Raw genomic sequence first — 57,671 nt, forward strand, 5'->3', positions numbered from 1 at the left:
TTGCTTGGTTCCTGGAGTAAAAGGAATGAGTGAAAATATTGAGGTAATTAGTATCATTGATAAATTTTTAGAACATACCAGACTCTACGTCTTTTGTAACAATAACGATACGAAAGTTTATATTTCATCAGCAGATTGGATGACACGTAATATTGAAAACAGAGTCGAAGTGAGTTGTCCGATATATCAAGACGATATCAAGCAAGATTTACTAGATATTTTCGATATTTGCTGGAGCGATAATGTTAAGGCAAGGATTATAGATGCCACTCAAAGCAATGATTATCGAAAAAATAATAACCCTAAAGTTAGAGCACAATTTGAGCTTTACGATTATTTCAAAGAAAAATTGAATTCTTAGTATGCTAACCATAAAAAAATACGCAGCGATAGATATTGGATCCAATGCTGTTAGACTCTTAATCGCAAGTATTATTGAACAAAAGGGGCAACCTGTTAAGTTTAAAAAGACCTCTTTGGTTCGTGTGCCTATTCGTCTGGGAGCCGATGTATTTATTAAAGGTGAGATTTCTGAAGAGAATAAACTACGCATGTTAGATACGATGACGGCTTTTAAATTGTTGATGAAGTCTCACAAAGTGGTTACTTATAAAGCCTGTGCTACTTCTGCGATGCGTGAAGCTGAGAATGGTGAAGCCGTTTCAAAACTTATTTATAAAAAGGCCGATATCGCTATTGATATTATTGATGGTGAAGAAGAAGCTGCTATTATTGCTGCAACAGATTTACATTCGTATATCAAAGAAGATAAAACCTATTTATACGTTGATGTTGGTGGTGGAAGTACAGAGTTTTCTGTTATTCACCTCGGAAAAACAGTAGCTTCTAAATCGTTTAAAATCGGGACTGTTCGTTTGCTTAACGATATTGTAAAAAAAGAAACCTGGCTTGAACTGGAAGATTGGATCAAAACCCAAACCAAAGATTACGATGTGATTGATTTGATTGGTTCTGGTGGAAACATCAATAAGATTTTCAAAATTTCAGGGAAATCTATGGGCAAACCATTAACTTACTTTTACTTAACATCCTATTACAATAAGTTGCAAACCTATTCTTATGAGGAACGTATTACAGAACTCGAATTAAATCAAGATAGAGCAGATGTAATCATTCCTGCAACCCGAATATATCTTTCTGCAATGAAATGGAGTGGCTCAAAGGATATTTATGTGCCTAAAATCGGACTCTCAGATGGAATCATAAAAAGCGTCTATTACAACACAGTGTCAAGCGTAAATCTCTAAAAATAAGTTGGTTTTGCCGTGTTTTTGCACATCATGACCAATATTTATTTTGTATTTTTAAATTTCATCATATATTAGCTGTCTCAAATCTTTGCTAGTTATTAGCTTAATTTTGATGACTATTTATTACAAACTAGAAAACCCTAATTAAAAATATTTGTACCAATGAAATCATTACTACTTACTTTATTATTTGTGGCTGTTACAACATTTTCCTACTCTCAAGAAGTGAGTTATGGTGTACGAGCAGGAGTTAATATCTCTAATCTGGATTTTGATCCAGACCCAACTTTTACGAACCAACATAGAAACGGATTTGCTTTTGGCGGATTTGTAGATTATGGAATTACTGAAAATTTTTCAGCACAAGTTGAGATTCAATATTCTGCTGAAGGTGCAAAAGCTGATGAAATCAGAGCTGATTATATTCAGATGCCAATTATGGCACGTTTTACCTTAGGTGATAAATTTGCTTTAGGCGTTGGCCCAATGGTAAGTTTAAAAACATGGAAAAATCAAGATGCTTTTTCAACATTTACTTTTTCTGGAATTGGAGGTATAGAGTATATGATTAATGACGAATTATTTATTGATGCTAGAGTACACTACGGATTAAGCAATATTTTAAATGAAGATGTTGTTGGAAATCAAGAGGCTCAAAACACAACCTTTCAATTTGGTTTCGGAATTAGAATCTAGTACGAACCGATTATAAAACATAAATGCTTCAGTTAATTGCTGAAGCATTTTTTTTATGTATTCTACCCAAGTTATATGTTGCATTGGATGAATTAAAATAGCATAAACTAACCATGAATGGTCTCGCTCTTGCTCAGGTTTTTCATGATGTCTGCCTCGTAATCAAGCAATTGTTGCCATTTCTCATCGACCTCTTTACGATCGCCATATTGTCTTGCAAATCCTAAAAACATCGTGTAGTGATTTGCTTCGCTTACCATTAATTTTCTGTAAAACTCTGCGAGTTCTTTATCTTGCAATGCTTCGGAAAGCAGTCTGAAACGCTCACAACTTCTAGCTTCAATCAAAGCAGCATACAATAAACGATGTACGAGTTGCGTCGTTCTGCTACCACCTTTTGGGAAGAATTTGAGCAATTGGATCACATAGTCGTCTTTTCTGTCGCGACCTAAAACCCAGCCATTTTCAAGAATTTTATCATGTACCATCTTAAAATGACTGATTTCCTCTTTAACCAAGGCAATCATTTCCTGAACTAAATCGGTGTATTCGGGAAAGCTTACAATTAATGAAATTGCCGTACTGGCTGCTTTTTGCTCACAATAAGCATGGTCTGTGAGAATATCTTCAATGTTTTTTTCTACTATATTAACCCAACGCGGATCGGTTGGTAGTTTTAATCCTAACATCATTAGCTATGGTCTTCAATTAATGTGATATATTCTTTTCCGTTGGTATCAATCTGCATTTCATATAATTTATAAGCATTGCTTTTGGGGTTTATAAAAGAAATGCCAAGCGCTAAAGTTTTAGTATCACACTGATCTTGGTTGACCCAAACGTGTTCAAGCGTAGCATATTGCCAAAATGTAGACGCTGAAACATCTTCAAAATCAGCCGTAGAAATATGCTTATTAAAAATGATTTTATCTGAAACAGCAACCGTCACATCAGAAGCAAAAACACGATGGTATTCAGATGTTTTTTGAATACCCTTAATCGATTCTTTCACTAAAATATCAGTATCCATAAGTGTATAGTTTTTTATGTTTACTGTAAATGTATTGGCAACAATGGAGTCTGTTTTTGTTTCTGTGTAATATTCAGGATAATAAGTGTTTATGTCTATTGTTTTAAGGTTTTTGTTGAACTCAATAACAGCTTGTTCTAAATGCTCTTTTTTACTGGTTCTTCGATCACAAGACATAAAAATGATAAGAATAATAAATGGAATTACGGCTAATAACTTTTTCATAAAAAACAGTTTAAATATCGAGACCGAATGTCTTTTTTAGAAGTTCAATATTCGGATTTTTTTCTTTTAATTTTTGATACTTTTCAGGAGCAGTAAAGGCATACTTTTTTGAAATTTCTTCATTGACACTAATCTCTAATTTTAGGTCGAAATTTTGAAGTTTTTTACGAACAAATTCCATTAGCGGATATTGTGCACGTTCTAATTCAAGTTTTAAAGTTTCATTTGGAAATTCTAATTGAATTGCTGTTTCGTCTAATTTTGGCTTGCCCATTTCTAAAATTGAAGCCATGATTTTTTCTCCTTTTTTATGCAACAATGCAATATAAGCATTCCAAGTTTCATGAAATTCATCTTCGGTAAAGGCTTCAGTTGGTAAATCATCGACATCAATAACAACTTCCATCTGTTTGATTTGATGTTCTTTTTTGGCGCGAATACTTTTTAGAGAAAGTCCTGAGGTACGCTGATCTTTTTTTAAGTCAATCACTGGCCGCTTTACTTCAGCAGTAATAGGATGGTCTTTAGTGGCTGCAACCGCTTCAGTAGTTGATTCGGTCTTTATGTTTTCAGTAGATACTTGTGTTTCCTGAGTTTTCTTCGGAATAGCAACTGGAATAGGCGTAATTCCTTTCGCTTTAAAATAGGATGGGGGAATTATGTAGTTTTTACTATTTTTTTTTTCTCCATCAAAAGTGATAGAGGCAAGCTGCATAAGGCAAAGTTCAACCAGTAAGCGTTGATTTTTGCTACTTTTGTACTTTAAATCGGTTTCGTTGGCAAGTTCAATACCTTTAATTAAAAAGTCGTGAGGTGATTTTTTTGCTTGCGCTAAGTATTTGGCTTTCGTGTCTTCACCAACTTCCAGAAGCTCAATGGTTTTTTCGTTTTTACAGACTAATAAATCTCTAAAGTGTGATGCCAAACCAGCAATAAAGTGATGACCATCAAAGCCTTTGGAAAGTGTCGTATTAAACTGAAGTAATAATTCGGGTATTTTATTTTCAAGAATTAAATCCGTACTCGTGAAATACGTTTCATAATCCAGAACATTTAGGTTTTCGGTAACTGCTTGTCTGGTTAATTCTTTACCAGAGAAACTTACCACACGATCAAAAATAGATAAGGCGTCACGCATGGCACCATCTGCTTTTTGGGCGATAATGTGTAAGGCATCGTCTTCAGCATTGATACCTTGTTCTTCAGCAATATATTTAAGATAGTCTTTAGCGTCTGAAACAGTGATGCGTTTAAAATCAAAAATCTGACAACGAGATAATATGGTCGGAATAATTTTATGTTTTTCGGTAGTCGCTAAAATAAATATACAGTGTTTAGGCGGCTCTTCTAAGGTTTTTAAAAAGGCATTAAAAGCAGCTGCCGATAACATATGTACCTCATCAATAATATAAACTTTGTATTTACCAACTTGCGGAGGAATACGCACCTGATCAGTTAAATTTCTAATGTCATCAACCGAATTGTTAGAAGCTGCATCCAATTCAAAAATATTAAAGGCAAAATCTTCGTCTTCTGTTTCGGTACCATCACTATTTATCATTTTAGCTAGAATACGTGCACAAGTTGTTTTTCCAACACCACGAGGTCCTGTAAACAAAAGGGCTTGCGCTAAATGATTATTTTCAATAGCATTGAGTAACGTATTCGTAATCGCCTGTTGGCCAACAACGTCTTTAAACGTTTGTGGCCTGTATTTACGAGCTGATACGACGAAATGTTCCATTGATAAAACTTAGGATAACAAAGTTAAAAATTCATTATAAAAATAGGAATTATGCGTCTCTAAATTAAAAGGAGTTATTAACAATTAATCGTACTTTTGCAGTGAGTAAATCACCTTATCGCTGTTTCGATGTATCGAGATGGAGGAAAGTCCGAACACCATAGTGCAATCATAGTGGTTAACAGCCATCCGCCGAGAGGTGAGGAAAAGTGCAACAGAAAGAATGTACAGGTCATGCTGTAGTGAAATCAGGTAAACTCTATGTGGTGCAATGTCATGTATACTAGTGTTTGAGCGTGCACGCGCGATGCTAGAGGGTAGACAGCTAAAGTTTACTGGTAACAGTAAACGCAGATAAATGATAAGGATACTTGCGAGATTTATCTTGTTGGTTTACAGAATTCGGCTTATCGATTTACTTATTCATAAAAAACCCTTTACAATTTGTAAAGGGTTTTGTTTTAGTTTTACAAGTTTTACTGCTTAGGAGGTGTTATTGTATAGCCTTGACTTTCTATGATGTTAAGTAAGTCATAGAAAAAGCGTATAAATACAATTTTGCCACCTTCAACCATAGAAACGGTATGATAGGGTACTACTATAGATTTCCCCGTCTTTTTATCAGTAATAGTATTGGTGCCCCAGGATAATAGCCATTCGCCTTCATTCCAATTGTTTTCAACTTTTACAGGTAAGTATAAATCCTGACTTATAGAATGTTTGAACTGATTTGTACTATTTGTAAAATAGACGTTGTGTTGCTCAACGTTTAATGAATCTAAACCTCCGCCTAAACCATAAATCATGGCGCTTTCATGGAGCTGGGCATTCATTTTAGCGACATCTCCTTTTTGTAATGCTTGGGTGTAATTTCGAACAAGTTGGTTGGCCGTTTCCGAATTTTTAAACTCTAAGGTGACTTTGGGTTGGTCTTTTTGTGCATTAACATGCATTGGTAGAAATAGCAACAATGTAAATGCTGCTAACATCGTTTTTTTTAATACTTTCATAATAATTGATTTAAGTTAATATGTTGATTGCTTAATAGCCATAATTAACCATATCAAAATGAAGGGTGTAAATTGGAGGACAATTTATAGGTGCAAAATGAGTGCGTACTCAGAGTTGAAGACCTACAAGATAGTTAAAAAACACGAATAGGATTTATACTACAAATATACAATGGGATGGTTGAGTCTTTTAGAGCGGTTTATACTCATTATAAAAACAGGTAGATTTACTTGAAAAAACTGAACATATTCCCACCATAACTTTTAGAATGCGAATAGTGGTCTAAATGCGATAAATCGGTGTGCTTTGAATGTTCTACAATAAGTAAACCATCAGCTTCTAATAATTCATTTTGAAATACTAATTGCGGAATTTTAGCAAATTCCTCAATCGGGAAATCGTAAGGTGGATCGGCAAAAATGAGAGTATGTTGCTGAGTGGTTTTTTCCAAGAATTTAAAAACATCACTTTTAATGGTTGTAATGTTCATTTCGAAACTTTCGGCAGTGTCATTAATAAATTTAATGCAACCGTAATTTTCGTCAACAGCAGTAATTTGCTCTGTTCCGCGTGAGGCAAATTCGTAGCTTATATTCCCTGTTCCGGCAAATAAATCCAATACCGAAATTTCATCAAAATAATACTGATTATTAAGAATATTGAATAAAGACTCTTTGGCCATATCTGTGGTTGGTCTCACCGGAAGTTTTTTGGGAGCTGTGATACGACGACCTTTATATTCTCCTGAAATGATACGCATTAATTAAAGCTGTTTAAAATGATAAAATCCTTGTATGTGGTATGGGTATTAATAGTAAGATCAAACTTAAAATAGCTGTTTGCGTCTTCAATGTCTACAAATCTAATATAGGTATAGAGTATTTTGTATAAGTCGTCGTCCTTTTCGATCTGTCCTGTAAGTATGGTTTTAATAGTTTCAGGATTGAGTTTAAGCTGTTCTACTGTGAATAGAATATAGTAGATAAAATCTTCTTTTGTCGCGTATTCAAAGGTGTTATAGAATAGTAACTCAGAATTGTTAATGCAAATAATTTCAAAGGTTGAACGATTCACATTAATATACATGGTCTTTGCTGTCTCTTTTGAAGATTTTTGAGAGAAGGTATCAATCAAAATGGTAGACGAATGTTTGTAGTCAAAAGTACCAAAAGTATCAAATACATAATTGTTGATGTTAACCAATGGGACATAGACATTCATGCAATCTATTGAGGCTAACGTATCGTAATTAATAAAATCAGATTTTAAAATTTTTGCATTAAATTTTAGATAATCGGCAAGTGAGTTTTCATCAAATACAGCTTTAGGTACCAAGCACGATAATTCATTTTGATAAATGCACAACACAGAATCAAACGACTGTTCAAAGGCTGCATTTGCCTCAATCGCTTTTTTTAATTCGTTGAGCAGTTCAAAAGGAGTTGCTTTTTTATCAAGTTCGATAGTATCCAGTAACTCGATAGTGTTAGTCGAACGATTTAAAATGCAAAAAGAAAGTCCACTCAAACGAATTTGAATGGACAGTGCTTTTATACTATTATGTTTCAATTTAGTCTCTACTTAAGTTGCCTGGCCAGTTACCACCTGTTTCAGCTTCTTCCATAGAACCAACTTTTAATTTTGATCCTCTCACACCATCTACAGACATAACTTCTTTTTCTTTATTAACCAGGTTTTTGTCTTGATCGTGTAAAATAACGTCTTTATCGACCCATGCCTCAAAAACAGCAATACCACTTTCATCTAGTTTTCCTGCTTTAAGTTGAAATTTAGCGCCGGCAGGTCCAATACCTTGAGGAAGGTTCATCATCGTTTTGTAGCGCGTATCTGCTCCAAAAAGCGAATCTCTAACAGGAACAGTTCCAATGGTATCGATGATAACAATATCTTTAGTAGTTTCTACACCACCAAATCGACGTGTTAATTCTTCATCAATAATTGTAGAATCTCTTCGTTGTGTAATGGTAAATTGCGCAGTATCGATAAACTTAATTAAATCATCAAAGTTTCCAGAAAAGGATTTTTTAACAGTTCTGTGCGCTAATTGTGCATCTCTAATATCTTTTAATTTATCAATCACTTTCACATAACGCTCATCTTTAAGTTTATTGAATTTAATTTCACCATAAACAGACATAAACGTCAAATAACCTAAGAAGAAAATCAATGCCCATAGCACTAAATTTAGGATAGGTTTTAGCTTTTTAGGCACAAATTTATCGATCAACCAAACGATACCAATTGTAAGTAAAATAAGGCCTACAACAACAAGAATTACTTTTAACATAGTTAGTTTTTTTATATTGTTTTTAAGGAGTTACGCAAATCTACAATTTTTTTTTGTTCGTTAAAACAATGTAGACAAAAATCAATAACAGGGGAAAGATATAAAATTACTTTGAAATTCTATAACAAATTTTGTCTTCTAAAGCCATAAAAACATTAATGTATTAAATCTTATATTGCGTTTTTAATCACATTTCACAATAAATAAATGACGTCATCAGACTTTTATAAATTGCTAATCAAGAAGTTTCCTTTTGCTCCCACCACGAAGCAACTTGTTGCCATTGAGCAATTAGCAAAATTTGTTTTTGATGATTCGCCTAATACCTTGTACGTTTTAAAAGGATTTGCAGGAACAGGTAAAACGAGTATTATAGGGACGCTTGTTTCTAATTTATGGGAAACAAAAAAAAGTGCTGTTTTAATGGCGCCAACCGGAAGAGCGGCTAAAGTGATTTCAAATTATTCAAAAAAAGAAGCCTTTACCATTCATAAGAAAATTTATTTTCCGAAGAAAGATAGAGGAGGAGGCGTTAAATTTGTAATGCAACCCAATAAACATCGCAACACCATATTTATTGTTGATGAAGCTTCAATGATTCCAGATGTTCCGGCGGATTCTAAAAATTTCGAAAGCACCTCTTTATTAGACGATTTAATGACCTATGTCTATGCTGGTCATAAGTGTAAATTACTTTTAATTGGGGACAAAGCGCAATTACCTCCTGTAAAATCTGATGTTTCGCCAGCACTCAATTCAGAGCAACTGGGTTTAAATTATAATAAAGCTGTTACTTCAATTGAATTAGATGAAGTGGTGCGTCAAAATCAAGACTCCGGAATACTAAGCAATGCAACGCGAATGCGAGAAGTGATTGAAAATGAATTCTTTGATTCTTTTCAGTTTAATCTCAACGGCTTTACTGATATCATACGATTAATTGATGGTTACGAAATTATGGATGCTATTAATGATGCTTACAGTGATTTAGGTCATGAAGAAACGGCTATCATTGTTAGAAGCAATAAACGCGCAAATCTTTATAATCAACAGATTAGAAACCGGATTTTATTCAATGAAAATGAATTGACAGTCGGTGATTTTTTGATGGTTGTTAAAAATAATTACTTCTGGATTAAACCTACAACCGAAGCTGGATTTATTGCCAATGGTGATATTATTCAGGTTTTAGAAATTTTTTCTATGACAACGCTCTACGGATTTCGTTTTGCTGAAGTCAAAGTGCAAATGGTCGATTATCCGCGGATGCGCCCTTTTGAAACGGTTTTGCTATTAGATACTATTGAAGCTGAAACGCCTTCCTTAACCTATGAAGATAGTAACCGTTTATACCAAGAGGTTCAAAAAGATTATGAAGATGAAACATCTAACTACAAGAAATTTCTGAAAATAAAAGGCAATAAACATTTTAACGCATTACAGGTCAAGTTTTCCTATGCAATCACCTGTCATAAATCTCAAGGTGGACAATGGCATACTATTTTTGTAGAACAGCCTTATTTACCAAATGGAATCGATAAAGATTATATGCGTTGGTTGTATACAGCCGCAACCAGAGCGAAAGAAAAATTGTATCTTATTGGGTTTAAAGATACGTTTTTTGAAGATGAATAAAACAAGCTATTGGATATGACGATGGAAACCATTATTAGTATTTTTTTAGGTATCGGACTTTCAGCATCTGTGGGATTTCGGGTATTTGTTCCACTTTTTGCGTTGAGTCTAGCAGCCTATTTTAACCTTTGGGAGCTTAATGAATCCTGGCAATGGATAGGTAGTTTAACTGCAGTAATTACACTGGGAGTCGCTACGCTCGTTGAAGTTTTTGGCTATTATATTCCATATGTTGATAACCTTTTAGATACTATTGCTATTCCGTTGGCGACGATTGCTGGCACAGCAGTTATGGTATCAACCGTTGCCGATCTTAGTCCGGCAATCACCTGGGCTTTGGCAATCATAGCAGGAGGCGGAACCGCTGCAGCAGTGGCTGGTGGTTCTGGAGCCACACGATTGGCATCTACTGCAAGTACTGGCGGTATCGCCAATCCGGTCGTTTCAACAGTAGAAACGGGAACCTCTGTGCTGATGTCTGTGGTTTCATTATTTATTCCTGTTTTAGCCTTTATTCTTGTGCTTATTATATTGTATCTCATTTTTAGAGTTTATAAAAAGATTCGTGGGAAACGGACATAATTTCTATTAAAAGTTTTATTTTTGATACTCTATCAATTTTCAACTAATGAAGATCATATCAATGATTCCTGCACGTTACAGTGCGTCCCGTTTCCCAGGAAAACTTATGCAAAACCTCGCAGGGAAATCGGTCATTTTAAGAACTTACGAAGCGACTGTCGCTACAAACTTGTTTGACGACGTTTATGTTGTCACCGATAGTGATATTATTTTTGATGAAATAACTTCTCATGGTGGAAAAGCCATTATGAGTATTAAGACACATGAGTCTGGTAGCGATCGTATTGCTGAAGCTGTAGCACAACTTGATGTCGATATCGTTGTTAATGTTCAAGGTGACGAACCGTTTACCGAACGCGAAAGCTTAGAAAAAGTTTTAAATGTGTTTAAAGATGATCACGATAAAACCATAGACTTAGCTTCATTAATGGTTGAGATTCATGATTGGGATGAGATTAGTAATCCTAATACTGTTAAGGTTATTGTCGATCAAAACAACTTCGCTTTGTATTTTTCTAGAAGTCCGATTCCATTTCCAAGAGATAAATCAGTAGGCGCACGTTATTTTAAGCATAAAGGCATCTATGCTTTTAGAAAAGAAGCCTTATTAGATTTTTATAAACTACCTATGCAATTTATTGAAGCGAGTGAAAAAATTGAATGCATTAGATATTTAGAATACGGCAAACGTATTAAAATGGTGGAAACAACTGTAGAAGGTGTCGAAATTGATACACCTGAAGATTTAGAACGCGCCAAAAAGCTCTGGAAATAAATTGAATACCAACTACCAACATATAAAAGTCATCGGTTTTGATGCAGATGATACGCTTTGGGTTAATGAAACCTATTTTCGTGATGCCGAATTAGAATTTGCCAAATTACTGGCACCATACGAAACTGCCAATAAGATTGACCAAGAACTTTTTAAAAAGGAAATAGAGAACCTTAGTTTATATGGCTATGGTGTTAAAGGATTTGTGTTGTCTATGGTTGAAACCGCACTTGAGCTCTCTAATAATTCTCTGTCTAACGAAGCTATTACTAAGATTTTAAACATTGGGAAAACCATGCTAAATCAGCCTGTAGAATTGTTGGAAGGTGTCGAAGCTACATTAAAACACTTGTCAAAAACTCATAGATTAATTCTGGTTACCAAAGGCGATTTATTAGATCAAGAACGAAAATTAGAAAAATCCAATCTAACGTCTTATTTTCATCATATAGAAGTGCTTAGTGATAAAAAAGAAGCCAACTACACTAAGCTATTAAATCATTTAGATATTAATCCTTCAGAGTTTTTAATGGTTGGAAATTCATTAAAATCTGATATTTTACCATTAGTATCCATTGGAGCAGAAGCCATACATATTCCATTTCATACAACGTGGCTGCATGAACAAGTAAGCCGAAAAGAAGCTAACGAAAAAGATTATAAAACATTACAAAGTTTGACCGAACTAAAAAGCATATTTAATTAGTGGAACTACTCGATATAAATACTTGGAAGCGAAAGCAGCATTATGAGCATTTTAGAGCCCTAAAAGATCCTTATTTTGGTGTTACCATTCCTTTTGATTTGACTAAAGCGTACCAATTTGCCAAAGCTCATGGTGTCTCTTTTTTTGGAAAGTATTTACATGATTGTATGAAAGCTATGAATACTGTTGATGAATTAAAACTCCGAATTGTAAATGATGATGTGGTTGCCTACGATGTTATCAATGCTTCAGCTACCTTAATGCGATCTGATCTTACCTTTGGGTTTTCTTATATTGAATTTGATGAGGATTTGCATCAGTTTTTGGCGAACATAGAAGCCGAAAAAAGTAGAATTGAATCGACTGGTGCTTTGTATCCAGATAGGAATGATTTGCAGTGCATTCATTGCTCGGCATTACCTTGGTTAAATTTCTCAGGACATAAAGAGCCAGTTTCTGGTCATTTGGAGTCGGTTCCTAAATTAGCCTTTAGTAAAATCGATAAAAAAGAAAACAACAGCATGGTTATGAATGTTGCTATAAATGTCAATCATGCCTTGGTTGATGGGTATCACGTTGGATTATTTTCCGAAAAATTCCAACATTATTTAAATAAGTAAAGATAAATCCAACTATGTTTTTATTTTTGTTACACGAAGACGAATAAATGAGTTATAAAAATTATCCAATGGTGTCCAGAGTTGTATTTGGACGAGGCAGTTTTAATCAGTTAGGTGATATCATAGCACCTAAACGATTGAATACAAAAGCACCATTTATATTTTTGGTCGATGATGTCTTTAAAGGAAATTCGGAAATCACCTCGAGAATTCCTTTAGCATATGACGATCAACTTCTATATATTTCTGCAGAAAATGAACCAAAAACGTCTCAGGTAGATGAGTTGGTTGAGCAAATTATATTAAATCATAAAGACAGACCTTCCGGAATTATAGGTATTGGAGGCGGAACCATTCTGGATCTTGCTAAAGCCGTTGCCATCATGTTAACGAACGAAGGCGAAGCTAAAAACTATCAAGGTTGGGATTTGGTAAAAACACCAGCCATCTATCATGTTGGTGTTCCAACAATCTCAGGAACAGGTTCTGAAGTCTCTCGAACTACAGTGTTAACTGGACCAGAAAAAAAATTGGGAATCAATTCAGATTACACACCTTTTGACCAGGTGATTTTAGATCCCGAGTTGACCAATGGTGTTCCTAAAGATCAATGGTTTTACACAGGTATGGATTGTTTTATTCATTGTATTGAATCCCTTAACGGAACCTATCTTAATGCGTTTAGTCAGAGTTATGGCGAAAAAGCTTACGAACTGTGCAAAGAAATTTTCATGGATGCTTCGCTTACACAAGCTGAAGCTCAGGATAAATTAATGATGGCTTCTTGGCATGGTGGTATGAGTATTGCCTATTCTCAAGTTGGTGTTGCTCATGCTATGAGTTACGGTTTATCTTACCTTCTCGGTACCAAACACGGTATTGGTAACTGTATTGTTTTTGACCATCTCGAGGAGTTTTATCCCGAAGGCGTAAGCATGTTTAAGGCTATGAAAAAGAAACATAATATTCAATTACCTCAAGGGTTGTGTGCAGGATTGCATGACGATGAGTTTGATATTATGATTAATGTTGCCTTAAGTTTAGAGCCTTTATGGGAAAACGCTATTGGTAAAACCTGGAAACAAGTCATCACAAGAAGCAAGCTCAAATCACTTTATCAAAAGATGTAATATGCGATGGCTAGCTCGATTTATCTACTTTAAGATTTTAGGATGGAAAGTCACTGGAAACACTAATTTTTCTCAAGACACCATTAAAAAGTGTGTTATTATTGCGGTTCCACATACGAGTTGGCATGATTTTTTTATCGGAATTTTACTGAGGAAAGTAACGCATGTAAAAACCAACTTTGTTGCTAAAAAAGAACTTTTTAAATGGCCGTTTGGTTATTATTTTAGATGGGTTGGTGGTGCAGCTCTAGATCGAACTTCTGGGCAAAACAAAGTGGAAGCTATAGCGAAACTGTTTGAAAAGAAAGATGAGTTTAGACTCACTTTAGCGCCTGAAGGAACGCGAAAAAAGGTTGACGATTGGAAAACAGGGTTTTATTATATCGCAAAAGCGGCAAAAGTGCCCATACTGATGTTTACTTTAGATTTTAAAAACAAACAGAATCATGTGTCTGAGCCTTTTTTTCCTACAGATGATGTTGAAGCCGATTTCAAGTTTATGAAAGCCTTTTACAAAGGTGTTGTTGGAAAGAAACCCGAATATACCTAAGTTCTATCTTTTAAACGATACACAAATTTCAAACCACTCCAGTCAGGATCTATTGCAGTAACTTTTACATCGACCAAACCCTTATTTAGAACCAGGTCTCTTAAAGGTTCTCGTTTTATATCTGTAGTAATTTTACTGCTGCCCTTGGGCCAGCTTACCCATAATATCCCCTTCATTTTTAATACGGGCTTGTAGGTTGTGATTAAGGTATCAAGTTCTGCTAAACTCGTGCAAAATACATGTATAAAATCGGCAGATTGCGGTGTCAAGTCTGATAGTTCTGTAATGTCTTCTGGTAGATTTTGAAATAAACTGAAATACTGTTTAGGCGGATTATAAAGCACAAAAGAAGCTCTAGGTTTAAGGCCTAACTTCTTAGCTAACGGCGTTTTAGAATATCCAGAACTCATTTCATAAAAATTAGAGCCATCATGATTTTGGCATACATTTTGCATTATTTACGATGTAGTCATATACTGAAACATAAAGTAAACTATAGGTCACTAAAAAGAAACAGTATTGATTATTACAAAAGCTACTTTAGGCCATCTCAAGTAGCTTTTTTGTTGCCATGCATTTCGGTTTCAAATTTTGTAAGCAAACGGTTGGTTTGGTGTTTTAATTTGGTTTTAAAATACCGCGTCCCTCCAATAATAGCACCTTTAAATCCTAAGGCTTGTTTTGCCCATTTCCGTAAATTAAAATCATCAGTGTGTTTTATGATTTTTCCGTCTTTAAACTCAAAGGTTGCCGAAATAGTATTATGAACGTTTCGGCCTGTTTTACTAAAGATATAAAAGGCTTCCCATGATGCACTTCCGTGGGTATTACTCGCTTGAATATTCGAGTAAAATACTTTAAAATCTTTGCCTTTTTGTGACTGGCATAACATACGCCACATATTTCCTGCGCGTTTACCTTTTAGTACGCCAAATGCAGGATCTTCAAACACAATGTCATCGTGATAACAAGAGGCCATGGTTTCAGCATCTAATTCACTAAATGCTTTGTAAAATTTTTCGATGAGTACATCCATGTTTTAAAGTTAGTTAATTTTCTTTTATAAAAACCTAAGTGATTAATTTTACGTAGGTATGGTATAGTAATAAAGTTGATTATAAATTGCTATGAAAAAGAGAAAAGACCATCTTTAGGGATGGTCTTTTTGAATAGATACGCATAGGTTTTAGTACATATCTTTGATTTTCTTGAGTTTTTCTTCCCAAACGGATAAACCTTTTTTGTGCTTTTCAATGTTTTTGATAACATCTTTGACTAAAGGATTGCTCTCATCAACATTAGAGAAAAACTGCATATTATTTTCTAACTGATTAATTTCACTTTTGACTTCCGAAATTTTCTTTCTGATGAAATTTTGTTCGTTGTCTAATAAACGGGTATCATTAGGTTGTGATAAGCTTTCCAGTTTGTTTTCAAACTTAATCATTTCTAACTTCGCTTTGTCCATGTCAAGTTTGTCAAACAAACTATCCAATGCTTTGTTAAATTTACTGTCGATATAGCGCTTGTTTTGCGGAACATGACCAATGGCTTTCCAAGAGGCGATTTTTTCTTTTATAGTCTCAATATCTTTTTCTGGTTTACCACTTAAACTTAAAGTTTTGACATCTTCTAGTAGAGCCGATTTTTCTTCGTATGCTGCCATTAATTCTTTGTTGGCTTCGTTGCGTTCGGCGTGAAGTCTGTCAAAATAAGCATTACAAGCTCCTTTAAATTGCTTCCATATTTTATCGCTGTTCTTTCTTGGAACATGACCGATTTTTTTCCAATCATTCTGGATTTTCTTCATCAAAGGTGTTGTGGCTTCAAAGTCATCACTGTCTTTGTTGTCAAGGGCGATTTGAATTAGCGCTTTCTTTTTCTCCAGATTATCGTATTGGTCTTTCTTTAAATTTTTATAGAAGGCGTTTTTGTTTCGGTTAAATTGTCTTACAGCCCCTTTAAACTTTGTCCATGTAGCTTCATTTACCTTTTGAGGGACTTTACCTGCGTTAAAAAACTCTTCTCTTAAAGCTTCAATAGATTTGATTTTCTTTTGCCAAGCTTGGTGAGAATTTGATGAATCTGCAGCAATAGCTTCAATTTTAGTAATAATGTCTTCTTTACGCTCAAGGTTTTTCTCTCTCGCTTTGTCTAAATCGACATAGTATGCCTGGCGCTTGTCGTGAATGGTTTTAGTAGCATTGCTAAAACGTTCCCAGATGTCTTCTCTATGTTCTCTTGCAACAGGTCCTAAATCTTCTTTCCATAATTTATGAAGTACCTGTAATTCTCTAAACGAACGATTGATGTTATCATCTTTAGCTAATTCTTCGGCACGTTCAATGATTTTGGTTTTCTGCTCAAGATTATGCTTGAAATCCATATCGCGTAAATCGCGATTTAGATGTAAGTAATCGTAAAAAATTTCAACTTGATGATGGTAAGAATTCCATGCATTATTGTAGCGATCTCTAGGAATTGGTCCAGCATTTCGCCACTGTTCCTGTAAATCTTTAAATTGCTTATAAGTTGTGTTTATATTTTCTTCAACGTTGATAAGCCCCTTAATTTCCTCGATAATTTGTAAGCGCTTTTCAAGATTTCCCTTTAAATTATTCTCACGTTCTTTGTAATAAGCATTTAAATTAGTTCTATAATTTTTATAAGCACTATTGAATCGCTTTTTTACAGGTGAAGTGTAATAGAAATCAATTTCGTTTCCGCCATCACTTAAAAATTCTTCCTTTTTCTCGTCAAGAAGTGTTTCAAATTTAGAGTTAAACTCAGCTTTAATCTCATCAACTTGGGCTTTTATATTTTGAATTTTATGATTGGCAATGAGTTGTTCCAGTTCGATAGCGAGCTGTTCCATCGACATAGCGTGGTAATCTTTGGTTTCTAACTCGTGACGTTCCACATTGGTTTCGTCTTCGGCATCTTCAGCATTAGCCTCATCAATTTCTTCAACGTGAGCATCTGCTTTTTTAGTTGAATCTTCTACTGGTGTTTCAGACGACTCACTGGTTGCTTCTTGGGGTTCAGGACCGTGATCATTAGTGGCTTCTGAAACAGTCTCAGTTGGAGATTCAGGCGTTTCAGGAGTTTGTGTTTCTGCTTCCGGTGTTTCGCTGACCTGTTCCGAAGAGTCTTCAGTTATAATTGTAGTATCTTCTGAAGCTTGTGTGGTCTTGCTCGTGTTTGTTTTAGTGTTTCCATCTGCGTCTTGCAGGTTTTCCTTCTCTGACATTTTTCAATGTGTTTAATGTTAGAAGGCTAATATACTAACAAGAGACTGATTTACAAAAAAGATATGGCATTAAGGGGGTTTAAAAGGTCGAACTCCATATTTTCCAGGCTTTTTCTGCTTGAAACACTAACATTTGATAGCCATTTGTTGTTTGAGCGCCTCGACGTTCGCCTTCTTTTAAAAATTGCGTTTGTTCAGGATTGTATATCAAATCATAAAGTAAATGTTGATCTGTGATTCCGTTATAAGGAATGTCTGGACAATCACTAATATTGGGATAGGTGCCAAGTGGTGTACAATTGATAAGAATTGTATAGTCTTTTAGGTGCGTTTCTGTAAGGCTATTATAAGTAAACTTAACAGTGTCACTTTTAGTTCTAGACACATAATCAAATTCAATTTTTAGCTTTTTAAGCGTGTATGCAATAGCTTTTGAAGCGCCTCCAGTTCCTAAGATTAATGCTTTTTTATGGTGTTTTTTCAATAAGGGTTTGATGGATTTTTTAAATCCGTAACAATCGGTATTATAGCCTTTAAGTTTTCCGTTGAAGGAAACCGTAATCGTATTTACAGCTCCTATTTTTTTTGCTTTTTTGTCTAGTTTGTCTAAATAAGGAATGATTTGTTCTTTGTAAGGAATGGTCACATTAAAGCCTATAATATCGATATGATTTTCGACTAAAGGTTTGAATTCTGAAATAGAATCCAAATCAAAATTCTCGTAGGTTAGTGGTCGTTTCTCTGATTTAAATTTCTTTGAAAAATAATCTCTTGAAAACGAGTATTCGATATCTTTTCCTATTAATCCTAGTCTGATCATTGTAATTTGTTTGTGCGTTGTCCATACCATTCTAAGGCTAATACTATAAGTATCCCTAAAACGATGTAAGCAATGGCAATAAAGGTTTCATTTTGTAAATCAGGTAAAAACCGTTCGTAATTAGATATGATCTTTTCACCTCTGGAGTCTAATAAAAATGCTCCGTTGTTTTGTGTTTTATAAACGGTATTTTTCCAAGGCCAAACGACACCAAGCGATCCAATAATAAACCCGATAATTGAGGCAGTTGTAATGCTTTTATAATGTTTAAGTACATAATTTAAGAGGTGAGAAAATGTGACCAAACCTGTAACTGAGCCTAGTGTAAACATGCCTAACACTTTAAGTAATTTAATGCGGATTTCATTCTGAATAAAACTAAAATCACCTGTAAATACTTCGGCAAAGGTATCATATAGGGCATTTACCGAATCTACCAAAAGCAAAACGTAATTACCTAATAGGATTAAAATGAATGAGCCCGAAAATCCTGGAAGAGTCATTCCGGAAACACTAATAATTCCGCAGAAAAACACAAAAAACAAGTTGTCGTTTTCTTTTGCTGGATCTAAGAAGCTTATAGCAATACCAAGAGAAATTCCTATAATTAAAGCAAGTATGCTCTTAAAATTCCAATCTTTAAAATCTTTATTGATATAGTAAATGGAACCGATAATCATTCCGAAGAATAAGCTCCAGACATACAATTCGTAGTTTTGAAGAAAGTAATCTAAAATTTTAGAAACACTAAAATAGCTGACAATCATTCCGAAAAACAATAGACTCAAAAACTTCCCATTAATGTATCGGTAAAAACTTTTGAATCGCCCGTTAAAAAGTAATTTGAAAGCTGTTTTGTTGACACGTTGTAACGAATAGATAAACTCTTCGTAAAAGCCAGCGACAAAAGCGACGACACCACCCGAAACTCCGGGCACCTTATTAGCTGCACCCATGGAGAGCCCTTTAATAACCAGAAAAATTCGATCTTTAAGAGTTCTGGTGCTTTGCATATTAGTGTTTGTTACCTATTTTTTCAAGAATAAAAATAGTTAAAAAGCCAAACACCATTAAGCCTATGGCTGCCCAAATTTGTGAGTCACCCATATAGGAGGAAGGCCAAACACTTTTTTCAACAACCGTTTTGTAGGTTTCAAAATCGTTGATTTGTTGCTGATAAATCGATAGATTACCTAGGCTAGAGATGTTGACAAATTCTTCTATTTTTCCCGTAGTACTATCCAGTACAGAGATGGTTGTTTTCCAGGGCCAAACTTTGTTTAGAGATCCAATGATAAAACCAGTTAGCAAGGCTAAAGTTGTGTTATAGTAGTTTTTAAACAGCCATTTTAAAACACGACTAAAACTCAATAAACCAATGACAGCACCTGCCATGAAAATCAGTATTTTTTTAATATCAAAATCATGAAGCGCATCACTTAAGGTTTTGTAAGCGCCTAAAATAACCAAGATGAACGATCCGGAAATACCAGGTAAAATCATTGCACAAATAGCTATAGCTCCGGCTATGAAGAGAAAGTACGGACTGTTATTGGCGCCCAAAGATGGAAGCGTTGAAATATAATAGGCAATAATGGTTCCCAGAAGGAGCGCTACAATACTGGCTATATTCCATTTTTCGATTTGTTTACCGACAAAATAAATACTGGCGATTATTAATCCGAAAAAAAACGACCATATTAGAACAGGATGCTGTTCAAGCAAGTATTTAGCAATGCGCATAAAGAGGACGAAGCTAATACCAATCCCTGAAAGTAAAGCTAATAAAAAGTTACCATTAAGTTGGTTCCAAAAAGCTTTAAACCCTTCTTTTTGTAATGTTTTAAAAAGTGAAATATTGACGTTACCAATCGTGGTAATCAATTCTTCATATATTCCAGAAATAAGCGCGATGGTACCACCAGACACTCCAGGTACAGCATCGGCTGCTCCCATTGCTGCGCCTTTAAGAGAAAGAAGAATATAGTCTTTAAATTGTCTTTGCATGTTTAATGAAATACTAGCGTAAAGGTATGAAAAGCGATGAGTAATTTTTAGTAAAAACGAAGAGAATACTGACACTTATTTTCGCGCCTCAAGAATGACTCTTTGAATGGAGGGTTTTTGCAAGATTGAAGGAAATAATTCTTCGAGTATAAATTCGTATTCATGATTGAGTAATAAAGCATTTTTAAGATGGTAATGCCCTTTACTACTTTCATGAAGCGTAAAATGTAAACCGGCTAAACGGAATTCAATTTCTGCGGTTTCTGGATAAAATTCGGCAGCTTGGATTAAATTTAAAACAGCAGCTTCATATTCTCCTAGAGCAATCAGGATGTCGGTTCTAGAAAGCCAGGTTTGTAATTCGTAATTGCCTAAATCTAATGTTTTTTTATAGCCTCGTTCAGCTTCTTCTAGAAAGTTTAATCGTTGATTAATTTGCGCATAGAGTTTCCAGTAAATCACATTCTCACTATCAATATTGATGGCTTTATTAATATAGAACAAGGCCTTTTGATAGTTTTGTTTCTTATTATAAAACTTTGTAATGGCAATCCAACCTTTATCCAACAACGGATCTTCATGAACCGTTTTGTAAAAATATTGGACAGCTAAATCATCTTCGCCAAGTTTTTCGTGACAATAGCCAATTCTCAAGAGTGCAAATGATGTAGGTTCGTCTAAAGCGAGTGTGATTTTATAGTTTTCTATGGCTTCGCGATATAACTTTTTCTTTTCTAGTACTTTTCCTTTTTCCAAATAAGCACCTACAAAGCTATCATCAGAAATAATAGCAAAATCAAAGGCAGCCAATGCTTTATCATAATCGTTAATTGTGAAATATTGTCGGCCTAATTGATGCCAAGCCACTTCACAGTAAGGGTTTTTATCTAAGTACAGATTTAAAAACGTAATGGCATCATCATTTTCATTTAGAAAATCATAACAATAGATAATATTGTATAGAGCAGAATAATCCTCAAGATCTATTTCTAGGCATTTTTTGAAATAAATTTTAGCATTTTCAAACTGGTCAAGAAATAGGTATTCCATCCCGATTAACGCGTACAAATCACCAATACCTTCATCGTCTGAAGCCAAATCTAATGCGATTAACAAAGTGTTGACGGCTTTTTCATGTAAGTCTTGTTTTGATAAGACATTAGCCTTTTGAATAAAGATTTCTTCATTATTAGGTTCTAAAATATGAAGTTCATTCAGTAATTTATCAGCGTCTTCAAACTTGTTTTCAAGGACATAAAGTTCGGTTTGAAAGAGTTTTAAATTCGTAGATGTTGGATGCTGATCGAGTCCTAACTTTACTGCTTTTTTTGCTAAAGCTATTTTCCCAATCTCCAGATAGTGGTGAATAATATTCTCAAATTCTGATGAATCAAAGAACAAAACACTATTGGTTTTGAGCATTGACTCGAATCTTGTAAGCGAAAAGTTGTTGTTGTCTTCAGGTAGACCAAACTCCATAAGCAAGTAGCATAGTTATAGAATAAAAGTACTCTTATCGATTAAAAATATCAATTGATAGGTTTAATGTTTTCAACAAAATAGTTAACAGTTAGAGTGATAAGTTAGGTAGTATGAGGTTAGTTATTATAAATCAGAAGATTATAAGACGCATAATCCGATTAAATTATATCGAAATAGAATCTAAAACTTGTACTATAATACGGCAACCTTCAATAATTTCTTCGTTTGAAATGGTTAAAGGAGGCGTAATTCTAATGGCTGAAGGTTCAAAAAGTAACCAAAATAATATAAGTCCTTCATCTTGACACCTCAAAATCACTTCATTCGTAAGTTCTGCGGAAGGCATTATTGCTGCCAACATTAATCCACGACCGCGAATTTCTAATATCAAAGGATGCTGTAAATGGTTACGAATTAATTGTTCTTTTTCTAAGGTTTCTGCGATTAGATTACTTTCAGTGATTTCTTTTACCGTTGCTAAGGCCGCTGCAGCGATAACCGGATGACCTCCAAAGGTGGTGATGTGACCCAGTTTAGGTTGGTCTTTCAGTTGATCCATGTATTGTGCCGAAGAAGTAAAAGCTCCTATGGGCATTCCGCCTCCGAGACCTTTGCCAGTCACTAAAATGTCTGGAACACAGTTGTAATGTTCAAATCCAAAAAGCTTTCCCGTACGCCCAAATCCGGGTTGAATTTCATCCAAAATCAACAACGCACCAACCTTATCACATTGTTCTCTTACTTTTTGGAGATAGCCTTCTTTAGGTTCAATAAAACCTGCGCCACCTTGAATGGTTTCTAATATAACAGCCGCAGTATTGGTGGTGATAGCTGCTAGTTCTTCATGAACATTAAAATTTATAAACTTCACATCTGGAATTAAAGGTCTGAAAGCACGTTTACGCTCTTCGTAACCCATAACACTCATCGCACCCATAGTATTACCATGGTAAGCATGATTGGCGGCGATAATTTCACTACGTCCTGTCACGCGTTTAGCTAATTTTAAGGCGCCTTCAATAGCTTCGGTGCCAGAGTTAGTAAGGTAGGTTTTGTTTAGGTTTTTGGGTAAGTGATCAGCTAGTAATTTAGCTAATTCTACTGCGGGTTCCTGGATGTATTCTCCGTAAACCATCACATGTAAATAGGTGTCTAATTGCGCTTTTATAGCCTTGATAACTTTAGGATGTTTATGACCTAAACTGCAAGCAGAAACACCAGCAACAAAATCTAAATAGGCTTTGTTATTTGTGTCATAAATGTAGGAGCCTTCGGCATGTGAGATAGACATAGCCAAAGGATGCGGCGAGGTTTGTGCTTGATATTTAAAGAAATCTTCGGTCATCCATTTCCTGTTTTTTTGACCAAAGGTTTTGTTTGCTTTTCGGGCTTTTTTTCTTTTAAGTATTCAACTTTTTTAGGCAGACTTCTTCCTGCTTTATTAATAGCGTCTTTATCCTTTTTGCCTGCGTCTTCAACACGTTGTAGTAAAGCTTCGTCGATAAATTCTTCATCTTCCACATAGGCGTCTAAGCCTTTTATCTTTGGAAGCATTAAAGGCGGATCATCGACAAATAAATCCTCAACACTTTTGGGTTGTTCATCGCCACGCCAATCAAATCCGCGAAAGCGACGTGCATTTTTTGGAAATTGTGATTCTGGAAAAATTTCTCCATCGACCTGATTTAATAAAGTTACGATTTTATACGGACCATCAAATTGTAGGTTGATACTTCCTGATTTTGATTTGTTAATTCCGATGAGTGAATCTTTATCGTCTCTGGAGTAGAAGATGATTTCGGCGTTTTTAATGATATCGACATTATACAATTCATTATCTTTAAATAGCCCAATTAATTTTTGACCTTTTATTTGATTGTAGCCTTCGGCACTTAATGTGTCTCTACTTATTAGAAAAGCGTTATCGAAAACTTTTAGTGAATCGAGTTCTTCTTTTTCAACGTTAGAAATTAAATGAATAGAGTCACCTGTCATTTGATTGCCCAAATTCCAGATGACGGGTCTGCGACTTACCGAATAAGCGTCTCCAGTAGCAAAGCGTTTTAGGTTAATAAGCTGAGTTAATCCAGATTTATGATCGGCATGAATAGAATCGGCTTTACCGCTCATATCACTTTTATACATTTTAGCATTATAATAAGCTCTGGTAATACGGTGTTCGGGTTTGCCTGTAACCATCAAGGTATCAGCATGAATGTAAAGTGAGTCGTTTTCTTGAACCGTAATGGCTAAAGCTCTTTTGGTAATAAATACCGAATCTTTAGCTCGAAAAACTTCAGCATAATGACCTTTAACGATACTTTTATTAATCGTATCGGTGACTTTTATATTATTTGTGGCTGACGCAAAACTTTGAGTTCGGTCAAAATAAAGACTATCGCCTTCAACAATGCGGTTGTCGTAATTAATTTTTGAATTCTTAATAAAATAACCTGTATCGTTGTTGGTATCGTAAAATCCGCGTTCACAATAAATTTTGCTGGTTTCTCCTGTAATAGTCGATGGTCCATACATATAGGCATGTCCGGTTTCAGAATAAAAATCGAGTTGATTGGTTTCTAAGGTGTATTCAGGATTAACCAAGACCACGTCTTTAAGAAAACGGTATTTGCTGTCTTCCATGTAGTAGCGACCAATCTGACTTGTGATGGTCCCCGAAGAATCTCTAACCACTTTTCCTTTACTTTTATAATACGCTTGTTGTTTGATTCTGTTAAACCAAAGTGTATCTGTGGTTAAGGTTGATTTTGGTTCGGTTAAAACAACATCTCCAGCCGCAAAAGCAAGTTGTGTAATGCCACTATATTCTGCATATTTTGCAGACATATTAATGGTATCGCCTTGTTTCATTTTTACATTATTGAAGGCTTCAATAAAATCTTCTTCTTGATAGTACAAGGCTTTATCGCACCACATTTCGACACCTTCGTGAACAATATGAATCTGACCTTGATCACTACGGACAAAAGTGGTTACATTATCACCTTTAAGGGAATCTTTCACTGTAAAACCTGAGTATTCTATATAGATACGTTTGGGTTGTTGTGAATAGGAGAGTAGTGTTGAAAAACAACAGGCAATAATGAGAAAATATCTAAAACGTAGATTCAAGGTTATATGTTTTGTTTCAAAAATAACTATTATCTCTTCGGAATAGTATGCCTTAACAGATTTTTAATAATCGCAAACGACAGTCGTGTGAATTGATGAAAAGGAAAACTATAATTCCTTTCAACATGATTATTCTATTTATTTGAACAAACCAATTATGCTTTTCTGTCAATAGTCTGTGTTCTATCTGGACCTACAGATACTATAGTGATAGGAATTTCTAATTCCTTTTCAAGAAAATCGATATAATCGTTTAGTTCTGAAGGAAATTCAGAAGCATGACGCATTTTAGTTAAATCTTCTTTCCAGCCTTTAAATTCTGTATAAATAGGAGTGACGTTTTCACTTTCAATATTAAACGGTAAATGTGTAATAGTTTCCCCTTTGTATTTATAAGCTGTACATACTTTTAAGGTTTTAAATCCTGAAAGCACATCACCTTTCATCATACTTAATTGTGTTACACCATTAACCTGACAAGCATATTTGAGTGCCACTAAATCTAACCAGCCACAACGTCTTGGGCGACCAGTTACAGCACCAAATTCGTGACCTATTCGCGCCATATCTGCACCTATATCATCAAATAACTCTGTTGGAAAAGGACCAGAACCCACACGTGTGGTATAGGCTTTGAATATTCCGAATACTTCACCTATTTTATTTGGCGCAACACCTAAACCAGTACAAGCTCCAGATGCAGTCGTATTTGAAGAAGTTACAAATGGATACGTTCCAAAATCGATATCTAGTAAAGAGCCTTGAGCACCTTCGGCAAGAATAGGTTTACCGTTTTTTAACGCGGTGTTTAAATACTCTTCACTGTCGATAAATTGCAATTCTTTTAAGCGTTCTACAGCTGCAAAGAATTCGTCTTCCATTTCTTTTAAATCGTATTGAATGTCAACATTGTAAAAACCAATCATGGCTTCGTGTTTGTTGGCTAAAGCTCTGTATTTTTCTTTCCAGTTGTCGAGTTCTAAATCTCCAATTCTGATACCATTACGTCCGGTTTTGTCCATGTATGTCGGGCCAATACCTTTAAGTGTAGAGCCAATTTTGGCTTTACCTTTTGCGGTTTCAGAAGCTGCATCTAGTAAACGATGCGTTGGAAGAATGACATGCGCCTTTCTAGAAATAATTAATTTTGATTTATAGTCTAAATTGAACTGGTCTAAACCATCTAATTCTTGTACAAAAACAACAGGATCGATAACAACACCGTTGCCAATGACATTTATAGAGTCGTCGTGAAAAATCCCAGAAGGAATGGTTCGCAATACGTGTTTAATACCATCAAATTCTAAGGTATGACCAGCATTTGGGCCACCTTGAAAACGTGCAATAATATTGTATTTGGAAGTGAGTACATCAACAATTTTTCCTTTGCCTTCGTCGCCCCATTGTAATCCTAGTAGTAAATCTACTGCCATTGTGTAAAATTAATTAGTTGGTTTATTTTTTGTTCCGTAGAAATAAAGTGAATGATTTGATATGGAAATATCAAAAACTTCTTCGATTGTTTTTTTTATAGATTGAATTCGTGGATCACAAAACTCGATAACTTCACCAGTATCTGTCATAATCACGTGATCGTGTTGTTTGTCGAAATACGATTTTTCATAATGGGCCTGGTTTTGACCAAATTGGTGTTTACGTACCAGAGCACATTCCATTAAAATTTCAATCGTATTGTAAAGTGTAGCACGACTTACACGATAGTTTTTATTTTTCATTTTGATATATAAGGATTCAATATCAAAGTGTTCTTCACTATCATAAATCTCCTGAAGTATAGCATAGCGTTCAGGGGTTTTTCGGTGACCTTTTTCTTCAAGAAATTTTGTAAAAACGTTTTTTACAATTTCCTGATTTGTCTGTTCGGTTTTATTACTCATAATCAAGCCACAAATTTACATAATTTATTTTGTATTAAACCCTAGTCACCTTATCTATTCCATTAATTTTTTTGAGATTATCTATGAGCTTTTTTAACATCGTATTGTTGGGTACTATCACATTAATTTTACCACTAAAGACGCCATCATCGGTTTCAAAACTAATACTTTTCATATTCACATGCATGTTTGATGAAATCACCTGAGTAATGTTATTGACCAATCCTAGGTTATCAATACCCGACAGTTTAATTTGAGTCGCAAACTCTTGTTGAGTCGAGTCAATCCATTTGGCTTGCATGATGCGGTAGGCATAATTGGATTGCATACTGAGGGCATTCGGACAATTTTTTTTATGAACCTTGATACCATCATTAATTGTTAAAAATCCAAAAACAGGATCACCAGGAATTGGGTTACAGCAGGAGGAAAGCTTATAATCTAGCTTTTCTTCTTCTTTCCCGAAGACCAGCTGATCATATTTTGAAGTAATTTCATCTTTATCAATATCTGGCGGAACGGTTGGTTTACGAATTTTACTTTTAATATAGCTCATAAACACATTACTTCGAGAGGAAGCGTATTCTTTGAGCATAGTATTGTCAATGGTTCCAATGCCAACACGATAGAAAAGATCCAGACTGGTTTTCAATTTAAAATGGTTAACCATTTCATTGATTGATTTTTCATCTAGTGAAATTTTAAGCTGCTTCAATTTACGTCTGAGGATTTCTTTTCCTTCTTCAGCAAGATCTTTTTTCTCGGCTTTAAGTGATGATTTTATTTTACTTCGCGCTCTGGCTGTGGTAGCATAATCTAACCAGTTGCGATTAGGTTTTATGGTTTCGGAAGTGAGAATTTCTACTTGATCACCGCTTTGTAACTCATGACTTAAAGGCACAAGTTTACCATTGACTTTGGCACCTTTGGTTTTCATGCCTACTTCGGTATGTACACTAAAGGCAAAATCTAAAGGTGTTGCACCTTTAGGTAAAGATTTTAAATCCCCTTTTGGAGAGAATACAAAAATTTCTTTAGAGTAGAGGTTGAGTTTAAACTGTTCAACAAAATCTACAGCATTAGTTTCGTTACTTTCAAGTGCCTCCTGAAGTTTGTCAATCCACGTATCTAAAGCATCTTCACTATTCCCTTGTTTGTATTTATAATGTGCTGCATAGCCTTTTTCGGCAATTTCATTCATACGCTCACTACGGATTTGTACTTCAACAAACCGACTTTTCGGGCCCATAACTGTGATGTGTAAGGCTTCATAACCAGTTGACTTTGGCGATGAAATCCAGTCGCGTAATCGGGTTGGGTTGGGAACAAAGTGATCGGTTACAATGGAATATATTTTCCAGGCTAGGAATTTCTCATTTTTTAAATCCGATTTATAAATGATACGTACGGCAAACTTGTCGTAAACTTCTTCAAATTCAACACCTTGATTGACAATTTTTCTTCGGATGGAATAGATGGATTTTGGACGTCCTTTGATTTCGTAGTTTAAGCCTTCGGCATCAAGAGAATCTACAATCACCTTTGAAAACTCTTTGATATACTGATCTTGTTTTTCTTTGGTTTCTTGCATTTTTTCCAGAATGTCGTTGTACACATCTGGTTCGGTGTATTTGAGTCCGAGATCCTCAAGCTCTGTTTTAATATTATAGAGTCCAATTCTATGGGCTAAAGGCGCATAGATGTATAAGGTTTCCGAAGCGATTTTTTCCTGTTTATCGCGACGCATAGAATCCATGGTTTGCATGTTGTGAAGACGATCGGCAATTTTGATAATAATAACACGAACATCATCATTAAGCGTTAGCAGCATTTTTCGGAAATTCTCAGCTTGTGTAGAAACATCGGTATCTTTACTAAGCGATGATATTTTTGTAAGCCCATCTACAATGCGCGCAACGGTTTCACCAAAAAGGCGTTCGATATCATCTTTGGTGTAATTGGGATTATCTTCTACAACATCATGAAGCAAGGCTGCAGCAATACAAGTTGCATCTAAACCAATCTCGCTGGCTACAATTTTGGCTACAGCAATGGGATGGAAAATATAGGCTTCTCCAGATTTTCTACGTTGATCTTTATGTGCGTCAAGCGCAACTTCAAAAGCCTCACGAATGAGTTTTTTATCTTCTTTGGTAAGTGTTTGATAACTTACTTTGAGGAGCTCTTTGTAGGCTTTGGCAATCTCTGCATTTTCTTTTTCTATCGCTTCTTCAGTCATAGAACTAAAGTATGAATAAGAAATGTAATGTGCAACGGCTTTTTTGGGTTTGTTTACGTATTATTTAATTAAATTCGTTTCAATCGATGTATCCCATTTTAATTGTACTTTTCGATTTCGACTGTGATTGGTTTCATTATCATAAGCATCTTGCATACTGTCGCGAATTGTTACCCAATAATCTATAATGGCATGAATGTCTTTTCGTTTCATATCGTTTTTGAGTGCTAAGCTATTGGAGTCAGTTGTGTTTTGAAATTTATAGACAGCAGTTGTTTTTATTTTTTCTGCTTAGGCCTTTTAAATTTTGAATTTTTAAAGGCTGATAACATTTCAGTTTTAAAGGCTTCGTTATTATAATTGATATTCACTCCAAAATCAAATCCGTTAATCCATCGTGAGTACATCATTTGATTTAGAATGATGTTTCCTTTTGTATCATAAACTGTAAAGGTATAAACCTTAAAATCTAAGCCATCAATAGTTTCTGTTGTAATGTCTGAAGATGTAACGGCAATACCTTGTTGGTAAAAAGCATCTTCGAGTAGTTCTTTTAGTGCTATGTTATTTTCTTCCCATTCGCCTTCATATTGAATTTCAAAAGGTTCTGAAGTCGATTGAAACATATTAAACAGGTTCTTTTTAAAGCTTAACAAGTTTCTAATTTGACTCGCATCGATACTGTCTTCCAACATGGGTTCTAAAATAGCTTCGCCCTTTTTCTGAAAAGCATCCGTTTCTTCCATCGTAACAATATCCCAGCCTTTTGGGATTTCCATTTCCCATCCAATCTCATGGCTTGTATAGGTGTTGCTTTCAATTTTGCCTTCATCAATTTGATGATTAGGATCAATTTTTTTACAGGCAAAAACTGATAAAATTGTTAGCGTAATGAGTAGTTTGTGTTTAAGAGTCATACGATGTTTTTGCTTTTAAGTTTTTTACACGTTCCAATAAGGTAGGATGCGAATAATGCGCGAATACATAAGAGGAGTGAGGTGTTAGATTACTCAAACTATTTTTAGATAACTTTTTAAGAGACTTTATTAATGGTTCGGCTTTGTAAGTGTGTTTTGCATAATCATCGGCTTGGTATTCAAACTTTCGGGAGAAGTAATTCATCACCAAACTTGTGAGTTCAGAAATCGGTGAATATAGGAGTCCGAAAGCAATCAGTCCCACATGAAAACTAGGTTGTTCGACGCCTAAGGCGTTTGATAGTAGCGGATTGGAAATAAAAATCGATAAAATATAAAAGGTTAAACCAGTGAGCAGTATAGAGGCAATGAGGTTGAAAATTATGTGTTTCTTTTTGTAATGACCAACTTCGTGTGCGAGCACAGCCACAATTTCTTCTTCGTCCAAGTCTTTGACCAAGGTGTCAAATAAAGTTACTCGTTTTTCACTGCCAAATCCTGAAAAATAAGCATTTGCTTTTGTGCTGCGTTTGGAGCCGTCGATGATAAAAATTTTATCCAGATTAAATCCCACTGAATTGGCATATTCTGAAATTTTATCCCGTAAACTACCCGCTTCTAAAGGCGTTTGTTTATTAAATAATGGCACGATGAGTTTAGCGTAAAACATATTCATAAAAATCGTAAACAGTGTTACAATTCCCCAAGCATAAAGCCAGAACAGGTCTTGGGTTTGCTGGTAAAACCAAATAATGAGAGCTAAGATGCCACCACCAATTACAGCCATCATTAGTAGCCCTTTAATCTTGTCTAAGATGAAAGTTTTTTTTGTCGTGTTATTGAACCCAAATTGAGCTTCAATGACAAAGGTTTTGTAGTAGCTAAACGGTGTAGAAATAAGATCACTGCCAAGCATAATAATTCCGAAGAAAATCAAAGCAATAACAATCGAGTTCGAACTGTATTGTCTTGCAATAGTGTCTACAAATTCAAAGCCGTCAAACCATAAAAAACCAAGCGTCAACAAGATTGAAAAAAGCGAACTCCAGATACCAAATTTATAGTTTGTCTGTTTATAAGCCTGAGATTTTTTGTATTCCGCTTCGTCGTATACATCTTCTAATTCGCTAGGAATAGGGTCGTTATAATGTTTGGCATTGAGGTGATCTAAAATTTTATCAATTAAAAAACTGATAATAATGATGCTTATAATGATATAAAAGAGCGTCGTTGCTGTCATAAAATTAATTAAATTGTCGTTGTCGTTTGGCTTCAAAAACCAGAATACCTGCAGCCACCGAAACATTCATGCTGTCAATTTCGCCTTGCATAGGAATAATAATATTTTGAGTTGAATGTTCAAGCCAGTCATCACTTAAACCCGTTGCTTCTGTCCCAACGACTATAGCTGTTGGCTGTGTATAATCCTGAGTGTGATACCCAACCGAAGCTTGTAAAGCGGCACAGTAAATAGAAATGTGGTGTTGCTTTAAAAAGGCGATAATATCTTGGGTAGTACCAATGGCAATCTGATTTGTAAATACGCAACCTACACTTGACCTAATGATATTAGGATTGTATAAATCACTTTTGGGGTTGGCAATGATGACTGCATCTACGTTGGCAGCATCGGCAGTACGAAGTAAAGCACCAATATTTCCAGGCTTTTCTGGCGCTTCTGCGATGAGAATTAAAGGGTTTTTCTTCGGAAATGTTAATCGGTTCAATTCATGTGGTTTGGTTTCAGCGATAGCAATAATACCTTCAGTAGTATGACGGTGTGCTAATTTCTGAAAGACCTCTTTTGAGATGGTAATGCGTTCAATTTCCGAAGTAATGATTTGAGAAAGAGTTGTTTCTGAAATCAATTCAGGATAATATAAAATGGTATGAATCTGGTAATTGGCTTTTGTGGCGAGCATCAATTCGCGTTGCCCTTCAATGATGAAACGTTTTGCTTTTTTACGTTCTCGGGATTTTTCTTTTAAAACAAGAATCTGTTTTACTAATTGATTTTGTGTACTTGTAATCGCCTTGTGATGCATTAGCTGAATTATTCGATATCATTGAGTGGTTACAAATTTACAGTAAAACACCTTTTGAACAAGATATAAATTGTATTTTGAAAACCAATAGTAGGAATTTTTAAACGTTGCATGTTATATAAGCGTATCCATTTCTTATGATCTTACCTACTAGTATACACTAACTAAACCAATCATTCTATGAAAAAATTTTTACTCTTATCATGTTTGACTTTTTCTCTGTTTTGTTCTTCACAAACGGTTATAAATATGCAAAATGGCAATTTTGCAGCATGTGAAGCCACTTTTGCAGATTCTGGTCAAAATTCAGCTTATGGAAATAACGAAAATTTTACAATGACTATATGTCCTGAAATCGAAGGAAGTTTTATCAGGTTGAATTTTAATGGATTTTTAACCGAGTTTGGCGAAGATGTATTAACCATCTATAATGGAGATTCTACTGATGCTCCAATTCATGGTGTGTATTCCGGAGGAAACAGTCCTGTTTTAGTGAATGCTTATAATCCATCAGGTTGTTTGACCTTTAACTTTGTTAGTAATGGCGATGAGACATTTATTGGATGGAATGCCGATATCACTTGTGTGCCAACGTTTATAATGAATCAACCTACCGATTATGAACTGTGTGGTTTTAATAATGAAACTGTAGCTAATTTTGATTTAGAATCTAAAACTCCTGAAATCTTAGGCAACCTTAACCCAAACGACTATACCGTTACTTATTTTCTTGATAATACTTCGGCTGAATCAAATGAAAACCCTTTAGCTAGTCCGTTTGTAAATTTTACAAATCCTCAAACGATTTATGCAAGAGTCACAGAAAACGCTACGGGAAATTATAATATAGCCTTTTTCTCATTGATTGTAAATGGCGTAGATGTCGAAGGAGTACAAATTGAAACATTTAGTTGTGGCGATGGCAATGAAGCAGGGATTTCTACTTTCGATTTAACTCAATTTGATGAAGAATTAGCTAATGGAAATCCAAATTTATCGGTATTTTATTTTCTGAATTATGAAGACGCCATAAATAATACGAATGTAATTACAAATCCGGAAGCCTACACAAATACAGTTCCCTATGAAGAAACAATTATTCCTAGAATTGTAGATAATACAACAGGTTGTTTTTTTGTTAGTGGTAATACAGCCTTACATCTTTATGTAGACGAAATTGCAGAATTAAATCCGCCTACACCTCTAGAGGTTTGTGATGATGATAGCGATGGCATTGCGTCATTTAACTTAGATAGTAAAACCGATGAAATTCTTGGTGGAAATCAAAATCCGTCACTCATAGTTACTTACCACGAAACACTCGTTGATGCTGAAAACGGAATTAATCCAATAGCGAGCCCTTATACTAATATTGTACAGTCTTTTCAAACGGTTTTTGTGAGAGTGGAGTCTAATTTTGGAAATTGTATTCAAACCACGACATTAGATTTAATTGTTACTACTGATTGTTTAGCGGTGTTACCTGCAACCATTACGTTTTGTACTGATGATCCTAATTTTGTAGGCGTTTTTGATTTAACATCACAAAATACACAAATAGTCAATGGTCAAGATGTTTCAGGATATGACTTTACTTATTACCTATCGGAAACAAATGCTATCAGCCAAAATAATCCAATTGCGAATCCAACAGCTTACCAAAGTAATATCGATACACTTGTTATTTATGTAAGGGTAGTAGATTTAGCTACAGATAATTCGGCGATTACAACCTTGACTATTGATGGTAACTTAAATCCTTTAATTGCATATAATGGACCGACTACGATTTGTGACGGACAAGAAGTAGTTTTAACACCCTTTGTGTCTGGAGGAAGTGGGCAATATAACTATTTATGGTCTACAGGTTCAACAGAACCAGATCTTATTGTTTTTAATGGTGGCACCTATACTGTTGATGTTATTGATGCCTTCACCAATTGTACATCGTCACTCACCATAGAAGTTACTGAAGGATCGATTCAAACAATTACAGATCCTGAAAATATATCCAGTTGTGAAGCAATTTCAGAGTTTGATCTTACCATTGTAATTCCTGAAATTGAAGTGCAATTAAATGGTCAAGCAGCTAATATTACCTTTTATAATTTACTAAATGATGCCTATAATGATGTCAATCAGATTACAAACCCTACGGCTTATCAGATTAATGGGTTTATAGAAACCATTTACGTGCGTGTTGAAAACCAAGATAATGGTTGCTTTACGGTTGTAGATTTTAGTATCTCTTCAGAAAATTGCCCTATAGAAGTTTCCTGTGGTGAAACTCCTGTAAATACATCGTTTTGTTATGTTAACAATGAGGCTACTCAATACACTTATGAAAGTTCAGACAGTTCACCTTTACAGGTCACCTTTAATGCAGGGCAGGTAGAAGTAGGTTATGATGCGTTATTGGTATTAGATTCAGATGGCACTAATTTGAATCCCGTAGAGACTCAATATGGCAACAATGGAGATCTCACCGGACTTAGCTTTACGTCTTCAGGAAACAGTATCACAATTTTAGTAACATCAGATGATAGTATCTCTTGTAATAACCAAAACTATACACCAATAGATTTTGATGTCATCTGTTTAGATACTGATGCAGTACCAAGCTGCAATGCAGTACTCGAGTCGCCAACTAATAGCGAAATTGATGTTGTAGAACATACCGATTTGGTTTGGGCAGCAGCTTCTGGTATTGTAAATGGTTATAAAGTATCTGTCGGAATTACATCTGGAGGCACAGAAATTTTAGACCACTTAGATGTAGGAAATGTGCTTACTCACGATCTGGGAATCTTAGATTATCAAGTCACTTATTTTGTGACCATTACACCTTATAATGATAATGGTGATGCCGAAGACTGTATAGAAGAAAGCTTTACTATTAGAGCTAATCCTAATCAAGTTGTAGATTGTGGTGATGGTCCTATCAACACAATGTATTGTTATGCTAATGATGATACAAGCGAATTTAATTTTGAGAGTAGTAACGGACAAGCATTAACTCTCGTCTTTAATTCGGGAACTACTGAGGTTAATTATGATGAGGTTAGCATACTCGATTCTGACGGAACCGTATTAAACCCAACGCTGCCTTACGGTAATGATGGTGATTTTAGTGGATTAACTTTTACGTCTACAGGAAATAGGATTTCTGTTGTATTAAATTCTGACGAATCTTTAAGTTGTGATGTAGGAAGTAATTGTTGTACCGAACCCTTTGATTTTGATGTCTATTGTGCTACTTCTATAGGGACCTTAGATGTTAATGCCTTTGTCGACACGAATGCGAATTCTATTTTTGATGCTAACGAGATTAACTTTTCTAATGGCTATTTTACCTATGAAGTTAATGGTGATGGTATTGTAAATACAGTGAATTCTTCAACGGGAAACTTTCAGATTATTACTTCTGAAACAGATACTTATGAGATTAGCTTTAACCTCTATGAAGAATCTGCTGGCTGTTATGATGTTACCTCAAGTACATTCAGCAACATCAATGTATCTAATGGAAGTACACTCACAGTAGATTTCCCTGTAGTTGAGCAACAAAACTGTGAAGATTTAGCCGTGTATTTAATTAATGGTTGGATTCCTCCAAGACCTGGTTTTACGCATGAAAACACACTTGTTCTTGAAAATTTAGGGTTTTCAACGATTGCATCAGGTACCGTCGAATTCACTCATGATCCACTTTTGGTTTTCGAAAACGTAACCAACGTTAATCCTAATTATACCATAACAATCACAGCCACCGGATTTACAGTAGATTTTGTTAATATGCAGCCTGGAGCTGTTGAAACACTCTACATTTCATTAAGTTGTCCTGTCGCTGTCGAACTCGGAGACATTGTTACAAACACAGCAAGCTATACAACAGATGGTAACGATTTAGTTCCGGTAAATAATGATACTACCTTATCCGAAATTGTTGTTGGCTCATGGGATCCTAATGATAAAATGGAAGCACACGGACCACGAATTGTCTATGATGATTTTGTGGTATCTGATGAATATTTGTACTATACGATTCGTTTCCAAAACTTAGGAACGTTTCCTGCTACTTATGTGCGTATTGAAGATATGCTCAACGAACAATTAGATGAAACAACTTTCCAGATGTTGCGTGCTAGCCACGATTATGTAGTCACGAGAACCGATTCGAGTTTAGAATGGTTTTTTGACAATATTAATTTACCTGCCGAACAGGATGATGCTGAGGGTAGCCATGGATTTGTCTATTTTAAAATTAAGCCTAAAGCAGGTTATGCAATAGATGATATTATTCCAAATACGGCTGCGATTTTCTTTGATTTTAATACACCTGTTATTACCAATAGATTTGACAGCCAATTTGTAGCCGAAAGTTTATCGGTTTCCGATTTAGATTTAAATACTTTTGAATTATTTCCAAATCCGACAAATGCTCTGGTGACTATCAGACTCCATGCTAATAGTTACGGAAAGCTAAGTGTTCACCTCACAGACATTCAAGGCAAACAAATATTAGAAACCCAAATTTCTAACGCAAATCAGATGACTATGGATGTATCAGATTTACAAAGCGGATTATACTTTGTGACATTGAGCACCAAAGGTCAAACTGTAGTTAAAAAACTGATTATAGAATAGGTCCAAATCGAAATATTTAGTTGAAGAACCTCAGTGTATGCTGAGGTTTTTTTTATTCTGAAAAGATTGCTAGACTTAGGGATTTTCGAATTCAATCCTAAATAATAAATTTCTTACATTTGTTAGAAACCAACCATTATGAAACATAAACTACTCGTCCTTTTCTTTTTCGGATTATTACTTATGCAAGCACAAACACCTGTAGATTGTGCTTCTGGGTTTATTAGCGACACCTATTGCTATGGCGATGACGAATCAACAGAATTCATTTATACAAGTACAGATGGTTCGCCATTACAGCTTACCTTTAATACTGGAGAAATAGAAGGCGAGCCTTATGACTATTTAATTGTAAGAGACACTGATGGTACTCAACTGTACAATGGTGAAGGAAATAATGGTGTGTTAAACGGACTGGTTTTTGAATCAACAGGTGATACGATTTCTTTTCAAATTATTTCAGATGGCTCAATTAGTTGTACCTCAGGTGATTTTCCAGATGAGATCGGGTTTACAGTAGCGTGTTTAACTTCATGCGCTAGTCCGCAAGCCAATTTCACAGTCATAAACGATTGTGATAATGGCGACCAGTTTTTAATCGATGTTGAGGTTAATAGCCTTGGCGATGCAAGTTCGGTGACTTTGTCAAATAATATTGATGCGACAACTGTAGCAATTTCATCAATTGGAACATATCAAATAGGACCATTTCCTTTTGCCGTCGAAGTGGTTGCTACACTTCAAAGTGATCAAGACGGAAATTGCTTTGCTCTTAGCGACTCTATCGAAGTAGTAACCTGTCCGCCAGATAATAATGCTCCATGTTATGCTACAGATATTACAGGCTTCCAAGAAGGCTGTGATTTATTTACGTCTGCGACGATGTATGGCTCTACAAATTCTAATGTGGTTTTACCCGATTGTATAAATCAAGTCTATGGCGATGTATGGTATCAATTTACTGCATTTAACGAGTCCTTATATGTCTCTCTTCTAAATTATGGGGATGGGATTTACCGATTTAACCAAACCATATATGAAGGGACTTGTGATAATCTAACCGAAATAGCATGTGAAACAAATCCGCAGGTATACTTATCAAATTTGACGATTGGAAACACCTATTTTATAAGAGTTTATTACACTGTTAATTGGTCTGAAACGTCAACCTTTGATATTTGTATTGATAGTGCGCCATCAAATACGGTTTGTGATGCTGCTGTTCCTTTTTGTTCAGGTGATGGTGTACTCACGACTCAAAATGTAGTAGGTGTAGATGGAATGAACGGTGTAGCATGTTTGGATTCTGCACCAAACCCTAGCTGGAGTATTATTAAAATTGATGAACCAGGACTGATTGAAGTCGAAATAGCTCAAGGCAATGATAGTTTTGATATGGATGTCGATTTCGTATTATGGGGACCTTTCGAATCGGCAGAAGAAGGCTGTTCGCTTTTTGATATAGGTTGTCCAACTCCAGGAGATTGCCCCAATAACACTATAGATCAAGGGTTTTATCCTTCAGGAAATATCATTGATTGTAGCTACTCTCCAAATTCAATAGAAAATTTCACCATAGCCAATGCTCAAGAAGGTGAAATCTATTTACTTCTAGTCACAAACTTTTCGGGTTTTGAAGGCAACATTACGATAACACAAACCAATCTTGGAGATAATGATGCCGGCAGTATCTCATCAAACTATGAGGTAGATTTAGGAGAAGATTTGATTGTTTGTGATACCGAAAATTCGGTGCTTTTAGAAGCTGTTGTTGATTATGCCGATACTTATGATTGGTATAGAGACGGATTTATTATAGCTTCAGGTGGAGAGCGTACGTTTGTAGCAACACAATCTGGCGTGTACAGTGTGATTACCTATAATGAAAATTGCGACTCTGTGTCCATAGATGATGTTTTAGTTTCTTTTGTAACGTGTGAGAATTTGGGGCTTATTGAAGTTTCAGCGTTTTACGATGTTAACGAAAACGGGATTAAAGATGCTAATGAAATTAACTTTACAAATGGATATTTTACTTACGAACTTAATGATGACACTGTGCTAAATTCAGTAAGTTCATCGACTGGAAACTTTACAATTATTTCAGATGAGGATACCAATACCTACGACATCAATTACTATTTGTATTCAGAATATGACGACTGCTACACAATTACGTCCAGTATGTTTGAAGATGTTTCAGTATTAATTGGTGAAACGATGACAGTAGAATTTCCTATTGTAAATCAGCAGCAATGTGAAGATATTGGCGTGCTTTTAATTAATTCAGAATCACCAAGACCTGGATTTGTACATACCAATTATTTAGTCATTAGCAATTTAGGGCAAACGTCAACTTCTGGAACTGTAGACTTCGTTTTAGACCCGAATTTGACAATAGAGTCTGTGAATACCAATCCTAATTACACTATTAATGTATCGGCAACTGGCTTTACTTTAGATTTTACCAACTTACCAATAGGTGAAAGTTATACGGCTACCATTGCCTTATTAACGCCAGCTAATGTTGAATTGGGAGAATTAGTAACCAATACTGCAACCTATACAACCACAGTTAATGATGCTGTAAATGATAATAATTCATCGTCAATTACTGAAGAAGTTATAGGCTCCTATGACCCTAACGATAAAATGGAATCCCACGGAAGATCTATAGATTATAACAGTTTTATAAGTTCTGATGAATTCTTGTATTACACCATCAGATTTCAAAATATAGGAACTGCTGAAGCTATTAATATAAGAATAGAAGACCTTATTGATACACAACTCGATGAGACCACATTTCAAATGCTGCGTTCGAGTCACGATTATATAGTTACCAGAACCGAAAATAACTTAGAGTGGTATTTTGAGGGTATTAATTTACCTGCAGAACAGAATGATGCCGAAGGTAGTCAAGGATTTGTATACTTTAAGATAAAACCGAAGGCAGGCTACGCCATTGGAGATGTCATTACAAATACTGCATCTATCTTTTTTGATTTTAATGCAGCAATAGTCACTAATACATTTGAAAGTGAGTTTGTTGAAGAAAACCTTTCGGTTTCTGAATCTAGTGTTCGTTTATTTGATATGTTTCCAAATCCTGCAAATGATAAAGTGACGATTCAGCTGAATGCTTCCAATTTTGAAACGGCTATTATTCATGTGACCGACATACAAGGAAAGCGTATTATAGAAACGCAAAGCTCTGAAGCAAATTTAATCGATCTTGATGTATCAGATTTACAAAACGGACTGTACTTTGTGCGTGTAAAATCGGAAGGAAAAACTGCTGTCAAAAAACTGATAATAGAATAGGCAATTTTATGAAATAACATAGAGTTTCAGAATTTTGTAAGCTATATATCTATTAGTCGTCTAAGCCAAATATGCATTAAAAACTGTGACATGAAAACTAAAATTTTAACCTTATTAACCTTAATTATTTTATCATCTTGTAAAGATGAAAAAACGACTCAAACTGTAGATTCAATCGACTATTCAGTAGAAGATTTGGATGTCACAACGAGTCTTTACCCAGACCATATATCCAACGTTTTTGAAGCTCATGGTGGTTTAGACGCATGGCAAAAAATGAAGACATTAAAGTTTACGATGACCAAAGAATCTGGGAAAGAAATTACCACAACAGATTTGCACAATCGCTATTCAGTTATCGAAATGCCAAAGCATACATTAGGCTTTGATGGCGAGAATGTATGGTTAAGAAGCGACGCAGGCGAGACATACGAAGGTAAACCTAGATTCTATTATAACTTGATGTTCTATTTTTATGCTATGCCTTTTGTATTAGCAGATGATGGTATTATTTATGAAGATATCGAACCTTTGGTATTTGAAGGGAAATCATATCCAGGAATTAAAATCTCTTACGAAAGTGGTGTGGGAGAATCACCAGATGATGAATATCTTTTGTACTATGATTCTGATAAAAATCAAATGGCTTGGTTAGGTTATACGGTTACTTATTTCAGTAAGGAAAAAAGTAAAACATATAGCTTTATTAACTATTCAAACTGGCAGAACGTCAACGGATTAATACTTCCTAGGCAATTAACCTGGTATCATACTAAAAATAACAAACCGACAACAATACGTAATGAGGTAGAATTCACCGATATAGTCTTAACAGAGAGTAGGAAAGAAGCTTCAGCATACGCGAAACCTGAAAATGCAGAATATATCAAATAGGAGTTTCCATTAGATAAAAAAAGACCTGTTATAAATTTAACAGGTCTTTTTTTATGGCATTAAAATGTATTTTAATCGGGTGAGCTTAATTTTTCAGAATACCGTCGCCATAATTCGGTTTGATGTGTTTCTAAACTCAGTTCACGACCATCAATAAATGCATGTGTAATGATGTTGGTCCGCATATCAAGCGCATCACCTTCACTAATAAATAAAGTAGCGCTTTTACCAACTTCTAATGAGCCGTAATCGTTATCAATACCCAAAATCTTAGCAGGATTTAATGTGATGAGCTGTAAGGCTTGCTCTTTTGTTAATCCGTGAGCTACTGTCGTTCCTGCATAAAATGGAAGGTTACGTGAATTCATTCGCTCCATTTGTCCGCTGGTTTCCAAAGCCACAATAATCCCTTTATCGGTTAGGAGTTTTGCTAATTTAAAAGGCATATCATAATCGTCATCGGTTTGATTCGGTCTGGAATGTATACGCTGTAACAGTACAGCAATATTATTCTTCTTTAGTAAATCGGTAACTTTATGTGCTTCATAACCACCAACCACAACGGTTGATTTGACACCGTGTTCGTTTACAAAATTAACAGCATCTGTAATTCCTTTTTCATCGTCTACATTAATATATAAGGTTTTAGAGCCATCAAACAAGCCATTTGTTGCTTCATAAGGTAAATGTTTCGAAGATTTATCACCAGCCATATAGGTTTTTGTAGCCTTGAAAAAATCGGCTATTTCAGAAACTTGCTCATCGTAATTTTTATTGATTTTCATACCAGGATCTTCACCTAACCACCAACGACCTCTTGAAAAACTATTAGGCCAGTTCATGTGTATACCATCATCTTCTTTAATGGCGGCATCTTCCCAGTTCCAAGCATCAAATTGAACAACAGATGAGGTTCCTGAAATACGACCACCACGAGGTGTAATTTGACCTAGTAGAACACCATTAGGTCGCATGGATTCTACAATTTTAGACTCGGCGTTATAGGCGATTAAACTTCTAATATGTGGATTCCAACTTCCTAATTCGGAATCGTCATCTGTGGCTCTAACAGAACCAATTTCAACTAACCCTAAGGTAGAATTTGGGACAATAAATCCCGGATAAACATGCTTTCCTTTGGCATCTATAACGGTCATTTTTGAAATATCTACTTTTACAGTAGTACCATCAAGAACTTGAGTTAGCACACCATCTTGAAAAATAATCAAACTATTGGTAATGACCTTCCCATTACCAATGTGTGCAGTCGCTCCAGTAATAGCAATAGCTTTACTTTGCTTAGCAGCAGGCGTTTGTTGCGCAAATCCTATTGAAAAACAAAGAAGTGCGACAAGAATTAATTTTATATTTAATAGTTTCATAATTGCTGGTTTAGTGTTGTACATGGTCTAAATAATCACAGTGCATTTGATCTTTCTCCTTTGTCTTGATAGGCTGTGTTTTTAGACCTTTATTTTTAGCTTGCATCATCTCATTAATCAATTCGCTTTTTTCTTTTTTGATTTGAGCACGAAGCAATTCATCACGTTTGATATCAAAATAGGTCACACCTTCAATAACTGTTTTTTCAGCTTTAGCATAAACTGATAAGGGATGGTCAGACCATAATACCAAATCGGCATCTTTACCAACTTTAATACTTCCAACACGATCATCAATATGTAAGAGTTTTGCCGGATTTAAGGTGACAAATTTCCAAGCGTCTTCTTCGCTAATGCCACCATATTTAACTGATTTTGCAGCTTCTTGATTTAAACGACGCGACATTTCACCATCATCACTGTTAATAGCGACAACAACACCTGCATTGTGCATAATTGCAGCATTATATGGAATGGCATCATTAACTTCATATTTGTAGGCCCACCAGTCACTAAAAGTGGAACCACCAACACCATGAGCTTTCATTTTATCAGCAACTTTATAACCTTCTAAAATATGGGTGAATGTATTGATATTGAAATCAAATTTTTCGGCCACTTTCATAAGCATATTGATTTCACTTTGCACATAGGAGTGACACGAAATAAAACGTTCCTTATTTAAAATTTCAGCGAGTACTTCCAGTTCAATGTCTTTACGGTAAGGTTTGCCACTTTTCTTTAAAGCATCATAAGCCTTGGCACGTGTAAAATAATCGATATACAATTGTTCAACTCCCATTCTGGTTTGTGGAAATCTTGCAAAGCTATTCCAGTTTGATTGTTTAACATTTTCACCTAAGGCAAATTTGATAAACTTTGGTGCATTGTCTAAAATTAAGTTGTCAGCAGATTCTCCCCATTTAAGTTTGATAATTGCCGAACGCCCTCCAATTGGATTAGCCGAACCATGTAAGATTTGAATTGTAGTAACACCACCAGCCAGGTTTCTGTAAATATCAATGTCTTCGTCATCTATCACGTCTTCAATAGAGACTTCGGCCGAAGAGTTTTGGCCACCTTCATTAATGGAGGCTGCAGCAATATGAGAATGTTCGTCAATAACACCAGAGGTTAGGTGCTTTCCGGTAGCATCAATAATTGTAGCGTTTCCGTCGGATAAGTTTTGACCTATTTTGGCTATTTTTCCGTTTTTCACCAGGACATCTGTGTTTTCCAGAATACCATCAGCTTCGTTTGTCCACACCGTAGCATTTTTAAATAATAATGTTTCCGCTTGTGGAAGTTCGGCAAAACCGTATGCCATATTAGGATAAGTAACAGGAACCGTTTCCTTTGGAGGCTTAGCTTCTGTGGCTTTCTTATCTTCGGAAGTGGTTTCGGTTTTCTCTAGTTTTTTCGCATAAAAGGTCATTTCATTTCCGTCAGGAAAGATGGCTTTTCCGTTAAGTGCATCGGCAGTTGTAACATGAGCTACTAATCTGATAAAAGCTTGCTTTGTCGAATCTTCCGTCGTCATTGAAATGTTAACCCAATCATCTGAATAATCTATTTTGGAACCGCGTTTCTTTCCGTTGCTGGTAATTTCAGATTTCAGCTTACTTAATTTACCACTTAAAGTCATTTTATAAGGATCACCTGCAAGTTTAAATTCATAATCCCCTTTGATATCTTTAACACTCATATCATCCAGAACTGTTTTTTGTCCTTGAACCCAGTTTTCATATAAGGTGGTTTTGCTATCAAAAATATCTCCAGATGTAATTAAAAAATTAGCATACGCGCCTTTTTGAAGTGAACCTATTTCTGAAGATTTACCAAGAATTTGTGCAGGAATGGTTGTCAATGCTTCGAGTGCTTTCTCTTTGGAGAGACCGTAATCAATAGCTTTTATGACATTAGATAAAAAGGCTTTAGGTGATTTTAAATCATGAGTTGTAAATGCAAATCTTACGCCATTTTCAGCTAATATTTTAGGATTAGAAGGCTCTTGATTCCAGGCTTTCATATCGCTTAATGCTAACGAACGGCTTAAAAATGCATTTTCGACATCATAAGCATCTTTAAAGTTCACAGGAATAATATATGTGGCATTGGTCGCTTTTATAGTGTTAATGCGCTCATATTCGTCGCCTCCGCCAAGAATAACATATTGAATGCCAAAAGCATCTCCAACTTTATCGGCTCTTAAGGCATTAGCTCTGCTGCCAGCTGCAAAAATTTGAACTAAGCCTTTATTATTGTTTAAGGCTTCTAATGATAAGTCTTTAGTGTCACTATTACCAGCTGCATACCATTTGGCATCATTATACATTTGGCGTAAAAGCGCCATACTTCCCATAATAGAACCAGGATATGATTGTCGGGATGTGGCACTCTTGCTAAAAGATAAATATTGAGCAGAATGAGCGTCTAAAATACGTTTGGCATTACCGCCATCGGTACTTAAAGCCACTAAGGCTCCGCTTCCTCTAATGATACCGTCTTCAATATGTGTATTGACAACACCAAATCCGGCGTTTATTAAGTCTTTAGCAGCTTTAGCATCATAGTTAAACTGATCAATAGCCTTGTTACTTGGCATAACATGATCATTCCAATAATACCCAGTGCGGCTTGGACCATATTGCGGACCGTTTCCACCTCTTGAGCGTTCAGGTTTTTTTACTCCAAAATTTGAGAACGCATCAATAAATGAAGGATAAATACTTTTTCCTTTTAAATCAATGATGCTTGAATTCTTCGGAAGGCTGACTTGTTTGCCTGAAGCGACAACTTTGCCATCTTTAATCAGTAAAATACCATTCTCAATAACTTGCGTTGGCGTTACATAGATTTTAGCATTTATAAAGGCCTGATAATTTGTGTTTGTGGTTTTGACACCATCGTTTTTGGGGAAATAGTCTTGTGCAAATAATGCAAAACTGCAAAAGCAGAGAGCAATTGCATACTTGATTTTATTCATATAAAGTGGTTGATGATTAATTCCTTCTAAAGATAAAAATTAACAATTTAAGAATGTTAAAAATTTCAACTTTTAACAATTAATCCATTGGATTTGCTTTGTAGTAATTAACTAACAGGGCGACTACATAGCTGTAACTCTCCATACCTCCAGCTTGATTGTTTGTTTTTAAAAAACGATCGTAAGTGTTTTTAAATACAGGCTCTAAGGGATTCTCATAATGGTCCCAAAAATCTCGAACCTCTTGATAATTATAAATCACACCTTTATTTATTTGTAGAAAAAGGTCTTCGTATATAGCCTCATCACGTCTGTAAATTTCGCCAAGACAATGCCGTAAAGCAAAGGCATAACCGGAATAGTTAAAATAGATATCTGGATGATGCATCGCAGCCATACTACCAATAAAATTTGCTTCATTTTCTGCGGCATAACCTAATTGATGTGCCACTTCATGGCTTCCAGTTGTTGGAAATTTATAAGCAGGAATCAAACCATCTACTTGAGCTTCATGGGTAAACGGATTTAAATATCCAGAGAATCCCATATAGGTAAGCGGCACACTATATAAAGAACGTTTAATACTTCTGGGTTGATATTCTAGATAGGAAAACTCTTTCGCTAAATTATCATAACCATCAGGAATCATGTGCAAGATCTCATTTTTAGAATACGGCATAATAACCTTAAACGAATCGGTTTTAGCCAGTTGTAATTGTAAACTGTTGGTTTTAGAAATCAGTTGTTCAGTAAGACTTACTAATTCTTCAGTTGTATAATCCCGATCAATATTTAGGGTTTCATGAAGCGGTAAACGGTAATAATTAAACGCCCAGAGTAAATGAAACGCAAAATACCCAATGGAGACAGCAGCTAAAACATCTAAAACCCAATGTTTGGTGTCTTTAATGAGTCGTTTTCTATTCACTATAAACCAACGAATAATATACAAGCCAAGTAAAGTATATAAAATATCTCCGAAAGAGACAGGCAGCCAGCCAAAGGCATAACGCATCAGTTTTGAAATCCATATATATATCCCTTGACTATAGACGGTTTCTACAAATTGCGGATAATTTGCAAGAATTTTCAATAGAATAATCTGCGGAATGATAGATAAGGCAATGACGAGCTTTTTGTGTTTCAGCATGACTCAAAAATACTAAAAAGAATGTACCTTTGCTAAACTAAAAAAATACAGTATGAACTCAGAAATAAGACAATTAGAACCAACAGAACTTTGGAATAAATTTGCCGATTTAAATGCCGTTCCGAGACCTTCAAAAAAGGAAGAACGCGTCATTAAATTTATGAAAGATTTCGGTGCTAAATTAGGCTTAGAAACAATAGAAGATGAAGTTGGAAATGTGATTATAAAAAAGCCAGCGACCTCAGGAATGGAAGACCGCAAAACGATTGTTATGCAATCGCATTTAGATATGGTTCATCAAAAAAATAATGATACCACTTTTGATTTTGATGCCCAGGGAATAGAAATGTATGTTGACGGTGATTGGGTACGAGCCAAAGGAACAACACTGGGAGCCGATAACGGTTTAGGTGTCGCAACCATCATGGCAGTTTTAGAAAGTGACAGCATTGCTCATCCGGCAATTGAAGCCTTATTTACCATAGATGAAGAAACAGGAATGACAGGAGCAATGGGCTTAAAAGGCGGTTTGTTAAAGGGAGAGATTCTTTTAAATCTCGATACCGAAGAAGATGATGAAATAGGAGTTGGTTGTGCTGGAGGTGTCGATGTTACTGCGACCAGAACTTACAATTTAGAAGACACACCAGAAACCAAAATAGGTTACCATTTGATAGTTAAAGGATTGCAAGGTGGGCATTCGGGAATGCAAATTCACGAAGGTTTAGGAAATGCCAACAAGATTATGAACCGCTTATTATTTGATGGTTTTGAAAACTTCGGATTGCGTATTTCTGAAATTGATGGTGGTAGTCTTCGGAATGCTATACCGAGAGAAAGTCAGGCTATAGTAGCGATAGATGCAGTACATGAAGCCTCTTTCTTATCTGAAATCAAGGATCTTGCTACGGAAATAAAAGCCGAATATAAAACAATGGAACCCGAGATGGTGATTGAAGTTTTAAAAACGGAAACTCCAGAGCAAATTATGGATTTAGGGGTTCAGGAAGGTGTAACAAGAGCCATTTATGCAGCCTTAAACGGCGTGTATCGTATGAGTGCTGATATTCCAGATTTGGTTGAAACGTCGAATAATATTGCCCGTGTGATTATAAAAGATGGTACGATTAAAATTGGTTGTTTAACGCGAAGTTCGGTAGAAAGTTCGAAATGGGATTTAGCAAATATGCTGCGTGCAACATTTGAACTTACAGGCTGTGAGGTCGAATTTTCTGGTGATTATCCTGGATGGAAACCTAATATGGATTCTGATATATTAAAAGTAATGGTGCCTTTGTATAAAGAATTAAATAATGGTGAAGAACCACATGTTGCTGCTTGTCATGCCGGCTTGGAATGCGGAATCTTAGGAACTAACTATCCGGAAATGGATATGATAAGTTTCGGACCCAATATTAAAGGCGCACATTCTCCAGATGAACGTGCTCAAATTTCATCTGCTCAAAAGTATTGGAACTACGTTCTTGAAATACTAAAACATATTCCGAAGCGATAAATTTAAGACGTAATTCATTCTATAAAAAAGCCCTAACAAGATGTTAGGGCTTTTTTTATGAGTGTATAATGCGTTATTGTTTTTTAACAATCTCAACCATTTCTAGAATAAAAGTTAAATCGGTATTTCCAGGAATACCTCTGTTTCCACGTTCACCATAAGCAAGGTGAGATGGTAAATAGAAAAACGCTTTGTCACCAACTTTTAAGGTTGATAAAGCCTCTCTAAATCCTGCAATCATGGAGGCATTCGGACTCACATGCATTTTTGAAGGTCCATACATATTGGCATCCATACGTGCTTGATTAAACATGCCGTAATTTTCGGCTACTTCTACACGATCACTATCAAATAAACGGCCATCTACAAAATAACCTTCGTAATACACACGAACAGAATCGCCTACTTTTGGCTTTGGTCCTGTACCTTCTTTTAATACGTGTTTTTTAAGTCCGGAAGGTAAGGCTATCGCTTTTGCCGTATAATCGTCTATAAGCGGCTTTGTCTTTGCAGATGCTGCGGCAATTTTGGCTTCACGTTCTTTTCGTTCTTGCTCAATTTTTGCACGTTTATCATCTTGAATTTGCTTGATTTCGGCCTCAACATTTGGCAATTCATTTTCGAATACTTTAGCAGCATTAAATGATTTAGCAGACGAACCTTTACGGATGATATTCACTTTTAAAATGTATACATTTTCTAAAGGCTTATTAGAGCCACGTTGCACAGGTACATTAGAAATTGCATCTTGAACTTCAACCCCTTTAACAAGTTTCCCAAATACCGAATGACAGCTCACGCCTGGTTGTGCACAGTTTTTTAAGTTGCCTTCATTGTCATAGGCATTCAGACTTGGGTAAGGGACTTCAGTAATAAAAAACTGAGTACCGTTAGTGTTAAATCCACCACCATTAGCCATAGATATGACACCGCCTTCATTATGATTTAATGAAGGGTCAAAATCTGCCGTAAACTTATAACCAGCATTTCCAGCACCTGTTGCCGTATGATCTCCACCTTGAATCATAAATTTATCCATAACTCGGTGAAATGTTAAACTGTCATAAAAAGGTTTTCCTTTAAATTCTTCGGCGACCATTGGATGCGTACCTTCAGCTAATGCCACGAAATTGGCTACCGTTACAGGCACTTTATCGTAAAATAATTTAGCGATCATCGTATCTTTAGAAGTTACGATTTCGGCATAAAGCCCATCTTCTAAATCAGGATATTCTTCTTTACACGATGTTACTGTCAATACTAAACAGAGCATTAAAAGTTGTAGTGTTTTACTAATCAATTGCATAGGTATATAATTAAATTTATTGGTTTTGTTTTATATCATTAATGGTGACTTTGACCATAAGGGGGATGTTAGTGCCAATTTTTCTGTTATCACCATAATAGCCATAGGCTTTTTGCGATGGAAATAAAAACGTTACAGATTCAGTAGGCTTCATTAATTTCAGACCTTCACGAAGACCAGTAAAAAGTTCTTCCTGATCCATTGCATAGGTTTTGGTTCCTAATTCTTCTTCGGAATAGATAACATTGCCGTTGAGATCTTTAATGTTGTAGTCAAAGTTAACCAGATCTCCAAAGCCAGGTGTGATTGTATCTTTTTCAACTTTAACATGGTAATAATACCAGAAACCGGTTTCGGAAGCTTTATAATCATATTCAGGATTTTGAGCTATGATGGCTTCGATACGTTTACGTTCTCGTTCGTTGAGTTTTTTATTACGTTCTGCAGATTCTTTAAAAAATGATCCCGACTTTACACGTTCTGGTTGACGTGCTTCAGGTGTTTTGCAACTGGAGAAGAGTAGGAGTCCTATTAATATTGTACAGATAATCTTCATTAGGCTTTGAGGTCTTGTTTATATTGAGGCAAGATACTAATAAATTTGTCAATGGTGTCGTTAAGATTTAGGTCACTTTTTCCGCCAGCAGCATTGGTATGACCTCCACCACTAAAATGAGCTCTAGACAATTCATTAACCGAAAAATCACCTTTACTACGAAGTGAAATTTTGATGATATTCTCCTGATGGTTTTCTATAAAAATAGCGGCAAAAATAATACCTTCAAGCGACAAACCGTAATTGACAAACCCTTCGGTATCTCCCTTTTTAAAATTAAAAGTATTGAGTTCTTCTTGAGATAAGGTAATATAGGCGGTACGGTATTCAGGGATTACCTTAAGGTTGCTTAAAGCTCTTCCCAGTAATTGCAAACGCTCATAGCTATTGGTATCCATGATGTGATTATGAATTTCAGAATTATTAGCTCCTTTTTCAATAAGCGTTCCAATAATATGATGGGTTGAACTCGTGGTAGATGGAAAGCGAAACGAGCCAGTATCAGTCATAATACCTGCATATAAACAGGTTGCGATATCACTATCAATTTTGGATACATCATCCAGCATTTCGATAAAATTAAAGACCATTTCGCAAGTCGAAGACATCGCAACATCAGAATACATGTATTTTGCATAATCATCGGGTTGCTGGTGATGATCAATCATAATTTTGATGCCTTTAGAGTTGGCTACTGCGTCCTCCATATCACCAATACGGCTTAGTGAATTGAAATCCAGAGTAAAAATCAGTTCAGCATTTTTAATAAGTTCATCACTGGCTTCTTTTTGAGTATCATATTTCATAATTGAAGCTTCTCCAGGCATCCATTTTAAAAAATGAGGATAATCATTGGGTGCAATAACAGTGACGTTGTGATTATACTTTTTTAAATAATGTGCTAAACCTAGTGTAGAGCCTATAGCATCGCCATCGGGGTTTTTATGTGGAATAATAACTATCGCTTTAGGCGCACTCAATAGAGTTGCAATGCTATTAATGTCGTTTGTATTCATAGAGGACGAAGATACAATTTTTTAATATTGTTAAGTATTGTATTTGTCAACAAATACATTACTTTTGCACAAAATTAAAATAAACAAATGACAACAAATAGAACATTTACCATGCTTAAGCCAGATTCTGTTGAAAAGGGGAATATTGGTGCAATTTTAGAAAAAATAACAGCTTCAGGTTTTAGAATCGTAGCGATGAAATTAACGCAAATGACGACTCAAGATGCTCAAGCATTTTATGCAGTTCACAATGAAAGACCTTTCTTTGGCGAATTAGTAGAGTATATGACACGCGGACCAATCGTTGCAGCTATTCTAGAAAAAGAGAATGCAGTAGAAGATTTTAGAACCTTAATTGGTGCGACTAATCCTGCAGAAGCAGCAGAAGGAACGATTAGAAAATTATATGCAGCATCTATTGGAGAAAATGCAGTTCACGGAAGTGATAGCGATGAAAATGCAGCGATTGAAGGTGCGTTCCATTTTTCAGGTAGAGAAATGTTTTAATTGCAACATTTATAAGATATTTAAAGCACAACTCATTGAGTTGTGCTTTTTGTTTTAAGTAAACTTTCTAAAGCTATTTTTCCTTTGGTGTAATCTGGGTTTATATCTAGCGTTTTTTGATAACATTGTATTGCTGCCGTGGTGTCTTTAAGGTTTAAGTTGGCATTACCAAGTAATCGCCAGGCGTAGGTGGATTGATCGTTTAGACTTGTATAATAGTCTAAGATTTCTTTGGTTGCTTTCCATTGCTTTCCGTTTTCTAAGATGGCTCCAGTCGTTAAAATCGCATCATCATCAACGTTGTATATATCTGTGGTATCCTTTTTTAATTCGTTCCATTCTGTAATAGCTCTTGTAATTCCGTGTGCTTTATAGGTTTCAGCAAATTTATATTTAGCCGAAACTTGATAGGTTTTAGGTGTTTGATTGTATATGATTTCTGAGGCTGCATTAATAATTCTTCCGGTTCTGGCAAAATCGCGATTGGCCATAACAATAATTGATATGTCTTCATTTGGATAGATATACATTATGGCTTCAAAACCAGTATCAGATCCTGTATGCATAATTATAGGACGTTCTAGATAAGATTGCAAAAACCAGCTCAATCCAATAGTATTTCCCCAAGGCGTTTCATAGGTAGGCGTTGTTAATAATTTAAAATAAGAATTCTCTATAACATGCTTACCATTTAGAGAGCCTTGATTTGCGTGAAGCATTCCCCATTGACACATATCTAATAATGTGGTTTGTAAACCAGAACTTGGTAAATAATTTTCAGCATGTGGAAATGGCGTCCATTCCTGTGTTTCTAATCCGTAAGAATAAGGAACAGCCCAATGAGGAGGCAATGTGTTTTTAGGTTTAATAAATGTGCTTTGTGTCATTCCTGCGGGCTTTAGAATATGTGTAGTAACATAGTCAGCATATGACAATCCGCTAGCTCTACTAATGACTATCCCAAGAATATCAAAAGCAGAATTGCTATAATTAAATTGCGATCCTGGCTCAAAATCTAATTCAAAATCTTTAACAAAATCGAGGTTGGCTTCTAAAGGCTTTGGGTTTAACCAGTTATTTTCACTTACATGCCTTGGAATTCCAGAAGTGTGGTTGAGAATATGTTGAATCGTTATGTGTTTATAAGCCTCGCCTTTCATTTTAAACTCAGGAATATGATCCACAATTTTATCCTCAAGATTCAATTTTTTTTGCTGAATAAGTTTTACAATAGCAGCTGCAGTAAAAGGTTTTGATACGGATGCAATATGAAACAAAGTGTTGAAATCGGCTTCAGTTTTTTCAGCAATATTTTCGTAGCCAAAAGTTCGGGCGTAAATAATACGATTTCCTTTTGTGATGCCAATGGCTAAACCTGCGGTGTTATCTGTTAAGCTCCTCAGCGTTTTGACATAAGGCGTGAGCAAAGAATCAATGCGCTCGCCTTCAGGGCTGACAATGATTGTGGTTATATTGCTGGCAGCTTCATTTGATGTGTTTTGCTGACAACTGCATAAGAGGGCTATTAATGCAACACTGAAATAGATATGATTTCGTTTCATGGTGCTTTAGAATTATAAGTTTTTATAATGGTATCAATAGTAATCATCCAGTTTTTATGGAGTAATTGAATAGCTTGTTTAGAGTTTCCATTTTTTAGAGCATCAATCATGTCTGCGTGCATCTTAGCTGATGAGTTTATAGGTTGATGACTCATAAACTGGTGTTCGTAGATGAATATACGAATGCGGATATCTTCTATTATTTTCTTAAGGAAAGTGTTTGGGTAGTTTTCAATGAGTTTTTGATGAAACTTCATATCCATCTGAAGCTTGTGCAACGAATGGTTGGATGTTTTAAAACGTTCATTTATGCTGTTGAGTTCTTCTAATTGTTGCTTGGTGAATTCTGATTTTTTGATGGCTTCACTTTCAAGTAGTGCTATAGTTTCAAATAGTTCTACCGCTTCATTTTCACTGAATTCAGTTACAAAAAAACCACGGTTAGGAATATAATTTACGATGCCAATTTCACTTAATTGTGTTAATGCTTCTCTAATAGGAGTGACACTAACCTCCAATTCTTTTGCGATTTGTGGTAGGGAAATTCGAACACCTGGAGTGATTTTACCATTAACCATGTGCTCGAGTAGAATTTCTTTAATTTCTTTTCGGAATATATTTTTAACTAACATAAATCAAATATAATATATCGTATACGATTTAACAAATAAAATGATCGAATATTTTGAAGGTAATGATTTAGTTCGTGTGAATGGTACTGACTAAATGCGTAATGTTTTGGGCGATTTGTCCTAAATTTTAATAGTTACTGAGGCTTGACCAAAGTACTACATTGTTTTCCAAGTAAAGCAGCAATCCCAGCTGCTAATCCGCCAACAAGCCCAGTAACCAATAATAATACATAAGGGTTTTTACCAAGCGATAGAAGTACAGCAATTTTTTTAGCCAGTGTAAAATCATTAGCATTGCTCACTATAAAAGCATAAACCGTCCAAAACAAGAAGATAGCTAAAAAGGGGATGAAAAACACCGCACTTTTTTTAAGACTAAAGAATAGGGCAGAGACAAAGCCGGCAACCATGACAGACCACCAAGGTAAAAATTGAGATAGAATGACAGCAAGTAATATGGTAACGATAAAGTTTATAAAATTAGTTTTCATCTTAATGTGTTGGTGTTAGGGTTTGGGTAGACATGATTTGATCTGTTGTGGCATCATTTTGCATAAATAATAATTCATGATAATTACCAACTGCCCAATCGTCTATAAAGTTATCATAGTAGGTGCTTCCTGGGTTTCCTGATTGACCGCCAGGATAAATTCCTAAAGCTTTTGGCGGTGAACTCATTTCAACAATCATTCGCCATGAAGGTCCGTGTGTACTAGAGGTGGCATTGACAATGTTACGATCACCACCAATAGGTAAGTCAAATCTCGAAAAGGCAGGTAACGCTTGAAGTAAGTGGCCAACACGTGTTGCTTTATAAGCTTGCCAGTTATAAGTTCCATTTTTAGCTTTCCATTCTGTAAGTGCTTTAGCAGCATCTTTAAATGCTAATAGAAACAAATCTTTAGCTGTTTCTTTTTCTGGAGTGTCCAAGATATCCATAAACGGATCTGTAGGATGATTTTTAAGAAGATAAATGGCTTGGTAGGCATAAGGCGTTGTTAATACTTCATCTTCAGAATCGAGTTCATCCCAAATCATAGAATAAAGTTTAGACCACCAGGCTGTCCATACACTAGGGCCAATTTGATCAATATCATTGTTAAAATCCCATGTTTTTACTTGATTAAAAATCTCTAGTTCTTCCGAAGTTAATGTAGATACATCCATAGATTTTATCATATGCGGAAGTAATTCTGCTGCTTTTAAGTTGTAATTATTATTGTGCAAATCTTTAAAATCGTTTACACTGAATTTTTCTTTGGATCTGAAAAAATCATTAATCACTCTGTTTCTGTAGATTTCATAACCGTCATTAAACACATAAAACGGATAACTTTCATCTACAGGATGTTGATTGGCAGAACTCACAAAGCCGCGTTCTGGATTTTTGACATGCGCATTAAATTCTTGCGGAATAAAACTTTGCCAATCGTGCTCAGGGTTTGTTCCATCCATTAAAAACTTACCTTGACCTTTCCATTTATTTGGAAACAAGCCTTGAATCCAGATGGCGATGTCGCCTTCGGTAGAAGCAAAGACAAAATTTTGAGCTGGTGCAGTATAGCTTTTTAAAGCTTTGACATAATCGTCATAATGTTTTGATTTGTTTAAGGCTAAAAACGGACGCTGGTTATTGCCACCCGTTAAACCAATCCACTGCAGCGCATAGCCAGCTTTAGGATTATCACTTTTAAAGGTATGATCATAAGTCACAGGTCCATGATGCGTATAAATTACCGAATCTAATACAGTAGCCGCACCTTTTACTTTAATTTCTTCTACACGAACACTGGTGTTTTTCCATTGGTTATCGTGTCTGTATTGAGTTCGGGAAGCGTCTTTGAATTCAATTTTATACCAGTCTAACACATCACGTGTGGCATTGGTTTCTCCCCAAGCGATATGGTTATTAAATCCAGAAATCACACCCAAAGCACCAGGTAGAGTTGCTCCCATAGCGTTATACTCAGGTGTACTCAACTGCATGACAAACCAAATAGAAGGCAGGTTTAATCCTAAATGAGGATCGTTTGCCATGATCGGATTGCCTGTTGTAGATTTTGCTCCAGAAACTGCCCAATTATTACTTCCGTTATCCGGATTTGGTTTTTGGATGGTTTCTCGAATAGTGTCTAACGGCAATTCACTTTGAGGTGTTTCGGTTCTTTCGACGTCAATATAACTCCAATCGGTTTCTTTCGGAATGATAGGGTCATTCACATCAAAGAAATCTGGAAATAGTAAATCAAACCGATCTTTTCCAAATTTGCGCAGTAGATTAGTATATTCTAAATCTTCATCACCACCAGCAAGCATTTTTGTCATATACATCAGCAATAAGGCTGTTTTTTTGATGGTCCAAGGTTCAGGTTTGTAATCTAATAATTTGTATTCCACAGGAAGGATTTTAGGATTCAAACTATTGATATAGCTATTCACTCCATCACGATAGGCTTCAAGGTAGCTTATCAATTCAGGATCTTGTTGCATGACTTCCAGTGCTTTTTCGGCACCATAACCCATACCGCGTCTTCGCTCTTGCCGATCATAATTGAGGGCAGATTCGCCAACAATTTCAGATAAACGTCCGGCAGCAGCATGTGTTTGAAATTCCATTTGCCATAAGCGATGCTTAGCGGTAATATAACCTTGAGCTTTGTATAAATCTGTGTCGTTTTGTGCAAAGATGTGCGGAATTAATTGTTCATCATAATGAATGGTTACTGGAGCCAATAAGCCATCAATCGATACGTTGCCGTCTATGATTTCGTCAGTATCATTTTGCCAGACACCTGCTACTGGGTCTAAAAATTTACCGATAGGAGGAATGCTTCCAAATTTGGTGTTTAATCCATAAAAAGTAACTAAGGTAAGAACCAAAGTGATGATGAACTTAATGTATTTCATAGGGTCGAAAATTTAAAGCTTGAATTTACAGAAATATTTTAGAGATTTTAAAAAAAGCATTGCTTTCAACTCAAATAGTGTGATAATTTCGTTTTCTTTTGTAGCGATAACAACTCTTACCGCAGAATGAGTTTTTTTACAACCTCTTTTCCAATAGACTCATTGAGCATAGCGATGATTTTTTGTTTTCCGTAACTCAATTCTTCACGAAGCACGCTAGAACTTAACGAGACATATAATGTATCTTTATCCAATTTAACATCTGTAGTGTAGTTGTTTACGCCATTTCCCATCATGTTCATCCAGGCTTCTCTAACATCAACTTTGTCTAAGCCCGACTGTAACTTGTTGGCCTCAACAAATTCTTTTAGAATCTCGCTAATCGGTAAATTATCATTGTGTCGTTTGGCCATTAATCTAAATCTATAGGTTCGTAACGTGTATAAATATACACATCTTTATTGGTATTATTTACAATTTTAAGCTGACTTTCGTCGGCGTATAAAACCGTTTCTTTCCATTGAGCGTAAGGCGTTGTATAATAGATATTAAGACTATCATTTTCTATTTTTAGCTGAAAAGTTTCCACGCTTTTTGATGTTTCGTAGGTACCTAAAAGGTTCGGTTTTAATTTTCTTCGGAAACCAGAAAGACTGTCGGTAACTTCAATATAATCTATGGTGTCATTATAGGTATAGTCACGTTTTGAGCCATTATTTAGTGTAACTTCATCAATTTCCCAATATCCATTTAAATGCGGAATAAAGGTTTCAGGTTGATGAGAGCAACTGAAAATTAAAATTGCAAAACAGAGCAACACTAATTTTTTCATAGTTTAAAAATTTTATATGATTGATGGATTTGCTTTACTACATTTTCGGTGCGTTCGGCATGTGTGTCACTTATGAATAATTGTCCGAAATCATCATTATCTACCAAACTGATAATTTGTGCCACGCGATTTTCATCCAGCTTATCAAAAATATCATCCAGCAAGAGTAATGGTGTCACACCACTTTGCTGTTTTATAAAATCGAATTGTGCTAATTTTAAGGCTATTAAAAAGGATTTTTGCTGACCTTGGCTCCCAAATTTTTTAATAGGATAGGAGGCAATCTGAAAGTTGAGATCATCCTTATGTATGCCAACACTGGTGTACTGTAAAGCTTTGTCTTTATTGATGTTTTTAGATAATAAAGTTTGTAAATCATCA

The 57,671-nt window shown here is 35.4% G+C and carries 51 protein-coding genes and 1 other RNA gene (2 of these 52 cut by a window edge); 16 read left to right on the forward strand and 36 right to left on the reverse strand.

Annotated features, from left to right (window positions below; translation table 11 throughout):
• The 3 genes from ppk1 to N4270_RS07895 form a co-directional block, all read left to right on the forward strand.
• Nucleotides 1-361, forward strand: the end of a protein-coding gene (gene ppk1, locus N4270_RS07885) for a polyphosphate kinase 1 (protein WP_260096482.1). Its footprint begins 1,691 nt before the window's first position; 361 of the gene's 2,052 nt are visible here — the last part of the coding sequence; its start codon lies beyond the left edge, outside the window; it ends in the stop codon at nt 359-361.
• Between the two features lies 1 nt (nt 362).
• A complete protein-coding gene (locus tag N4270_RS07890) occupies nt 363-1,268 on the forward strand; it encodes a Ppx/GppA phosphatase family protein (RefSeq protein WP_260096483.1) in 906 nt (301 codons plus the stop codon).
• 165 nt (nt 1,269-1,433) lie between these two features.
• Nucleotides 1,434-1,967 (forward strand): porin family protein, encoded by a 534-nt coding sequence (locus tag N4270_RS07895; RefSeq protein WP_260096484.1) that lies wholly within the window; start codon nt 1,434-1,436, stop codon nt 1,965-1,967.
• Nucleotides 1,968-2,074: 107 nt separating this feature from the next.
• On the opposite strand, the gene N4270_RS07900 is transcribed toward N4270_RS07895, so the two are convergent.
• From N4270_RS07900 to dnaX, 3 genes are read right to left on the reverse strand one after another with little or no spacing between them, the layout of a single operon-like run.
• On the reverse strand, nt 2,075-2,656 hold the full coding sequence (locus N4270_RS07900) for a tRNA-(ms[2]io[6]A)-hydroxylase (protein ID WP_260096697.1): 582 nt from the start codon (nt 2,654-2,656) through the stop codon (nt 2,075-2,077).
• A 2-nt stretch (nt 2,657-2,658) separates the two neighbouring features.
• Nucleotides 2,659-3,222 carry a hypothetical protein gene (locus N4270_RS07905; protein WP_260096485.1) on the reverse strand — a complete coding sequence of 188 codons (564 nt, stop codon included), beginning with the start codon at nt 3,220-3,222 and terminating at the stop codon, nt 2,659-2,661.
• Between the two features lie 10 nt (nt 3,223-3,232).
• Nucleotides 3,233-4,966: a DNA polymerase III subunit gamma/tau gene (dnaX, locus tag N4270_RS07910; RefSeq protein WP_260096486.1), complete on the reverse strand. Its 1,734-nt coding sequence runs from the start codon at nt 4,964-4,966 to the stop codon at nt 3,233-3,235.
• Nucleotides 4,967-5,068: 102 nt separating this feature from the next.
• On the opposite strand from dnaX, the gene rnpB reads away from it, so the two are divergent.
• Nucleotides 5,069-5,392: RNase P RNA component class A (gene rnpB, locus N4270_RS07915), an RNA gene on the forward strand.
• Nucleotides 5,393-5,442: 50 nt separating this feature from the next.
• On the opposite strand, the gene N4270_RS07920 is transcribed toward rnpB, so the two are convergent.
• From N4270_RS07920 to N4270_RS07935, 4 genes are all read right to left on the reverse strand, one after another.
• A complete protein-coding gene (locus N4270_RS07920; RefSeq protein WP_260096487.1) occupies nt 5,443-5,976 on the reverse strand; it encodes a nuclear transport factor 2 family protein in 534 nt (177 codons plus the stop codon).
• Between the two features lie 227 nt (nt 5,977-6,203).
• Nucleotides 6,204-6,737 (reverse strand): RsmD family RNA methyltransferase, encoded by a 534-nt coding sequence (locus N4270_RS07925; protein ID WP_260096488.1) that lies wholly within the window; start codon nt 6,735-6,737, stop codon nt 6,204-6,206.
• Entirely contained in the window at nt 6,737-7,546 is an 810-nt protein-coding gene (locus N4270_RS07930) for a DUF3822 family protein (protein ID WP_260096489.1), read from the reverse strand. The genes N4270_RS07925 and N4270_RS07930 overlap by 1 nt, the downstream gene beginning before the upstream one ends.
• Before the next feature lies 1 nt (nt 7,547).
• Nucleotides 7,548-8,285, reverse strand: a complete 738-nt coding sequence (locus tag N4270_RS07935) for a hypothetical protein (RefSeq protein ID WP_260096490.1) — start codon at nt 8,283-8,285, stop codon at nt 7,548-7,550.
• A gap of 207 nt (nt 8,286-8,492) precedes the next feature.
• Between N4270_RS07935 and N4270_RS07940 the strand changes: the two genes are divergently transcribed.
• The 7 genes from N4270_RS07940 to N4270_RS07970 are packed head-to-tail and all read left to right on the forward strand — an operon-like array spanning nt 8,493 to nt 14,283.
• Nucleotides 8,493-9,920, forward strand: a complete 1,428-nt coding sequence (locus tag N4270_RS07940; RefSeq protein ID WP_260096491.1) for an ATP-dependent RecD-like DNA helicase — start codon at nt 8,493-8,495, stop codon at nt 9,918-9,920.
• Between the two features lie 15 nt (nt 9,921-9,935).
• Nucleotides 9,936-10,502: a DUF4126 domain-containing protein gene (locus N4270_RS07945; RefSeq protein ID WP_260096698.1), complete on the forward strand. Its 567-nt coding sequence runs from the start codon at nt 9,936-9,938 to the stop codon at nt 10,500-10,502.
• 46 nt (nt 10,503-10,548) lie between these two features.
• The gene (gene kdsB / locus N4270_RS07950) at nt 10,549-11,277 is read left to right on the forward strand and encodes a 3-deoxy-manno-octulosonate cytidylyltransferase (RefSeq protein ID WP_260096492.1); all 729 of its coding nucleotides are present in this window, start codon (nt 10,549-10,551) and stop codon (nt 11,275-11,277) included.
• 1 nt (nt 11,278) lies between these two features.
• Nucleotides 11,279-11,983: an HAD family hydrolase gene (locus tag N4270_RS07955; RefSeq protein WP_260096493.1), complete on the forward strand. Its 705-nt coding sequence runs from the start codon at nt 11,279-11,281 to the stop codon at nt 11,981-11,983.
• A complete protein-coding gene (locus tag N4270_RS07960) occupies nt 11,983-12,603 on the forward strand; it encodes a CatA-like O-acetyltransferase (RefSeq protein WP_260096494.1) in 621 nt (206 codons plus the stop codon). The genes N4270_RS07955 and N4270_RS07960 overlap by 1 nt, the downstream gene beginning before the upstream one ends.
• A gap of 47 nt (nt 12,604-12,650) precedes the next feature.
• A complete protein-coding gene (locus N4270_RS07965; RefSeq protein WP_260096495.1) occupies nt 12,651-13,733 on the forward strand; it encodes an iron-containing alcohol dehydrogenase family protein in 1,083 nt (360 codons plus the stop codon).
• A gap of 1 nt (nt 13,734) precedes the next feature.
• Entirely contained in the window at nt 13,735-14,283 is a 549-nt protein-coding gene (locus N4270_RS07970) for a 1-acyl-sn-glycerol-3-phosphate acyltransferase (RefSeq protein ID WP_260096496.1), read from the forward strand.
• Here the strand turns inward: N4270_RS07970 and N4270_RS07975 are convergent.
• From N4270_RS07975 to N4270_RS08050, 16 genes are all read right to left on the reverse strand, one after another.
• Nucleotides 14,280-14,738: a DUF3052 domain-containing protein gene (locus N4270_RS07975; protein ID WP_260096497.1), complete on the reverse strand. Its 459-nt coding sequence runs from the start codon at nt 14,736-14,738 to the stop codon at nt 14,280-14,282. The two genes, N4270_RS07970 and N4270_RS07975, sit on opposite strands and share 4 nt — an antisense overlap.
• A gap of 95 nt (nt 14,739-14,833) precedes the next feature.
• Nucleotides 14,834-15,319: a nuclear transport factor 2 family protein gene (locus N4270_RS07980; protein WP_260096498.1), complete on the reverse strand. Its 486-nt coding sequence runs from the start codon at nt 15,317-15,319 to the stop codon at nt 14,834-14,836.
• A 150-nt stretch (nt 15,320-15,469) separates the two neighbouring features.
• On the reverse strand, nt 15,470-17,533 hold the full coding sequence (locus N4270_RS07985) for a DUF349 domain-containing protein (RefSeq protein WP_260096499.1): 2,064 nt from the start codon (nt 17,531-17,533) through the stop codon (nt 15,470-15,472).
• A 79-nt stretch (nt 17,534-17,612) separates the two neighbouring features.
• Nucleotides 17,613-18,353, reverse strand: coding sequence for a shikimate dehydrogenase (locus N4270_RS07990; protein WP_260096500.1), 741 nt, complete (start codon nt 18,351-18,353; stop codon nt 17,613-17,615).
• Entirely contained in the window at nt 18,350-19,366 is a 1,017-nt protein-coding gene (locus N4270_RS07995; RefSeq protein ID WP_260096501.1) for a DUF368 domain-containing protein, read from the reverse strand. The genes N4270_RS07990 and N4270_RS07995 overlap by 4 nt, the downstream gene beginning before the upstream one ends.
• Nucleotide 19,367: 1 nt before the next feature.
• Entirely contained in the window at nt 19,368-20,360 is a 993-nt protein-coding gene (locus N4270_RS08000) for a DUF368 domain-containing protein (protein WP_260096502.1), read from the reverse strand.
• A 75-nt stretch (nt 20,361-20,435) separates the two neighbouring features.
• Nucleotides 20,436-21,782, reverse strand: a complete 1,347-nt coding sequence (locus N4270_RS08005; RefSeq protein WP_260096503.1) for a tetratricopeptide repeat protein — start codon at nt 21,780-21,782, stop codon at nt 20,436-20,438.
• Between the two features lie 223 nt (nt 21,783-22,005).
• Nucleotides 22,006-23,187, reverse strand: coding sequence for an aspartate aminotransferase family protein (locus N4270_RS08010; protein ID WP_260096504.1), 1,182 nt, complete (start codon nt 23,185-23,187; stop codon nt 22,006-22,008).
• On the reverse strand, nt 23,184-24,974 hold the full coding sequence (locus tag N4270_RS08015; RefSeq protein ID WP_260096505.1) for an OstA-like protein: 1,791 nt from the start codon (nt 24,972-24,974) through the stop codon (nt 23,184-23,186). Before N4270_RS08015 ends, N4270_RS08010 begins: the two co-directional genes overlap by 4 nt.
• A 155-nt stretch (nt 24,975-25,129) precedes the next feature.
• Nucleotides 25,130-26,407, reverse strand: coding sequence for an adenylosuccinate synthase (locus N4270_RS08020; protein WP_260096506.1), 1,278 nt, complete (start codon nt 26,405-26,407; stop codon nt 25,130-25,132).
• A 9-nt stretch (nt 26,408-26,416) separates the two neighbouring features.
• Nucleotides 26,417-26,872: a Fur family transcriptional regulator gene (locus N4270_RS08025; protein WP_260096507.1), complete on the reverse strand. Its 456-nt coding sequence runs from the start codon at nt 26,870-26,872 to the stop codon at nt 26,417-26,419.
• Nucleotides 26,873-26,906: 34 nt separating this feature from the next.
• Entirely contained in the window at nt 26,907-29,111 is a 2,205-nt protein-coding gene (locus tag N4270_RS08030; RefSeq protein WP_260096508.1) for a bifunctional (p)ppGpp synthetase/guanosine-3',5'-bis(diphosphate) 3'-pyrophosphohydrolase, read from the reverse strand.
• Between the two features lie 60 nt (nt 29,112-29,171).
• Entirely contained in the window at nt 29,172-29,324 is a 153-nt protein-coding gene (locus N4270_RS08035; protein WP_260096509.1) for a hypothetical protein, read from the reverse strand.
• Nucleotides 29,325-29,389: 65 nt separating this feature from the next.
• Nucleotides 29,390-30,028, reverse strand: a complete 639-nt coding sequence (locus N4270_RS08040; protein ID WP_260096510.1) for a hypothetical protein — start codon at nt 30,026-30,028, stop codon at nt 29,390-29,392.
• Entirely contained in the window at nt 30,018-31,268 is a 1,251-nt protein-coding gene (locus N4270_RS08045; RefSeq protein ID WP_260096511.1) for a M48 family metallopeptidase, read from the reverse strand. Before N4270_RS08045 ends, N4270_RS08040 begins: the two co-directional genes overlap by 11 nt.
• Nucleotides 31,269-31,272: 4 nt before the next feature.
• A complete protein-coding gene (locus N4270_RS08050; RefSeq protein WP_260096512.1) occupies nt 31,273-32,073 on the reverse strand; it encodes an RNA methyltransferase in 801 nt (266 codons plus the stop codon).
• 180 nt (nt 32,074-32,253) lie between these two features.
• On the opposite strand from N4270_RS08050, the gene N4270_RS08055 reads away from it, so the two are divergent.
• The 3 genes from N4270_RS08055 (at nt 32,254) to N4270_RS08065 (ending at nt 40,938) form a co-directional block, all read left to right on the forward strand.
• Nucleotides 32,254-36,720 (forward strand): T9SS type A sorting domain-containing protein, encoded by a 4,467-nt coding sequence (locus N4270_RS08055; protein ID WP_260096513.1) that lies wholly within the window; start codon nt 32,254-32,256, stop codon nt 36,718-36,720.
• Nucleotides 36,721-36,858: 138 nt separating this feature from the next.
• Nucleotides 36,859-40,044, forward strand: coding sequence for a T9SS type A sorting domain-containing protein (locus N4270_RS08060; RefSeq protein WP_260096514.1), 3,186 nt, complete (start codon nt 36,859-36,861; stop codon nt 40,042-40,044).
• 90 nt (nt 40,045-40,134) lie between these two features.
• Entirely contained in the window at nt 40,135-40,938 is an 804-nt protein-coding gene (locus N4270_RS08065; RefSeq protein ID WP_260096515.1) for a DUF6503 family protein, read from the forward strand.
• Nucleotides 40,939-41,009: 71 nt separating this feature from the next.
• On the opposite strand, the gene N4270_RS08070 is transcribed toward N4270_RS08065, so the two are convergent.
• From N4270_RS08070 to N4270_RS08080, 3 genes are all read right to left on the reverse strand, one after another.
• The gene (locus N4270_RS08070; RefSeq protein WP_260096516.1) at nt 41,010-42,320 is read right to left on the reverse strand and encodes an amidohydrolase family protein; all 1,311 of its coding nucleotides are present in this window, start codon (nt 42,318-42,320) and stop codon (nt 41,010-41,012) included.
• A 10-nt stretch (nt 42,321-42,330) separates the two neighbouring features.
• Nucleotides 42,331-45,306: an amidohydrolase family protein gene (locus N4270_RS08075; RefSeq protein WP_260096517.1), complete on the reverse strand. Its 2,976-nt coding sequence runs from the start codon at nt 45,304-45,306 to the stop codon at nt 42,331-42,333.
• Between the two features lie 79 nt (nt 45,307-45,385).
• Complete coding sequence (locus N4270_RS08080; protein WP_260096518.1) at nt 45,386-46,456, reverse strand: DUF3810 domain-containing protein; 1,071 nt, start codon at nt 46,454-46,456, stop codon at nt 45,386-45,388.
• A gap of 52 nt (nt 46,457-46,508) precedes the next feature.
• Between N4270_RS08080 and N4270_RS08085 the strand changes: the two genes are divergently transcribed.
• Nucleotides 46,509-47,972: an aminoacyl-histidine dipeptidase gene (locus tag N4270_RS08085; RefSeq protein ID WP_260096519.1), complete on the forward strand. Its 1,464-nt coding sequence runs from the start codon at nt 46,509-46,511 to the stop codon at nt 47,970-47,972.
• A gap of 73 nt (nt 47,973-48,045) precedes the next feature.
• On the opposite strand, the gene N4270_RS08090 is transcribed toward N4270_RS08085, so the two are convergent.
• The 3 genes from N4270_RS08090 to N4270_RS08100 are packed head-to-tail and all read right to left on the reverse strand — an operon-like array spanning nt 48,046 to nt 50,850.
• The gene (locus N4270_RS08090; protein WP_260096520.1) at nt 48,046-49,278 is read right to left on the reverse strand and encodes a peptidylprolyl isomerase; all 1,233 of its coding nucleotides are present in this window, start codon (nt 49,276-49,278) and stop codon (nt 48,046-48,048) included.
• A gap of 16 nt (nt 49,279-49,294) precedes the next feature.
• Nucleotides 49,295-49,834 carry a gliding motility-associated peptidyl-prolyl isomerase GldI gene (gene gldI, locus N4270_RS08095; RefSeq protein ID WP_260096521.1) on the reverse strand — a complete coding sequence of 180 codons (540 nt, stop codon included), beginning with the start codon at nt 49,832-49,834 and terminating at the stop codon, nt 49,295-49,297.
• Nucleotides 49,834-50,850, reverse strand: coding sequence for a bifunctional oligoribonuclease/PAP phosphatase NrnA (locus N4270_RS08100; RefSeq protein WP_260096522.1), 1,017 nt, complete (start codon nt 50,848-50,850; stop codon nt 49,834-49,836). The genes gldI and N4270_RS08100 overlap by 1 nt, the downstream gene beginning before the upstream one ends.
• Before the next feature lie 87 nt (nt 50,851-50,937).
• Here N4270_RS08100 and N4270_RS08105 point away from each other — a divergent pair, with 87 nt between their 5' ends.
• Complete coding sequence (locus N4270_RS08105; RefSeq protein ID WP_260096523.1) at nt 50,938-51,357, forward strand: nucleoside-diphosphate kinase; 420 nt, start codon at nt 50,938-50,940, stop codon at nt 51,355-51,357.
• A gap of 32 nt (nt 51,358-51,389) precedes the next feature.
• On the opposite strand, the gene N4270_RS08110 is transcribed toward N4270_RS08105, so the two are convergent.
• From N4270_RS08110 to N4270_RS08140, 7 genes are all read right to left on the reverse strand, one after another.
• On the reverse strand, nt 51,390-52,919 hold the full coding sequence (locus N4270_RS08110) for a serine hydrolase (RefSeq protein ID WP_260096524.1): 1,530 nt from the start codon (nt 52,917-52,919) through the stop codon (nt 51,390-51,392).
• Nucleotides 52,916-53,551 (reverse strand): GntR family transcriptional regulator, encoded by a 636-nt coding sequence (locus tag N4270_RS08115; RefSeq protein WP_260096525.1) that lies wholly within the window; start codon nt 53,549-53,551, stop codon nt 52,916-52,918. The genes N4270_RS08110 and N4270_RS08115 overlap by 4 nt, the downstream gene beginning before the upstream one ends.
• A 134-nt stretch (nt 53,552-53,685) precedes the next feature.
• Nucleotides 53,686-54,042 carry a hypothetical protein gene (locus tag N4270_RS08120; protein ID WP_260096526.1) on the reverse strand — a complete coding sequence of 119 codons (357 nt, stop codon included), beginning with the start codon at nt 54,040-54,042 and terminating at the stop codon, nt 53,686-53,688.
• Between the two features lies 1 nt (nt 54,043).
• The gene (locus tag N4270_RS08125; protein ID WP_260096527.1) at nt 54,044-56,458 is read right to left on the reverse strand and encodes a penicillin acylase family protein; all 2,415 of its coding nucleotides are present in this window, start codon (nt 56,456-56,458) and stop codon (nt 54,044-54,046) included.
• A 116-nt stretch (nt 56,459-56,574) separates the two neighbouring features.
• The gene (locus tag N4270_RS08130; protein ID WP_260096528.1) at nt 56,575-56,871 is read right to left on the reverse strand and encodes a DUF721 domain-containing protein; all 297 of its coding nucleotides are present in this window, start codon (nt 56,869-56,871) and stop codon (nt 56,575-56,577) included.
• The gene (locus N4270_RS08135; protein WP_260096529.1) at nt 56,871-57,290 is read right to left on the reverse strand and encodes a hypothetical protein; all 420 of its coding nucleotides are present in this window, start codon (nt 57,288-57,290) and stop codon (nt 56,871-56,873) included. Before N4270_RS08135 ends, N4270_RS08130 begins: the two co-directional genes overlap by 1 nt.
• Nucleotides 57,287-57,671, reverse strand: partial view of a DNA replication/repair protein RecF gene (locus tag N4270_RS08140; protein ID WP_260096530.1) — the end only. 695 nt of this gene lie beyond the right edge of the window; the window shows 385 of its 1,080 coding nt (coding positions 696-1,080); the start codon falls outside the window, past its right edge; the stop codon is at nt 57,287-57,289. Before N4270_RS08140 ends, N4270_RS08135 begins: the two co-directional genes overlap by 4 nt.

Source organism: Psychroserpens sp. SPM9 (genome assembly GCF_025153525.1).
In the GTDB taxonomy this organism is placed as follows: Bacteria; Bacteroidota; Bacteroidia; order Flavobacteriales; family Flavobacteriaceae; genus Psychroserpens.

What these genes read in the sequence shown, in the direction of transcription:
- N4270_RS08025 (WP_260096507.1), bottom strand. Translation starts at nt 26,872, where the DNA reads ATGAGTAATAAAACCGAACAGACAAATCAGGAAATTGTAAAAAACGTT.
- N4270_RS08085 (WP_260096519.1), top strand. Translation starts at nt 46,509, where the DNA reads ATGAACTCAGAAATAAGACAATTAGAACCAACAGAACTTTGGAATAAA.
- N4270_RS07975 (WP_260096497.1), bottom strand. Translation starts at nt 14,738, where the DNA reads ATGCAAAATGTATGCCAAAATCATGATGGCTCTAATTTTTATGAAATG.
- N4270_RS07965 (WP_260096495.1), top strand. Translation starts at nt 12,651, where the DNA reads ATGAGTTATAAAAATTATCCAATGGTGTCCAGAGTTGTATTTGGACGA.
- N4270_RS07980 (WP_260096498.1), bottom strand. Translation starts at nt 15,319, where the DNA reads ATGGATGTACTCATCGAAAAATTTTACAAAGCATTTAGTGAATTAGAT.
- N4270_RS08115 (WP_260096525.1), bottom strand. Translation starts at nt 53,551, where the DNA reads ATGTTAGTTAAAAATATATTCCGAAAAGAAATTAAAGAAATTCTACTC.
- kdsB (WP_260096492.1), top strand. Translation starts at nt 10,549, where the DNA reads ATGAAGATCATATCAATGATTCCTGCACGTTACAGTGCGTCCCGTTTC.
- N4270_RS08030 (WP_260096508.1), bottom strand. Translation starts at nt 29,111, where the DNA reads ATGACTGAAGAAGCGATAGAAAAAGAAAATGCAGAGATTGCCAAAGCC.
- N4270_RS07940 (WP_260096491.1), top strand. Translation starts at nt 8,493, where the DNA reads ATGACGTCATCAGACTTTTATAAATTGCTAATCAAGAAGTTTCCTTTT.
- N4270_RS07985 (WP_260096499.1), bottom strand. Translation starts at nt 17,533, where the DNA reads ATGTCAGAGAAGGAAAACCTGCAAGACGCAGATGGAAACACTAAAACA.
- N4270_RS07890 (WP_260096483.1), top strand. Translation starts at nt 363, where the DNA reads ATGCTAACCATAAAAAAATACGCAGCGATAGATATTGGATCCAATGCT.
- N4270_RS07895 (WP_260096484.1), top strand. Translation starts at nt 1,434, where the DNA reads ATGAAATCATTACTACTTACTTTATTATTTGTGGCTGTTACAACATTT.
- N4270_RS07970 (WP_260096496.1), top strand. Translation starts at nt 13,735, where the DNA reads ATGCGATGGCTAGCTCGATTTATCTACTTTAAGATTTTAGGATGGAAA.
- N4270_RS07990 (WP_260096500.1), bottom strand. Translation starts at nt 18,353, where the DNA reads ATGATCAGACTAGGATTAATAGGAAAAGATATCGAATACTCGTTTTCA.
- N4270_RS08090 (WP_260096520.1), bottom strand. Translation starts at nt 49,278, where the DNA reads ATGCAATTGATTAGTAAAACACTACAACTTTTAATGCTCTGTTTAGTA.
- N4270_RS07925 (WP_260096488.1), bottom strand. Translation starts at nt 6,737, where the DNA reads ATGCGTATCATTTCAGGAGAATATAAAGGTCGTCGTATCACAGCTCCC.
- N4270_RS08045 (WP_260096511.1), bottom strand. Translation starts at nt 31,268, where the DNA reads ATGACAGCAACGACGCTCTTTTATATCATTATAAGCATCATTATTATC.
- N4270_RS08060 (WP_260096514.1), top strand. Translation starts at nt 36,859, where the DNA reads ATGAAACATAAACTACTCGTCCTTTTCTTTTTCGGATTATTACTTATG.
- N4270_RS08135 (WP_260096529.1), bottom strand. Translation starts at nt 57,290, where the DNA reads ATGAAAAAATTAGTGTTGCTCTGTTTTGCAATTTTAATTTTCAGTTGC.
- N4270_RS07900 (WP_260096697.1), bottom strand. Translation starts at nt 2,656, where the DNA reads ATGTTAGGATTAAAACTACCAACCGATCCGCGTTGGGTTAATATAGTA.
- N4270_RS08035 (WP_260096509.1), bottom strand. Translation starts at nt 29,324, where the DNA reads ATGAAACGAAAAGACATTCATGCCATTATAGATTATTGGGTAACAATT.
- N4270_RS08105 (WP_260096523.1), top strand. Translation starts at nt 50,938, where the DNA reads ATGACAACAAATAGAACATTTACCATGCTTAAGCCAGATTCTGTTGAA.
- N4270_RS08010 (WP_260096504.1), bottom strand. Translation starts at nt 23,187, where the DNA reads ATGACCGAAGATTTCTTTAAATATCAAGCACAAACCTCGCCGCATCCT.
- N4270_RS08075 (WP_260096517.1), bottom strand. Translation starts at nt 45,306, where the DNA reads ATGAATAAAATCAAGTATGCAATTGCTCTCTGCTTTTGCAGTTTTGCA.
- N4270_RS08125 (WP_260096527.1), bottom strand. Translation starts at nt 56,458, where the DNA reads ATGAAATACATTAAGTTCATCATCACTTTGGTTCTTACCTTAGTTACT.
- N4270_RS07905 (WP_260096485.1), bottom strand. Translation starts at nt 3,222, where the DNA reads ATGAAAAAGTTATTAGCCGTAATTCCATTTATTATTCTTATCATTTTT.
- N4270_RS08130 (WP_260096528.1), bottom strand. Translation starts at nt 56,871, where the DNA reads ATGGCCAAACGACACAATGATAATTTACCGATTAGCGAGATTCTAAAA.
- N4270_RS08020 (WP_260096506.1), bottom strand. Translation starts at nt 26,407, where the DNA reads ATGGCAGTAGATTTACTACTAGGATTACAATGGGGCGACGAAGGCAAA.
- gldI (WP_260096521.1), bottom strand. Translation starts at nt 49,834, where the DNA reads ATGAAGATTATCTGTACAATATTAATAGGACTCCTACTCTTCTCCAGT.
- dnaX (WP_260096486.1), bottom strand. Translation starts at nt 4,966, where the DNA reads ATGGAACATTTCGTCGTATCAGCTCGTAAATACAGGCCACAAACGTTT.
- N4270_RS08050 (WP_260096512.1), bottom strand. Translation starts at nt 32,073, where the DNA reads ATGCATCACAAGGCGATTACAAGTACACAAAATCAATTAGTAAAACAG.
- N4270_RS07920 (WP_260096487.1), bottom strand. Translation starts at nt 5,976, where the DNA reads ATGAAAGTATTAAAAAAAACGATGTTAGCAGCATTTACATTGTTGCTA.
- N4270_RS08040 (WP_260096510.1), bottom strand. Translation starts at nt 30,028, where the DNA reads ATGACTCTTAAACACAAACTACTCATTACGCTAACAATTTTATCAGTT.
- N4270_RS08000 (WP_260096502.1), bottom strand. Translation starts at nt 20,360, where the DNA reads ATGCAAAGACAATTTAAAGACTATATTCTTCTTTCTCTTAAAGGCGCA.
- N4270_RS08100 (WP_260096522.1), bottom strand. Translation starts at nt 50,850, where the DNA reads ATGAATACAAACGACATTAATAGCATTGCAACTCTATTGAGTGCGCCT.
- N4270_RS08005 (WP_260096503.1), bottom strand. Translation starts at nt 21,782, where the DNA reads ATGCTCAAAACCAATAGTGTTTTGTTCTTTGATTCATCAGAATTTGAG.
- N4270_RS07995 (WP_260096501.1), bottom strand. Translation starts at nt 19,366, where the DNA reads ATGCAAAGCACCAGAACTCTTAAAGATCGAATTTTTCTGGTTATTAAA.
- N4270_RS08065 (WP_260096515.1), top strand. Translation starts at nt 40,135, where the DNA reads ATGAAAACTAAAATTTTAACCTTATTAACCTTAATTATTTTATCATCT.
- N4270_RS08110 (WP_260096524.1), bottom strand. Translation starts at nt 52,919, where the DNA reads ATGAAACGAAATCATATCTATTTCAGTGTTGCATTAATAGCCCTCTTA.
- N4270_RS08080 (WP_260096518.1), bottom strand. Translation starts at nt 46,456, where the DNA reads ATGCTGAAACACAAAAAGCTCGTCATTGCCTTATCTATCATTCCGCAG.
- N4270_RS07945 (WP_260096698.1), top strand. Translation starts at nt 9,936, where the DNA reads ATGACGATGGAAACCATTATTAGTATTTTTTTAGGTATCGGACTTTCA.
- N4270_RS07935 (WP_260096490.1), bottom strand. Translation starts at nt 8,285, where the DNA reads ATGTTAAAAGTAATTCTTGTTGTTGTAGGCCTTATTTTACTTACAATT.
- N4270_RS08120 (WP_260096526.1), bottom strand. Translation starts at nt 54,042, where the DNA reads ATGAAAACTAATTTTATAAACTTTATCGTTACCATATTACTTGCTGTC.
- N4270_RS08055 (WP_260096513.1), top strand. Translation starts at nt 32,254, where the DNA reads ATGAAAAAATTTTTACTCTTATCATGTTTGACTTTTTCTCTGTTTTGT.
- N4270_RS08070 (WP_260096516.1), bottom strand. Translation starts at nt 42,320, where the DNA reads ATGAAACTATTAAATATAAAATTAATTCTTGTCGCACTTCTTTGTTTT.